The sequence below is a fragment of the Hydrogenophaga sp. YM1 genome (genome assembly GCF_016903055.1).
Classification (GTDB): Bacteria; Pseudomonadota; Gammaproteobacteria; order Burkholderiales; family Burkholderiaceae_C; genus Hydrogenophaga; species Hydrogenophaga borbori.
Map to the genome: position 1 here is coordinate 1046448 of NZ_CP070223.1, position 56539 is coordinate 1102986.

Annotated in this window: 49 protein-coding genes (1 of these 49 running past the window's edge); 32 read left to right on the top strand and 17 right to left on the bottom strand. The window is 69.9% G+C overall.

The window, feature by feature from the left end; all coding sequences use genetic code 11:
* Window positions 1-31: 31 nt before the first annotated feature.
* Window positions 32-1351 (bottom strand): sn-glycerol-3-phosphate ABC transporter substrate-binding protein UgpB, encoded by a 1320-nt coding sequence (gene ugpB / locus JNX00_RS05165; protein ID WP_070399095.1) that lies wholly within the window; start codon window positions 1349-1351, stop codon window positions 32-34.
* A gap of 178 nt (window positions 1352-1529) precedes the next feature.
* On the opposite strand from ugpB, the gene JNX00_RS05170 reads away from it, so the two are divergent.
* The 19 genes from JNX00_RS05170 to JNX00_RS05260 all read left to right on the top strand — a co-directional run bounded on the left by JNX00_RS05170 (window position 1530) and on the right by JNX00_RS05260 (window position 25595).
* On the top strand, window positions 1530-5399 hold the full coding sequence (locus tag JNX00_RS05170; protein WP_204744300.1) for an FAD/FMN-binding oxidoreductase: 3870 nt from the start codon (window positions 1530-1532) through the stop codon (window positions 5397-5399).
* A 17-nt stretch (window positions 5400-5416) separates the two neighbouring features.
* Complete coding sequence (locus JNX00_RS05175) at window positions 5417-5830, top strand: DUF971 domain-containing protein (RefSeq protein ID WP_070399094.1); 414 nt, start codon at window positions 5417-5419, stop codon at window positions 5828-5830.
* An 11-nt stretch (window positions 5831-5841) separates the two neighbouring features.
* Window positions 5842-6573 carry a bifunctional demethylmenaquinone methyltransferase/2-methoxy-6-polyprenyl-1,4-benzoquinol methylase UbiE gene (gene ubiE, locus JNX00_RS05180; protein ID WP_070399093.1) on the top strand — a complete coding sequence of 244 codons (732 nt, stop codon included), beginning with the start codon at window positions 5842-5844 and terminating at the stop codon, window positions 6571-6573.
* Between the two features lie 55 nt (window positions 6574-6628).
* Window positions 6629-7651 carry a Tim44-like domain-containing protein gene (locus JNX00_RS05185; RefSeq protein ID WP_204744301.1) on the top strand — a complete coding sequence of 341 codons (1023 nt, stop codon included), beginning with the start codon at window positions 6629-6631 and terminating at the stop codon, window positions 7649-7651.
* Between the two features lie 50 nt (window positions 7652-7701).
* Complete coding sequence (locus tag JNX00_RS05190) at window positions 7702-8298, top strand: hypothetical protein (protein WP_239478260.1); 597 nt, start codon at window positions 7702-7704, stop codon at window positions 8296-8298.
* Between the two features lie 58 nt (window positions 8299-8356).
* Window positions 8357-9922, top strand: coding sequence for a ubiquinone biosynthesis regulatory protein kinase UbiB (gene ubiB / locus JNX00_RS05195; RefSeq protein WP_070399091.1), 1566 nt, complete (start codon window positions 8357-8359; stop codon window positions 9920-9922).
* A gap of 229 nt (window positions 9923-10151) precedes the next feature.
* A complete protein-coding gene (locus tag JNX00_RS05200; RefSeq protein WP_204744302.1) occupies window positions 10152-10496 on the top strand; it encodes an FmdB family zinc ribbon protein in 345 nt (114 codons plus the stop codon).
* 10 nt (window positions 10497-10506) lie between these two features.
* Window positions 10507-11181, top strand: a complete 675-nt coding sequence (locus JNX00_RS05205) for a DUF502 domain-containing protein (protein ID WP_204744303.1) — start codon at window positions 10507-10509, stop codon at window positions 11179-11181.
* Window positions 11182-11194: 13 nt separating this feature from the next.
* A complete protein-coding gene (gene aspS / locus JNX00_RS05210; protein WP_070399088.1) occupies window positions 11195-12997 on the top strand; it encodes an aspartate--tRNA ligase in 1803 nt (600 codons plus the stop codon).
* Window positions 12998-13126: 129 nt separating this feature from the next.
* Window positions 13127-13441: a DUF883 family protein gene (locus JNX00_RS05215; protein ID WP_070399087.1), complete on the top strand. Its 315-nt coding sequence runs from the start codon at window positions 13127-13129 to the stop codon at window positions 13439-13441.
* Window positions 13442-13449: 8 nt separating this feature from the next.
* Entirely contained in the window at window positions 13450-13824 is a 375-nt protein-coding gene (locus tag JNX00_RS05220) for a phage holin family protein (RefSeq protein WP_070399086.1), read from the top strand.
* A gap of 58 nt (window positions 13825-13882) precedes the next feature.
* On the top strand, window positions 13883-14188 hold the full coding sequence (locus JNX00_RS05225; protein WP_070399085.1) for a hypothetical protein: 306 nt from the start codon (window positions 13883-13885) through the stop codon (window positions 14186-14188).
* Window positions 14178-14657: a dihydroneopterin triphosphate diphosphatase gene (gene nudB / locus JNX00_RS05230; protein WP_204744304.1), complete on the top strand. Its 480-nt coding sequence runs from the start codon at window positions 14178-14180 to the stop codon at window positions 14655-14657. Before JNX00_RS05225 ends, nudB begins: the two co-directional genes overlap by 11 nt.
* Before the next feature lie 66 nt (window positions 14658-14723).
* The gene (locus JNX00_RS05235; protein ID WP_070399083.1) at window positions 14724-15464 is read left to right on the top strand and encodes an endonuclease/exonuclease/phosphatase family protein; all 741 of its coding nucleotides are present in this window, start codon (window positions 14724-14726) and stop codon (window positions 15462-15464) included.
* Between the two features lie 17 nt (window positions 15465-15481).
* Window positions 15482-16735, top strand: coding sequence for a cardiolipin synthase ClsB (clsB, locus tag JNX00_RS05240; RefSeq protein WP_204745000.1), 1254 nt, complete (start codon window positions 15482-15484; stop codon window positions 16733-16735).
* Between the two features lie 30 nt (window positions 16736-16765).
* A complete protein-coding gene (locus tag JNX00_RS05245) occupies window positions 16766-17806 on the top strand; it encodes a ligase-associated DNA damage response exonuclease (RefSeq protein WP_204744305.1) in 1041 nt (346 codons plus the stop codon).
* Window positions 17803-19548: an ATP-dependent DNA ligase gene (locus JNX00_RS05250; protein ID WP_204744306.1), complete on the top strand. Its 1746-nt coding sequence runs from the start codon at window positions 17803-17805 to the stop codon at window positions 19546-19548. The genes JNX00_RS05245 and JNX00_RS05250 overlap by 4 nt, the downstream gene beginning before the upstream one ends.
* A gap of 147 nt (window positions 19549-19695) precedes the next feature.
* On the top strand, window positions 19696-25026 hold the full coding sequence (locus JNX00_RS05255) for an RHS repeat-associated core domain-containing protein (protein ID WP_204744307.1): 5331 nt from the start codon (window positions 19696-19698) through the stop codon (window positions 25024-25026).
* Window positions 25023-25595, top strand: a complete 573-nt coding sequence (locus JNX00_RS05260; RefSeq protein WP_204744308.1) for a hypothetical protein — start codon at window positions 25023-25025, stop codon at window positions 25593-25595. The genes JNX00_RS05255 and JNX00_RS05260 overlap by 4 nt, the downstream gene beginning before the upstream one ends.
* Window positions 25596-25626: 31 nt before the next feature.
* On the opposite strand, the gene ruvC is transcribed toward JNX00_RS05260, so the two are convergent.
* Genes ruvC through JNX00_RS05295 form a run of 7 tightly spaced genes read right to left on the bottom strand, consistent with a single transcriptional unit; the run spans window position 25627 to window position 32144 of the window.
* Window positions 25627-26175 (bottom strand): crossover junction endodeoxyribonuclease RuvC, encoded by a 549-nt coding sequence (gene ruvC, locus JNX00_RS05265; protein ID WP_070399077.1) that lies wholly within the window; start codon window positions 26173-26175, stop codon window positions 25627-25629.
* Window positions 26176-26194: 19 nt separating this feature from the next.
* Window positions 26195-27181 (bottom strand): phosphatidate cytidylyltransferase, encoded by a 987-nt coding sequence (locus JNX00_RS05270; protein ID WP_070399076.1) that lies wholly within the window; start codon window positions 27179-27181, stop codon window positions 26195-26197.
* Window positions 27181-27798, bottom strand: coding sequence for a lysophospholipid acyltransferase family protein (locus tag JNX00_RS05275; protein WP_204744309.1), 618 nt, complete (start codon window positions 27796-27798; stop codon window positions 27181-27183). Before JNX00_RS05275 ends, JNX00_RS05270 begins: the two co-directional genes overlap by 1 nt.
* Window position 27799: 1 nt before the next feature.
* On the bottom strand, window positions 27800-28549 hold the full coding sequence (gene mtgA, locus JNX00_RS05280) for a monofunctional biosynthetic peptidoglycan transglycosylase (protein WP_204744310.1): 750 nt from the start codon (window positions 28547-28549) through the stop codon (window positions 27800-27802).
* A complete protein-coding gene (locus JNX00_RS05285; protein ID WP_239478261.1) occupies window positions 28549-29430 on the bottom strand; it encodes a TonB family protein in 882 nt (293 codons plus the stop codon). Before JNX00_RS05285 ends, mtgA begins: the two co-directional genes overlap by 1 nt.
* 8 nt (window positions 29431-29438) lie before the next feature.
* Complete coding sequence (locus JNX00_RS05290) at window positions 29439-31502, bottom strand: RNB domain-containing ribonuclease (protein ID WP_204744311.1); 2064 nt, start codon at window positions 31500-31502, stop codon at window positions 29439-29441.
* Between the two features lie 27 nt (window positions 31503-31529).
* Complete coding sequence (locus tag JNX00_RS05295) at window positions 31530-32144, bottom strand: YqiA/YcfP family alpha/beta fold hydrolase (RefSeq protein WP_070399228.1); 615 nt, start codon at window positions 32142-32144, stop codon at window positions 31530-31532.
* A 22-nt stretch (window positions 32145-32166) separates the two neighbouring features.
* Here JNX00_RS05295 and rodA point away from each other — a divergent pair, with 22 nt between their 5' ends.
* From rodA to JNX00_RS05325, 6 genes are all read left to right on the top strand, one after another.
* A complete protein-coding gene (rodA, locus tag JNX00_RS05300; RefSeq protein WP_070399072.1) occupies window positions 32167-33324 on the top strand; it encodes a rod shape-determining protein RodA in 1158 nt (385 codons plus the stop codon).
* Window positions 33321-34259 (top strand): NAD(P)-dependent oxidoreductase, encoded by a 939-nt coding sequence (locus JNX00_RS05305; RefSeq protein WP_204744312.1) that lies wholly within the window; start codon window positions 33321-33323, stop codon window positions 34257-34259. Before rodA ends, JNX00_RS05305 begins: the two co-directional genes overlap by 4 nt.
* A gap of 37 nt (window positions 34260-34296) precedes the next feature.
* Window positions 34297-35757, top strand: coding sequence for a metalloprotease TldD (gene tldD, locus JNX00_RS05310; RefSeq protein WP_070399070.1), 1461 nt, complete (start codon window positions 34297-34299; stop codon window positions 35755-35757).
* A complete protein-coding gene (gene chrA / locus JNX00_RS05315) occupies window positions 35754-37115 on the top strand; it encodes a chromate efflux transporter (protein ID WP_204744313.1) in 1362 nt (453 codons plus the stop codon). Before tldD ends, chrA begins: the two co-directional genes overlap by 4 nt.
* Before the next feature lie 210 nt (window positions 37116-37325).
* A complete protein-coding gene (locus JNX00_RS05320) occupies window positions 37326-38459 on the top strand; it encodes a 3-deoxy-7-phosphoheptulonate synthase (protein WP_070399068.1) in 1134 nt (377 codons plus the stop codon).
* 77 nt (window positions 38460-38536) lie between these two features.
* Window positions 38537-38857: a hypothetical protein gene (locus JNX00_RS05325; protein ID WP_070399067.1), complete on the top strand. Its 321-nt coding sequence runs from the start codon at window positions 38537-38539 to the stop codon at window positions 38855-38857.
* A 16-nt stretch (window positions 38858-38873) separates the two neighbouring features.
* On the opposite strand, the gene mpl is transcribed toward JNX00_RS05325, so the two are convergent.
* The gene (mpl, locus tag JNX00_RS05330; RefSeq protein WP_204744314.1) at window positions 38874-40331 is read right to left on the bottom strand and encodes a UDP-N-acetylmuramate:L-alanyl-gamma-D-glutamyl-meso-diaminopimelate ligase; all 1458 of its coding nucleotides are present in this window, start codon (window positions 40329-40331) and stop codon (window positions 38874-38876) included.
* A gap of 40 nt (window positions 40332-40371) precedes the next feature.
* Between mpl and JNX00_RS05335 the strand changes: the two genes are divergently transcribed.
* The 7 genes from JNX00_RS05335 to JNX00_RS05365 all read left to right on the top strand — a co-directional run bounded on the left by JNX00_RS05335 (window position 40372) and on the right by JNX00_RS05365 (window position 46638).
* Window positions 40372-40983, top strand: a complete 612-nt coding sequence (locus JNX00_RS05335) for a hypothetical protein (protein ID WP_204744315.1) — start codon at window positions 40372-40374, stop codon at window positions 40981-40983.
* Complete coding sequence (locus JNX00_RS05340; protein ID WP_345774097.1) at window positions 40983-41516, top strand: TlpA disulfide reductase family protein; 534 nt, start codon at window positions 40983-40985, stop codon at window positions 41514-41516. The genes JNX00_RS05335 and JNX00_RS05340 overlap by 1 nt, the downstream gene beginning before the upstream one ends.
* 174 nt (window positions 41517-41690) lie before the next feature.
* Complete coding sequence (accB, locus tag JNX00_RS05345; protein WP_070399064.1) at window positions 41691-42155, top strand: acetyl-CoA carboxylase biotin carboxyl carrier protein; 465 nt, start codon at window positions 41691-41693, stop codon at window positions 42153-42155.
* A gap of 13 nt (window positions 42156-42168) precedes the next feature.
* Window positions 42169-43518: an acetyl-CoA carboxylase biotin carboxylase subunit gene (gene accC / locus JNX00_RS05350; protein ID WP_070399063.1), complete on the top strand. Its 1350-nt coding sequence runs from the start codon at window positions 42169-42171 to the stop codon at window positions 43516-43518.
* Entirely contained in the window at window positions 43508-44422 is a 915-nt protein-coding gene (gene prmA / locus JNX00_RS05355; RefSeq protein WP_204744316.1) for a 50S ribosomal protein L11 methyltransferase, read from the top strand. Before accC ends, prmA begins: the two co-directional genes overlap by 11 nt.
* A gap of 35 nt (window positions 44423-44457) precedes the next feature.
* A complete protein-coding gene (locus JNX00_RS05360) occupies window positions 44458-45720 on the top strand; it encodes a zinc-ribbon and DUF3426 domain-containing protein (protein WP_204744317.1) in 1263 nt (420 codons plus the stop codon).
* Between the two features lie 18 nt (window positions 45721-45738).
* Window positions 45739-46638, top strand: coding sequence for a carbohydrate kinase family protein (locus tag JNX00_RS05365; RefSeq protein ID WP_204744318.1), 900 nt, complete (start codon window positions 45739-45741; stop codon window positions 46636-46638).
* 67 nt (window positions 46639-46705) lie between these two features.
* On the opposite strand, the gene JNX00_RS05370 is transcribed toward JNX00_RS05365, so the two are convergent.
* The 8 genes from JNX00_RS05370 to ccsA all read right to left on the bottom strand — a co-directional run.
* The gene (locus JNX00_RS05370) at window positions 46706-47224 is read right to left on the bottom strand and encodes a histone H1-like DNA-binding protein (RefSeq protein WP_083293152.1); all 519 of its coding nucleotides are present in this window, start codon (window positions 47222-47224) and stop codon (window positions 46706-46708) included.
* 220 nt (window positions 47225-47444) lie between these two features.
* Window positions 47445-48656 carry a ribonucleotide-diphosphate reductase subunit beta gene (locus JNX00_RS05375; RefSeq protein WP_070399058.1) on the bottom strand — a complete coding sequence of 404 codons (1212 nt, stop codon included), beginning with the start codon at window positions 48654-48656 and terminating at the stop codon, window positions 47445-47447.
* A 147-nt stretch (window positions 48657-48803) separates the two neighbouring features.
* Window positions 48804-51695 (bottom strand): ribonucleoside-diphosphate reductase subunit alpha, encoded by a 2892-nt coding sequence (locus JNX00_RS05380; protein WP_204744319.1) that lies wholly within the window; start codon window positions 51693-51695, stop codon window positions 48804-48806.
* A gap of 365 nt (window positions 51696-52060) precedes the next feature.
* Window positions 52061-52654, bottom strand: coding sequence for a 1,6-anhydro-N-acetylmuramyl-L-alanine amidase AmpD (ampD, locus tag JNX00_RS05385; RefSeq protein WP_204744320.1), 594 nt, complete (start codon window positions 52652-52654; stop codon window positions 52061-52063).
* Window positions 52629-54152, bottom strand: coding sequence for a sigma-54 dependent transcriptional regulator (locus JNX00_RS05390; protein ID WP_204744321.1), 1524 nt, complete (start codon window positions 54150-54152; stop codon window positions 52629-52631). The genes ampD and JNX00_RS05390 overlap by 26 nt, the downstream gene beginning before the upstream one ends.
* Before the next feature lie 14 nt (window positions 54153-54166).
* A complete protein-coding gene (locus tag JNX00_RS05395; RefSeq protein WP_070399054.1) occupies window positions 54167-55981 on the bottom strand; it encodes an ATP-binding protein in 1815 nt (604 codons plus the stop codon).
* A 9-nt stretch (window positions 55982-55990) separates the two neighbouring features.
* Window positions 55991-56242: a PP0621 family protein gene (locus tag JNX00_RS05400; protein ID WP_070399053.1), complete on the bottom strand. Its 252-nt coding sequence runs from the start codon at window positions 56240-56242 to the stop codon at window positions 55991-55993.
* Window positions 56243-56252: 10 nt separating this feature from the next.
* Window positions 56253-56539, bottom strand: partial view of a cytochrome c biogenesis protein CcsA gene (ccsA, locus tag JNX00_RS05405; protein ID WP_070399052.1) — the end only. 514 nt of this gene lie beyond the right edge of the window; 287 of the gene's 801 nt are visible here — the last part of the coding sequence; its start codon lies beyond the right edge, outside the window; its stop codon occupies window positions 56253-56255.

A 56539-nucleotide genomic window follows, 5' to 3' on the forward strand; every position in this document is an offset into this window, starting at 1 on the left:
GGGCAGGGCGCCTGGGGCGCCCGGCGGGCCATCACTTGCCCTTGTTGGCGGCTTCGAAGCGGATCAGCAGCTCATTGCCGCGCTTGACGGCGTCGTCCAGGGCCTGCTTGGGCGCCTTGCGGCCGGCCCAGACCTGTTCGAGTTCCTCGTCGTTGATGGTGCGGATTTGCACGAAGTTGCCCAGGCGGATGCCGCGCGACTTGTCGGTGGTCTTGCGGATCATCTGCTCCACCGACACGTCGGTGCCCGGGTTCTGCTTGTAGAAGCCCGACTTCTCGGTGAGCTCGTAGGCCGCCTTGGTCACCGGCAGGTAGCCGGTGCGCTGGTGGCTCTTGGCGGCTTCCTCGGGCTTGGACAGGAAGGCGAAGAACTGGGCCACGCCCTTGTACTCGGCCTCCTTCTTGCCCGACATCACCCACAGGCTGGCGCCGCCGATGACGGTGTTCTGGGGCGCGCCGGCCACGTCGGGGTAGTAGGGCAGGGTGCTGATGCCGCCGGTGAACTTGGCGTTGCGCTTGACGTTGCCGTACAGCGCCGAGGAGCCGGTCACCATGGCGCACTCGCCCGAGACGAAGGTGGCGTCGGCGGCGTTGCCGCGGCCCTTGTAGACGAACAGGCCGGTCTTGGCCATGTTGGCCAGGTTTTCGATGTGGCGCACGTGCAGCGGGCTGTTGAAGCTTAGGCGGGTGTTGAGGCCGCGCATGCCGTTGCCCAGGGTGGCGAACTCGGTGTTGTGCCAGGCCGAGAAGCTCTCCAGCTGGGTCCAGCTCACCCAGCTGGTGGTGAAGGGGCATTTGTGGCCCGAGGCCTTGAGCTTGCCGGCCGCCAGGGCCACCTCGGGCCAGGTCTTGGGCGGCTTGTCCGGGTCCAGGCCGGCGGCCTTGAAGGCGTCCTTGTTGTAGTGGAAGACGGTGGTCGAGCTGTTGAAAGGGAAGCTCAGCATCTGGCCGTTGGGCGCGGTGTAGTAGCCGGCCACGGCGGGCACGTAGGCGTCCGGGTTGAAGGTCACGCCGGCCTTCTTCATCACCTCGCCCACGGGCACGATGGCCTGGCGGCTGGCCATCATGGTGGCGGTGCCGACCTCGAAGACCTGCAGGATGTGCGGGGCGTTGCCGGCCCGGAAGGCCGCGATGGCGGCGGTCATGGACTCGTCGTAGCTGCCCTTGAAGGTGGGCACGATCTTGTACTGGGTCTGGCTGGCATTGAAGTCCTTGGCCAGGTCGTTGACCCATTCGCCCAGGGCGCCACCCATGGAATGCCACCACTGGATCTCGGTCTGGGCGTGGGCGGGGCCGGCAAGGGTGGCGGCCAGGGCGACGGCACCGGCCAGGGGCAGGAATCGGTTTTTCATGAAAGGCTCCTCGGGTAGGGGATGCTGCGGAAGCCGCAGGCTATCGGTCTGGTGTGACGGATCGATTGCACAGGTGTTGCCCGGGTATGACAACGGGGGGTTTCCATAAGGAAGGGATGGGATGTTGCGCTGCGATACCATCCCCGCCTCGGTGCCCTATGACGGTGCCGGGTGCCCCATGAACGCTCCCACCCCGCTCACGTTGCTTGCCACCGCCACGGACGATACCCCCCGCTTGCGGGAGATTCCTTACAACTACACCTCCTTCTCGGATCGCGAGATCGTGATCCGGCTGCTGGGCGAGCGCTCCTGGTCGCTGCTGGACCAGCTGCGCGGCGAGCGCCACACTGGCCGTTCGGCCCGCATGCTGTACGAGGTGCTGGGCGACATCTGGGTCGTGCAGCGCAACCCCTACCTGCAGGACGACCTGCTGTCCAGCGCCAAGCGCCGCGGGCAGCTGGTCGACGCCCTGAACCACCGCCTGGCCGAGGTGCAGAAGCGCCGCACGCCCCAGGACGACCCGGCCCGCGACGCCCTGGTGGGCGAGCTGCTGGTGGCCGCCCGCGCCGCCGTCGAGGCCTTCGCCCGCTCTTTTGACGAGGTCGCGGCCCTGCGCCAGCGCGCCCAGAAGGCCCTGGGCCGGCTCACGGCCCGGGACAACATCAAGTTCGACGGCCTGTCGCGCGTCTCGCACGTCACCGACGCCACCGACTGGCGGGTGGAATACCCCTTCGTGGTGCTCACGCCCGACACCGAGGCCGAAATGGCCGGCCTGGTGCAGGGCTGCATCGAACTGGGCCTGACCATCATTCCGCGCGGGGGCGGCACCGGCTACACCGGCGGCGCCATCCCGCTGACCTGGAAGAGCGCGGTCATCAACACCGAGAAGCTCGAGGCCATGACCGAGGTGGAATGGGTCAAGGTGCCCGGGCACGACGAGCCGCTGCCCACCATCTGGACCGAGGCCGGCGTGGTCACGCAGCGCGTGGCCGACGCGGCCGAGCGCGCCGGCCACGTGTTCGCGGTCGACCCCACCAGCGCCGAGGCCTCGTGCATCGGCGGCAACGTGGCCATGAACGCGGGCGGCAAGAAGGCCGTGCTGTGGGGCACGGCGCTGGACAACCTGGTCAGCTGGCGCATGGTCACGCCCCAGGCCGAGTGGCTGGAGGTGACCCGCCTGGACCACAACCGCGGCAAGATCCACGACGCCGAGGTCGCCACTTTCGAGTTGCGCTACTTCGCGCCCGACGGCAAGACCCCGCGCCGCACCGAAACCCTGGCCATCCCGGGCAAGACTTTCCGCAAGGAAGGCCTGGGCAAGGACGTCACCGACAAGTTCCTCTCGGGCCTGCCGGGCATCCAGAAAGAGGGCTGCGACGGCCTGATCACCAGCGCGCGCTGGATCGTGCACCGCATGCCCGAGCACACCCGCACCGTGTGCCTGGAGTTCTTCGGCAACCCCAAGGACGCCGTGCCCAGCATCGTCGAGATCAAGGACTTCATGTTCGCCGAGCAGAAGCGCTCGGGCGTGGTCCTGGCCGGCCTGGAGCACCTGGACGACCGCTACCTGAAGGCGGTCGGCTACGCCACCAAGAGCAAGAAGGGCAACGGCGGCCTGCCCAAGATGGTGCTGATCGGCGACATCGTGGGCGACGACCCGGACGCGGTGGCGCGCGCCACCAGCGAGGTCATCCGCATCGCCAATACGCGCCACGGCGAGGGTTTCACCGCCATCAGCCCCGAGGCGCGCAAGAAGTTCTGGCTCGACCGCAAGCGCACGGCCGCCATCAGCAAACACACCAACGCCTTCAAGATCAACGAAGACGTGGTGATCCCGCTGCCGCGCATGGGCGAGTACACCGAGGGCATCGAGCGCATCAACATCGAGCTCTCGCTGCGCAACAAGATCCGGCTGGCCGACGAGCTGGAGGCCTTCTTCCAGCGCGGCAACCTGCCCCTAGGCAAGGGCGACGACGCCAGCGAGATCCCCTCCGCCGAACTGATGGAAGACCGCGTGCAGCAGGCACTGGCCCTGGTGCGCGAGGTGCGCGCCCTCTGGGGCGGCTGGCTGCAGGACGTGGACCGCCTGTTCCCGCAGCTGCAGGACCACAGCCTGCGCGCGAGCTGGAAAACCCAGATCCGCGCGCCGCTGCAGCAGCTGTTTGCCGGCGCCGCCTTCGGCCCGCTGCTGGCCGAGTGCAACGCCATTCACAAGCGCGTGCTCAAGGGCCGCGTGTGGGTGGCCCTGCACATGCACGCGGGCGACGGCAACGTGCACACCAACATCCCGGTGAACAGCGACGACTACGAGATGCTGCAGACCGCGCACGAGGCGGTGGACCGCATCATGGTGCTCGCGCGCGGCCTGGACGGCGTGATCTCGGGTGAGCACGGCATCGGTATCACCAAGCTGGAGTACCTCACCGACGAGGAGCTCCAGCCGTTCGCCGACTACAAGGCCAAGGTGGACCCCGAGGGCCGCTTCAACAAGGGCAAGCTGCTGCGCGGCGCCATGGACGGCGCCCACACCGCCGACCTCTCGCGCGCCTATACGCCCAGCTTCGGCCTCATGGGACACGAGTCGCTCATCATGCAGCAGAGCGACATCGGCGCCATCGCCGATTCGGTGAAGGACTGCCTGCGCTGCGGCAAGTGCAAGCCGGTCTGCGCCACCCACGTGCCTCGCGCCAACCTGCTCTACAGCCCGCGCAACAAGATCCTGGCCACCTCGTTGCTGATCGAGGCGTTCCTCTACGAAGAGCAGACGCGCCGCGGCGTGAGCATCCAGCACTGGCAGGAGTTCGAGGACGTGGCCGACCACTGCACGGTCTGCCACAAGTGCCTCACGCCCTGCCCGGTGAAGATCGACTTCGGCGACGTCACCATGAACATGCGCAACCTCTTGCGCAAGATGGGCCAGAAGAGCTTCCGTCCCGGCAACGCGGCGGCCATGTTCTTCCTCAATGCCACCCAGCCCGAGACCATCAAGCTCATGCGCACGGCCATGGTCGGCGTGGGCTTCAAGGCGCAGCGCCTGGCCAACCAGTTGCTCAAGCGCGTGGCGCGCAAGCAGACCAGCGCGCCGCCGGCTACCCTGGGCCCGGCGCCCATCAAAGAGCAGGTCATCCACTTCATCAACAAGAAGATGCCGGGCGGCCTGCCCAAGAAGACCGCGCGCGCGCTGCTGGACATCGAAGACAAGGACTACGTTCCCATCATCCGCAACCCGCAGGGCACCACGGCCGAGACCGAAGCGGTCTTCTACTTCCCCGGCTGTGGCTCGGAGCGCCTGTTCAGCCAGGTCGGCCTGGCCACCCAGGCCATGCTCTGGCACGCCGGCGTGCAGACCGTGCTGCCGCCCGGCTACCTGTGCTGCGGCTACCCGCAGCGCGGCTCGGGCCAGTTCGACAAGGCCGAGAAGATCATCACCGACAACCGCGTGCTGTTCCATCGCGTGGCCAACACGCTCAACTACCTGGACATCAAGACCGTGGTGGTGAGTTGCGGCACCTGCTACGACCAGCTGCAGGGCTACGAATTCGAGAAGATCTTCCCGGGCTGCCGCATCGTCGACATCCACGAGTACCTGCTGGAGAAGGGCATTCGCCTCGAATCCAAGGGTGCCTACCTGTACCACGACCCCTGCCACAGCCCCATGAAGCTGCAGGAGCCCATGAAGACCGTGAAGGCGCTGGTGGGCGAGCAGGTGCTCAAGAGCGAACGCTGCTGCGGCGAATCGGGCACGCTGGGCGTCACGCGCCCCGACGTGTCCACCCAGGTGCGGTTCCGCAAGGAAGAAGAGATCCGCAAGGGCGAGGCGGCGCTGCGCGCCAGCGGCGCCGTCGGCGCCGAGGACAACGTCAAGATCCTCACCAGCTGCCCGAGCTGCCTGCAGGGCCTCACCCGCTACGGCGACGACCTGCAAAACGGCCTGCTGGAGGCCGACTACATCGTTGTCGAGATGGCGCGCCACATCCTGGGCGAGAACTGGCTGCCCGAGTACGTGGCCCGCGCCAACCAGGGCGGCATCGAGCGCGTGCTCGTCTGATTCAAGGGAGACCGACCATGGCCGGCCTGGACCGCAACACCCCCATCCCGCAGGACATCACCGTGCACGGCGCCTCGCGCGTGCTCGAGGTGGCCTTCTCGGATGGCCAGACCTTCCGCATCCCCTTCGAGCTGATGCGCGTCTATTCGCCCTCGGCCGAGGTGCAGGGCCACGGCCCCGGGCAGGAGGTGCTGCAGACCGGCAAGCGCGAGGTGCGCCTGGTCTCGCTGGCGCCGATCGGCAACTACGCCATCCAGCCGACCTTCGACGACGGCCACGAGTCGGGCATCTTCTCCTGGGACTACCTGTACTTCCTGGGCTCGCAGCAGGCGCAGCTCTGGGCCGACTACGAGGCCCGGCTGCAGGCGGCGGGCGTGGGCCGCGACGATCCCATGCCCGCCGCGGCCGGCCACGGCTGCGGCCACCACTGAGAGCCGGCGCCATGGCACAGACCCATTTCGGCTTCCAGTCCGTCGACGAGGGCGACAAGGCGCGGCGCGTGCGCGGCGTGTTCGACTCCGTCGCCTCGCGCTATGACGTGATGAACGACCTGATGTCGGGCGGGCTGCACCGGCTCTGGAAGCGCTACGCCGTCACCGTGGCCAACGCCCGGCCTGGCCAGCAGGTGCTCGACATCGCGGGCGGCACCGGCGACCTCTCCCTGGCCTTCGCGCGCCAGGTCGGCCCCACGGGCCGCGTGGTGCACACCGACATCAACGAGGCCATGCTGCGCGAGGGCCGCACCCGGCTGCTGGACGCCGGCGTGGTGTTGCCCACCATGGTCTGCGACGCCGAGAAGCTGCCCTTCGCCGACGCCAGCTTCGACATCGTCTCGGTGGCCTTCGGCCTGCGCAACATGACGCACAAGGAACTTGCGCTGGCCGAAATGCATCGGACGCTCAAACCCGGTGGCCGACTGCTCGTTCTGGAGTTTTCCCGGGTGGCCAAGCCGCTGGAGAAGGCGTACGACTGGTATTCGTTCAATGTGCTGCCGAAACTGGGCCAGCTGGTGGCGGGGGACGCCGAGAGCTACCGCTACCTGGCCGAGTCCATCCGCATGCACCCGGACCAGGAGAGCCTGCGGCAGATGATGAAGGGGGTCGGCTTCGGACACGTCGATGTGCACAACCTCACCGGGGGTGTCGTCGCCTTGCACCTGGGCATCAAGTGTTGATCGGGTGGCCCCTCGGCCCCCGGCGTCGGAATCGTTGCAATCGGAGACACATCGCATGAAGAAACACAAACTCTGGTCCTTTCTGCTGGCCTGCGCCCTGGCCGTCGGTTCCGCCGACGTGATGGCCAAGCGCCTGGGCGGCGGCGGGTCCTTCGGCAAGCAGTCCGGCAACGTGACGCAGCGCAGCACCGCGCCGACCGCACCCAACCAGGCGCCCGCCCAGCAGGCCGCGCCAGCGCCCACGCAGAACGCCGCTGCCCAGCGCCCGGCCAACGCCGCCCCGGCCGCCGCCGCGCCCAAGCGCCCCTGGGGCGCCATGCTGGGCGGCCTCGCGGCCGGTCTGGGCCTGGCCTGGCTGGCCTCGGCCCTGGGCTTCGGCGAGGCCTTCGCGCAGTTCCTGTTGTTCGCCCTGCTGGCCGTGGTGGTGCTGGCCGTCGTCGGCATGGTGATGCGCCGCAAGGCGCCGGTCCAGGCCGCCGGCCGCAGCGGTGGCCTGGCGTACCAGGGCGCGGCCGGTGCCACGGCGCGTGCGCCGCTCGACCTCGAGCCCGCCACGCCGGCCAGCTACAGCCCCAAGAACGTGGGCAACGACGCCTCGGCCCGCCCCTGGGAGCGCAGCGCGCCCGCCTCGCTCGACAGCGGCCACGGCTCCATGATCGGTTCGGCCCTGCAGGGCCGCCAGACCTGGGGCATCCCGACCGGGTTTGACACCGAAGGCTTCCTCAAGGCCTCCAAGGCCAACTTCGTGAACCTGCAGGCCGCCTGGGACAAGTCCGACATCCCCAGCCTGCGCGCCATGATGACCGACGAGATGCTCGAGCAGATCAAGGGCCAGCTGGCCGAGCGCGAGCGCAGCGGTCCCGGCGCGGCCCACCACACCGAGGTGGTGATGCTCGAGGCGCAGCTGCTGGGCATCGAGGAGCTCGACGGCGAGTACATGGCCAGCGTGGAGTTTTCCGGCCTGATCCGCGAGGAGCCCTCGGCCGGTCCCAACCCCTTCCGCGAGGTCTGGAACATCACCCGACCCAAGAGCGGTCCGGGCGGCTGGCTGGTGGCCGGCGTGCAGGCCCTGCAGTAAGCCGACGCGGCGCCGGCGCGGCGCCCGTTATCCGTCAGAATCGGGTGGTCATGGCCCATGTACCACCCGATTCCGTTTCTGGTGCCGGCCCGGCCGGCCCGCAAGGCCCGGCCGGCGCGCCGACCGATCCGCTGCGCTCCATCCTGCAGGCCCTGCGCCCACCCGGCTGGGTGATCGACGAGCTGCAGAACAAGCTGGTGCTCTTCCTCAACCACGTGCTGCAGCAGGAGCCGGCGGCCTCCGAGCGGCTGCGCCGCCAGGCCGGCAAGCCGCTGCGCGTGCAGTGGGGCGATTTCCATTTCTGCGTGGCGCCCACGCGCGCCGGCCTGCTGGAGCGTGTCGACCCCATGCTGCACCCGCCCGAACTCACCGTGAGCCTCACCCAGGCCTCGCCCGCCGAGCTGGCGCGGCGGGTGCTGGCCGGCGAGAAGCCGGCCGTGGACATCCAGGGCGACGTGCAGTTCGCCGCCGAAGTGGCCTGGCTGGTGGACAACGTGCGCTGGGACGTGGAGGAAGACCTCTCGCGCCTGATGGGCGACGCGGCGGCGCACACCCTGGTCGGCTTCGCGCGCCAGGCCGCGCAGGCGCTCAAGGGCTTCGTCGCCCGCATGCCCCGCCCGCCGGGCTCCGGCGGGGGCGCCGCATGATCGCGGCCCGGCTGGCCGAGGGCGACCGCACCGCAGCGCACCGCGCGGAGGCGTTCGAGTGACCCGGTTCCTGCGCGGTGGCTTCATCGTCTGGGTGGTGCTGCGATACGGGCTCGACGAGCTCGTGCTCTCCAGCTTCGATCACCCGTGGATCCGCCGGCTCACCCGCATCGTTTCCACTGGCCGCCGCCTGGACAGCCCGCGCGGTCAGCGCCTGCGCGAGGCGCTCGAGCGCCTGGGCCCGATCTTCGTGAAGTTCGGCCAGGTGCTGTCCACCCGACGCGACTTGCTGCCACCCGACATCGCCGACGAACTCGCCCGCCTGCAGGACCGCGTGCCGCCGTTCCCCAGCGAGATCGCCATCGCCACCATCGAACGCGCCTTCGGCCGCCCGCTCGACGAGGTGTTCAGCCATTTCGAGCGCGAGCCCGTGGCCAGTGCCTCCATCGCCCAGGTGCATTTCGCCACCTTGCGCGGCGGCCGCGAGGCCGGACGCGAGGTCGCCGTCAAGGTGCTGCGGCCCAACATGCTGCCGGTGATCGAGAAGGACCTGGCCCTCATGCGCCTGATGGCCGGCTGGCTGGAGCGCCTGTCGGCCGATGGCCGACGCCTCAAGCCGCGCGAGGTGGTCGCCGAGTTCGACAAATACCTGCACGACGAGCTGGACCTGCTGCGCGAGGCCTCCAACGCCGCCCAGCTGCGCCGCAACATGGCCGGACTGGACCTGGTGCTCATCCCCGAGATGGTCTGGGACTGGTGCCGCAACGACGTGATGGTGATGGAGCGCATGAGCGGTGTGCCCATCAACCGCGTCGACGAACTGCGCCGCCTGGGCGTGGACATTCCGCGCCTGGCGCGCGACGGCGTCACCATCTTCTTTACCCAGGTGTTCCGCGACGGCTTCTTCCACGCCGACATGCACCCGGGCAACATCCAGGTGAGCGTGGCGCCGGCCAGCTTCGGCCGCTACATCTCGCTCGATTTCGGCATCGTCGGCACCCTGACCGAGCACGACAAGGAGTACCTGGCGCAGAACTTCACGGCCTTCTTCCGGCGCGACTACCGGCGCGTGGCCGAGCTGCACATCGAATCGGGCTGGGTGCCGCCGGAGACCCGGGTCGACGAACTGGAGTCAGCGATCCGCGCGGTCTGCGAGCCCTATTTCGACCGCCCGCTGAAGGAAATCTCGCTGGGCATGGTGCTGATGCGCCTGTTCCAGACCTCGCGGCGCTTCCAGGTCGAAATCCAGCCCCAGCTCGTGCTGCTGCAGAAAACCCTGCTCAACATCGAAGGCCTGGGCCGCGAGCTCGACCCCGAGCTGGACCTGTGGGCCACCGCCAAGCCGTTCCTGGAAAAGTGGATGCTGGAGCAGCTCGGCCCGCAGAAGCTGCTGGCCCAGCTCAAGGCCGAGGCGCCCCAGTACGCCAAGCTGCTGCCCGCGCTGCCCCGGCTGATGCACGATTACCTCAAGCACCGGCCGAACGAGTTGCGCAAGGAGCTTGACGTGCTGCTGGCCGAGCAGCGGCGCACCAACCGGCTGCTGCAGGGCATCGTCTACGGCGGCATCGGTTTTGCGCTGGGGCTGGTGCTGACCCAGCTGCTGCTGCGCGTGCGCCTGTGGTGAGCTGGCCGGGCCGGGCCAGGGAATACCCCCGGAATTTATAATCGCCGGCTTTGTCCGCCGGCTCCGGGCGGGCGCGTCCTTTGTTTATCCATTCCCCGCCGCGCTCGGCGCGACCCGCGACGCATGAAGCGGTCGAACCGAGAAACACCGCGGAACTGGCTTTGCCAGGCCGCAGGTGTTGCCCCTTGAGGGGGTCGCGCGCAGCGCGGCGGGGGTGATTCGAGTACTTATGCCCATCTACGCCTACAAGTGCGAGTCCTGTGGCCACGCCAAGGACGTGCTCCAGAAGATCTCCGACGCTCCGCTGAGCGTCTGTCCGGCCTGCGGGGCCGATGCCTTCCGCAAGCAGCTCACCGCCGCCGGCTTCCAGCTCAAGGGCTCGGGCTGGTACGTGACCGATTTCCGCGGCGGCAACGGCAGCGGCGCCAATTCCGGCGTGGCGGCCGCCCCGAGCGACAGCAAGCCCGCCGATGGCGCGGCCAGCGCCGCGCCGGCCGCGGGCGCCAAGACCGAGTCGGCCGCCGCGCCGGCCCCGGCCCCCGCCCCGGCCACGCCGTCCACCCCCAGCACCTGATCGGGCCCGCATGACCGCCCTGCGCAAGTGGCTGTTCTCGGGCCTGCTGGTCCTGGTGCCGCTCATCGTCACCCTGTGGGTGCTCGATTGGGTGGTCGGCACCCTGGACCAGACCCTGAACATCCTGCCCACGTCCTGGCGCCCCGACGCCTGGCTGGGCGTGCACGTGCCCGGGCTGGGCGTGCTGTTCGCGCTGGTGATCGTGCTGTCCATCGGCGCGCTGGCCTCCAACATCATCGGCAACAAGCTGGTGCATTGGTGGCACGCGCTGCTGCACCGCATTCCGGTGGTGCGCTCCATCTATTCGGGTGTGAAGCAGGTGTCGGACACGCTGTTCTCCGAGAAGGGCAACGCCTTTCGCAAGGCGCTGCTGGTGCAGTGGCCCCACGAGGGCATGTGGACCATCGCCTTCCTCACCGGCTCGCCCCAGGGCGACCTGCTGGAGCAGCTGCAGGCCCGACCCGGCAGCGACCCGCCGCAAGACGAGTTCCTCAGCGTCTACGTGCCCACCACGCCCAACCCCACGGGCGGCTACTTCGTGCTGCTGCGCGCGCGCGACTGCGTCGAGCTCGCCATGAGCGTGGACGAGGCCCTCACCTACATCGTGTCCATGGGCGTCATCGTGCCCGGCGGCCCCCGCAACCCCAAGATCCCGCTCGCGGCCGAGGCCGAGACGCAACCCTGAGAAAGAAGACCCCATGTCCATGCGAAGCCACTACTGCGGTCTGGTGACCGAAGCCCTGATGGGCCAAACCGTCACGCTGTCGGGCTGGGTGAACCGCCGGCGCGACCACGGTGGCGTCATCTTCATCGACCTGCGCGACCGCGAAGGCACGGTGCAGGTGGTCTGCGACCCGGACCGTCCCGAGATGTTCAAGACGGCCGAAGAGGTGCGCAACGAGTTCTGCGTGCAGGTGGTCGGCCTGGTGCGCGCGCGCCCCGAGGGCACCACCAACGACACCATCAAGAGCGGCAAGATCGAGGTGCTGTGCCACGAGCTGAAGGTGCTCAACCCCTCGGTCACGCCGCCGTTCCAACTAGACGACGACAACCTGTCCGAGACCACCCGCCTCACGCACCGCGTGCTCGACCTGCGCCGCCCCTACATGCAGCGCAACCTGATGCTGCGCTACCGCGTGGCCATGGAAGTGCGCAAGTTCCTCGACGCCAACGGCTTCATCGACATCGAGACGCCGATGCTCACCAAGAGCACGCCCGAGGGCGCGCGCGACTACCTGGTGCCCAGCCGCGTGCACGACGGCATGTTCTTCGCGCTGCCGCAGTCGCCCCAGCTGTTCAAGCAACTGCTGATGGTGGCCGGCTTCGACCGCTACTACCAGATCACCAAGTGCTTCCGCGACGAGGACCTGCGCGCCGACCGCCAGCCCGAGTTCACGCAGATCGATATCGAGACCTCCTTCCTGACCGAGCAGGACATCCGCGACATGTTCCAGGGCATGATCAAAACGGTGTTCCAGAACGTGCTCGGCATCGACCTCGGCGAGTTCCCGGTCATGCCCTACGCCGAAGCCATGCACCGCTACGGCTCGGACAAGCCCGACCTGCGCGTGACCATGGAGTTCACCGAACTCACCGACGTCATGGCCGACGTGGACTTCAAGGTCTTCAGCGCGCCCGCGCAGATGAAGACCGGCCGCGTGGTGGCCCTGCGCGTGCCCGGCGGCGGCGAGATGAGCCGCAGCGAGATCGATGCGTACACCGAGTTCGTCAAGATCTACGGCGCCAAAGGCCTGGCCTGGATCAAGGTCAACGACGTGGCGAAGGGCCGCGACGGCCTGCAGAGCCCGATCGTGAAGAACCTGCACGACGCGGCGCTCGAGGCCATCCTGCAGCGCAGCGGCGCGCAGAACGGCGACATCCTGTTCTTCGGCGCCGACAAGGCCAAGGTGGTCAACGACGCCATCGGCAACCTGCGCATCAAGATCGGTCACAGCGAGCTGGGCAAGAAGAACGGCCTGTTCGAGGACCGCTGGGCGCCGATGTGGGTGGTGGACTTCCCCATGTTCGAGCACGACGACGAGGAAGACCGCTGGACCGCGGTGCACCACCCCTTCACCGCGCCCAAAGACGGCCACGAGGACTTCATGGTCAGCGACCCGGGCCGCTGCATCGCCAAGGGTTACGACATGGTGCTCAACGGCTGGGAAATCGGCGGCGGTTCGGTCCGTATCCACCGCGCCGACGTGCAGGCCAAGGTCTTTGACGCGCTCAAGATCGGCCCCGAAGAGCAGCGCCTGAAGTTCGGCTTCCTGCTCGACGCGCTGCAGTACGGCGCGCCGCCGCACGGTGGCCTGGCCTTCGGCCTGGACCGCATCGTCACCCTCATGACGGGCGCCGAGTCGATCCGCGACGTGATCGCCTTCCCCAAGACCCAGCGCGCCCAGTGCCTGCTCACGCAGGCGCCCAGCCCGGTGGACGAAAAGCAGCTGCGCGAGCTGCACATCCGCCTGCGAAACCCCGATTCGGTCAAGAACAGCTGAGATCCTTGTAGGACCAGACCGCAAAAGGCGCCTTCGGGCGCCTTTTTCGTGGGAACCTGCGTATCCTTGGGCGATCGCACTATCGGTTTTTCCGATCGATTGTCCCAACCGCCTGGAAAGGAGCCCGCCATGGCCGACGCCACCACCGAAACCAGCAAGAAAAAGCTCGTGCGCGATCTGCAGCGCGTCATCACCGACGCCGAAGAGCTGCTGCAAGCCACCGCCAACGAAACCGAGGGCAAGGTGATCGAGATGCGCGAGCGCATCCGCGAGAACCTGATCGCCGCCCGGCACAAGCTGGGCGACATCGAGGAAACCGTCGCTGCCCGCACCAAGGAAGCCGCCCGCGCCACCGACGAGTACGTGCACGAGCACCCCTGGCAGGCCATCGGCACCGCCGCTGGCGTGGGCCTGCTGATCGGCATGCTCATCGCCCGGCGCTGAGCGCCGCCATGGAGCCGTCCGCTCAACGCCTCTCGGCCTCCGTGCGCGGGCTGGCGGCCACGCTGGTCGAACTGGCCCAGGTCCGCCTGGAACTGTTCAGCGTCGAGGCCCAGGAGGAGGTGCTGCGCCTCGCCGGGCTGGTGGCCTACGGGGCCATCGCCCTGGTGTGCCTGGCGCTCGGCGTGGGCTTTCTGGCCATCCTGATCACCGTGGCCCTGTGGGATGAGCACCGGCTGGCGGCGCTGGCCACCTTCACCGGCCTGTTCCTGTTCGTCGGCTTGCTGGCCATCTGGCAGGCGCGCGCGCGCGTGCTGCGTGGCTCGCGGCTGTTCTCGGCCAGCATCGACGAGCTGCGCCAGGACCGCGAGGCATTGGACCCATGAGACCCGCCCGGCCGCCCGAAGGGGCTTGCACCGCAGCGCGTGGCGCGGAGGCGATCCGATGAGCCTTCCGCGCGCCGAACAGCTCAGGCAGCGCCACCTGTCGCTGCGCCGGCGCTCCCGCACGCTGCGCGTGCGCGCCGGGATGCAGGCCGAGTCCCTGCGCCCCGTGTTCGGCTGGGCCGACCGGGTGCAGGACGCCTGGCGGTGGCTGCGCGGCTGGCCGCCCCAGCTGACCCTGCCCCTGGCCGCCGTGGCCGGGCTGTGGGTGGCGCGCCGCCCCAGCCGGCTGGTCTCGCTGCCGCTGCGCGCGCTGTCCCTGTGGCGCCTGTGGCAGCGCTTCGGCGCGGCCCGCCGTGAGCGCTGAGCCGGCGCGGGCCTTCAAGGTCCCGCAGTCGGTGCTGGTGGTCATCCACACCCCGGCTTTCGAGGTGCTGCTGATCGAGCGCGCCGATGCGCCGGGGTTCTGGCAGTCCGTGACCGGCGCCAAGGACAGGCCCGAGGAACCCTTCGAGCTCACCGCCGCGCGCGAGGTGAGGGAAGAGACCGGTCTGAACGCCGCCGCGCCGGGGCACGCCCTGCGCGACTGGGGCCTGGAGAATGTCTACGAGATCTACCCGCAGTGGCGGCACCGCTACGCGCCGGGTGTCACGCACAACACGGAGCGCGTGTTCGGCCTGTGTGTGCCACGCGCCGCGCCGGTGCGGCTGAGCCCGCGCGAGCACCGCGACCAGGTCTGGCTGCCGTGGTGCGAGGCGGCGCAGCGCTGCTTCTCTCCTTCCAATGCCGAGGCCATCGGCTGGCTGCCGCGGCTGGGCGGGGCGCCGAGGCCGTAGGGCCATGCCGTCCGGCCGCGCACGCCCCGCGCGTGCGCCCGCGCGGGGCCCTTGGCCCGTGCGATCATGTGCGCCATGAGCATGGTGCGCGTAGCGACCTACAACATCCACAAGGGCGTTCAGGGCCTGGGCCCGGCGCGCCGGCTCGAAATCCACAACCTGGTGCACGCGGTCGAACAGTTCGACGCCGACATCGTCTGCCTGCAGGAGGTGCGCAGCCACCACCGCAAGCTGGAACGCTACTTCACCCGCTGGCCCGAAATGGACCAGGCCGGCTACCTCTCGCCCGAGGGCTACGAGGCCGTCTACCGCAGCAACGCCATCACGCGCCACGGCGAACACGGCAACGCCCTGCTGTCGCGCTGGCCGGTGGTGGGCGTGGGGCATTCCGACGTCTCCGACCACCGCTTCGAGCAGCGCGGCCTGCTGCACGTGCACCTGCTGGTCGATGGCCTGGAGCTGCACGTGGTGGTGGTGCACCTGGGCCTGGTGCACGCCAGCCGCGAACGGCAGGTGCAGCGCCTGGGCCAGTTCATCGCCCGCGAGGTTCCCGCCGGCGCGCCGCTGGTGGTGGCGGGCGACTTCAACGACTGGAGCGCGCAGCTGCTCAAACCCATGGCCGCGCTGGACCTGCACACCTTCGAGGGCATCCGCCTGCCCACCTTCCCGGCGCGGCTGCCGCTGCTGCACCTGGACCGCATCTTTTTTCGCGGCCTGCGCCCGGTCTCGGCCCACGTGCCGCATGGGCGCGCCTGGCGCCGCATGTCGGACCACTTGCCGATCATCGCCGACCTCGAATTCCCGTGAAACGCCTGCACGCGACGATGAAGGATGGGCACCAGCTCGTGCTGCTGGTGGGCGGCGACGAGCTCTTCCCCGCGCTGGCCGAGGCCATGGACGCGGCACGCCAGGTGGTGCACCTGGAGACCTACATCTTCGAGTTCGCGGGCTCGGCCTTGCAGGTGGCCGAGGCGCTGGAGCGCGCGGCGCGGCGCGGCGTGGCGGTGCGCCTGGTGGTCGACGGCGTGGGCACGCCGTCGATTCCCGAAGAATGGCGCCGGCGCTTCGGCGCCGCCGGCGTGCAATGGCGCATCTACTCGCCCCTGGGCCGGCTGGGCCTGCTGTTCCCCCGCCTGTGGCGCCGCCTGCACCGAAAGCTCTGCGTGGTGGACGGCACGGTGGGTTTTTGCGGCGGCGTCAACATCATCGACGACCGCGACGACGTGTCGCTGGGCCGGCTCGACGAACCCCGGCTGGACTATTCGCTGCGCGTGGCCGGGCCGCTGGTGCAGGACATGACGGAGACCATGGAGCAGCTCTGGTGGCGCCTGCAGGCCGTGCGGGCCGCGCGCCAGCGCGAGTTCTCGGCCGCCTGGCAGGCGCTGCGCGGCTCGAGCGCCTCGGGCGATTTCTCCAAGCTGCTGCGCAAGCTGGAAACGCGCGCGCGGGGCCTGGCGCCCGGCGGCGAGGAAGACACCGGCAGCGCGCTGATGGGCGTGGACGATGCGCGCGCCGCGCTGCTGCTGCGCGACAACGTGGCGCACCGCCACGACATCGAGCGCGCCTACCTCAAGGCCATCGGCGAGGCGCGCCAGGAGGTGCTCATCGTCAACGCCTACTTCATTCCCGGGCGCCGGCTGCGCAAGGCCCTGCTGATGGCCGTCGGGCGCGGCGTGCGGGTGCGCCTGCTGCTGCAGGGGCGCTACGAGCATTTCCTGCAGTACCGCGCCGCGCGGCCCGCGCTCAAGCGCCTGGTGAACGCGGGCCTGGAGGTCTGCGAGTACGCGCCCAGCGCGCTGCACGCCAAGGTGGCCGTGGTGGACGAGCGCTGGGCCACGGTGGGCTCCACCAACCTGGACCCGCTGTCGCTGCTGCTGGCGCGCGAGGCCAACGTCATGAGCACCGACCGGCGCTTCGCGGCGCTGCTGCGCGCGCACCTGGATCACATCGTCTGCCACCGCAGCACACCCATCCATGCGGAGGCGCTCAACAGCCGGCCCTGGGGCCAGCGCATCCTCGACCGCATCGCCTTCGGCATCATGCGCACGGTGCTGTTTCTCACCGGCCACCGCTATTGAGGAGGCGGTGGCCGCCCCCACGTCCCTGATATGCAGGACCTGATCGTCCAGCGCCCCGAGGGCCTGTACTGCCCGCCGGGCGATTTTTTCATCGACCCCTGGCGCCGCGTCGACCGCGCGGTGATCACGCACGCGCACGCCGACCACGCGCGCACCGGGCACCGCCACTACCTCGCGGCCGCGCCCGGCGCCGGGCTGCTGCGCGCGCGGCTGGGGGAGGGCATCCCCCTGCAGCCGATGGACTACGGCGAGGTGGTCACGCACCGGGGCGTGCGCATCAGCCTGCACCCGGCGGGCCACGTGCTGGGCTCGGCCCAGGTGCGCCTGGAACACCAGGGCCAGGTGTGGGTGGCCAGCGGGGACTACCGGCCCACGCCCGCCCACGGCGTGCCCGATCGCACCTGCGCGCCGTTCGAGCCGGTGCGCTGCGACACCTTCATCACCGAGTCCACCTTCGGCCTGCCCATCTACCGCTGGCGTCCCGACCACGAGCTGTTCGCCGAACTCAACCACTGGTGGGCCGACAACGCGGCCGTCGGGCGCGCCAGCGTGATCAGCTGCTACAGCCTGGGCAAGGCGCAGCGCCTGCTGGCGGGGGTGGACCCGTCCATCGGCCCCATCGTCTGCCACGGCTCGGTGGAGCCGCTCAACCGAGCCTACCGCGCGGCGGGCGTGGACCTGCCGGCCACGCTCGCGGCGGAGGGAACGCACGACCCGGCGGACCTGCGCCGCGCCCTGGTGCTGTGCCCGGGCAGCGCCCTGTCCTCGCCCTGGATACGCCGCTTCGGTGACACCAGCGACGCCTTCGCCAGCGGCTGGATGCAGATCCGCGGCTGGCGCCGCCGCCTGGGCCATGACCGCGGTTTCGTCATCAGCGACCACGCCGACTGGCCCGGCCTGCTCTCGGCCATCGGCGCGACCGGCGCCGGGCGCGTGATCGTCACCCACGGCAGCGTGCCCACCCTGGTGCGTTACCTACAGGAGCAGGGCCTGCGGGCCGAAGGCTTCAAGACCGAGTACGGCGACGGCGCCGACGATCCGCCCGCCGCCGGGGCGGAGTCCGCCGCATGAAGCGCTTCGGCGCGCTGTTCGCCGAACTCGACGCCAGCACCGCCACCCACGCCAAGGTGGCCGCCCTGGTGCGTTACCTGCGCGAAGCGCCCGACGAGGACGCGGCCTGGGCGGTGTACTTCCTCGCGGGCGGCAAGCCGCGCCAACTCATCCGCACCGCTCAGCTGCGCGCGCTGGCGCTGCGGGCCTCGGGCCTGCCCGAATGGCTGTTCGAGGAGAGCTACCAGTCCGTGGGCGACCTCGCCGAGACCATCGCCCTGGTGCTGCCCGCGCCGGCCGAGGGGGGCGCCGAGCTCGGCCTTCACGGCTGGATGACCCAGCGGCTGCTGCCGCTGCGCGGCGCCGACGAGGCCACGGTGGCGGCCGCGGTGCTGGGCTGGTGGGCCGAGCTCGACAGCCTGGGCCGCTTCCTCTTCGTCAAGCTGGTGGGGGGTGGTTTCCGCGTCGGCGTGAGCCAGCTGCTGGCGCAGCGCGCCGTGGCCGAGTTCGCGGGCCTGGACCCCAAGCTCGTGGCGGCGCGCATGATGGGCTACACCAGCGGCCAGCGCGCGCCCACGGCCGAGGCCTGGCGCGCCATCGTGGCGCCGGCCGAGGGCGAAGGGGCGGCCGCACGCGACCCGAGCCAGCCCTACCCCTTCTTCCTGGCGTCCGCGCTCGCGGGGGCGCCCGAGGCCACGCTGGGCGAGGTGGGCGACTGGTTCGCCGAGTGGAAGTTCGACGGCATCCGCGGCCAGATCGTCAAGCGCGCGGGCCGCGCCTGGGTCTGGTCGCGCGGCGAGGAGCTGATGACCGAGCGCTTTCCCGAGCTGGAGCGCCTGGCCGCGGCCTGGCCCGACGGCACGGTGGTCGACGGCGAGATCGTGGCCTGGGACGCGCTGGCCGCGCCCCTGCCGGGCTTCGAGACGCCGGGCCGGCCCGCGCCCTTCGCCACGCTGCAGCAGCGCATCGCGCGCAAGACGCTCACGGCCCGCGTGCTGGCCGATGCGCCCGTGGGCTTCATCGCCCACGACCTGCTGGAGCGCGGCGGACAGGACCTGCGCGGGCAACCCCAGCACGCGCGCCGCGCCGCCCTGCAGGCCCTGGCGCGGGCCTGCGCCCCGCCGCTGCCCTGCTCGCCGCTGCTCGGCGCGGCCGACTGGGCCACGCTGGCCGCCTGGCGCGCGCGTTCGCGTGAACTCGGCGTCGAGGGCCTGATGCTCAAGCACCGCGACGGCGCCTACGGCACCGGGCGCGTGAAGCGCTCGGGCGAGGGCGAGCGGCTGGCCTGGTGGAAATGGAAGATCGACCCGTTCACGGTGGACGGCGTGCTGATCTACGCCCAGGCCGGCCACGGGCGGCGCGCCTCGGTCTACACCGACTACAGCTTCGCCGTCTGGAACCGCACGCCGCGCGATCCGGCCGAGGCGCAGGCGGTGGTGGACGCGATCGCCGATCGCCGACCGGCCAACCCGCAAGGCCTGCAGCTGGTGTCCTTCACCAAGGCCTATTCGGGGCTGAGCGACGCCGAGTTCCAGGCCGTGGACGCCGTGATCCGCGAGACCACGCTGGAGCACTTCGGCCCCGTGCGCAGCGTGCGCCCGACGCTGGTGGTGGAGCTGGCCTTCGAAGGCATCGCGCGCAGCAAGCGCCACAAGAGCGGCGTGGCGCTGCGCTTCCCGCGCATGCTGCGCGTGCGCGAGGACAAACCCCTGCACGAGGCCGGCACGCTGGGTGAGGTCCAGGCCTTGCTGCCCGGCGCCTGATCCCCCCGGTGGGGGACGGAACCCGCGTCGGTTCTGAGCTTTGCTTCAAGCCCTGCCGGCAACGCCGACGCCCCGTGCCGCCGGCTGATGTGATCGCGCGCTCGTGCCGTGGCACGGGCGTTTCGGATCGCATCGGGGAGGCAGTGCATGAACTGGAATCACCACCGCGTGGTGCTGAAGGCCGCGCGTAGCGGTGCAAGGTGGCTGTCTGGCCTGCTGGGTCTGGCGCTGCTGCTCACGGGGCTTGGCGCATCGGCCGCCTGCGACCCCAGCGTGAGCTGCTGCGCCGGTGCCCCCAGCACCGGCAGCCCCTGCGGCGGGGCGGGCGCGGCCACCCTGGGCAACACCTCGGGCGTGGACAGCGGTGCGGGCAACCCCCTCAATGTGCTGGGCGGCAACAAGTTCCAGCGCGAGGTGGACATGCCCGCGCTGCCCGGCGTGCTCGGCCTGGAACTCATCCGCTACTACAACAGCGCCGACACCGAGCGCCACCTGCTCGGGCGCGGCTGGCGCCTGAGCTACGAGACCACGCTGCGCGTGGGCACCGGTGCGCTGGCGGGCACGCTGGAAGTCGTGCAGGCCGATGGCACGCGCATCGCCTTCGCCCTGCCTCCAGACGAACGCCAAGGCCCAGGCCAGGGCCAAGGCGATCTCTACCGTGGCCTGAACCCGCTGCAAGGCCTGGTGCACCGACTGCACACGCCGCGCGGCAGCGAGTACCTCTGGCGCTGGGCCGACGGGCGCCAGCTGCGCTTCAACACCCGGGGCCAGCTGGAGCAGATCCGCGCGCCCAGCGGCGAATTCCTCAGCCTGCGCTACGACGGGCGTGGCTGGCTCAGCGAAGTGATCGACCCCGCCGGGCGGCGCCTGCGCCTGCATGTGCTGGACAAGGCCAGCGCCCAGGACCCGCAGCGCTACCGCGGCGTGCAGGGCATCGACACGCCCGTGGGGCGGTTTGTTTATGAACACGGCGGGCAACTGCCCGAGGGCTCCAGCGCCAGGCCCAGCGAGCCCATCGCCAACCTCAGCCAGGTCATCTATCCGGCGCAGGCGCCGAGTGAAGGTGGCGCGGCCTCGGAGATGCGCAGCCGCCGCTACCACTACGAAGACCCGCGCTTTCCGACGCTGCTCACCGGCATCAGCGCACAGCGGCTGAGCCGCCATGGCCAAGCCCGCAACGAGCGCCTAAACACCTGGGCCTACGACGAAGAGCGCCGCGCCGTGCTCAGCTTCAAGGGCGAACGCCCTTCGAGCACGACTGGTACGACTGGCACGGCGGTCGCCACGGGCCAGGATCAGGTGAGCCTGCAACACGGGCCCACCGAGCACGGGCAGCGCACCACCGTGCTCGCCAACAGCCTGGGCCAGAGGACCGTCTACACCAGCACCACCATCGCCGGCGAGCCGCGCCTGCTGCAAGCCATCGGGCCCGGCTGCGCGAGTTGTACTCCGGGCAACCGGCGCTACGGCTACGACCGCGTGGGTCGGCTCATCGAAGAGACCACCCTCGACGAGAAGGGCCACCCCCTGCGCAGTACCCGCACCGAACGCGACGCCTACGGCCGTCCGGTCAAGGTCAGCACCATCACCTACCGCAACGGCAAGGCACAGGCGCCCCAACCGCGTGTGCGCTACGAATACGCGCCCGTCGATGTGAGCGATCCGCAGGCGCTGCCCAGCCCGAGGCCCGTGCTCATCGCCATTCCCAGCGTGGTCCCGGGCAAGGAGCACACCACCCGCATTGCCTACAACGCCGCGATGCAGCCTGTCGAGGTCACCGAAGAAGGCTTCAGTCCCGTGGACGAACAGGGCCTTGCCGCCGCGCAGGGTGTGCCCATCGCCCGCACCAGGGCCTACCGCTACGCAACGGTGAACGGCCGCAGCGTTCTGCAGAGCATCGACGGGCCGCTGCCCGACGGCGCGTCGAACAGTGCATCAAACAGCGCGTTGAACGGCACCGTCGATGCCGACATCACCCGCCTGGAGTGGGACGCGCGCGGTGACCACCTCACGGCCTTCATCTCCCCCGGTGGCTTGAGGACAAGCATCACCACCGACCCAGACAGCGGCCGCATCGCACAATTCACCGGTCCCGACGGTGTCACCGACATCCCCACCTACGCCCCGGGAGGCGATCTGATTTCGCTGACGCGGCGGCGCGGCGAAGTGGTGTTGTCGCAGCAGCGCTTGCGCTACGACGCCAACGGCCTGCCCATCGAGAGCTTTCGGCGCATCGGTGAGCGAGATGTCCCGCAGACACGACAGGCCTTCGACGCCGCCGGGCGGCTGCTGTGGCAAGCCGATGCGCTCGGCGTGCTGCGCCTGGCGAGCTACGACACCGAAGGCCATCTGCTCCGCTCGCGTGTCGTCGGTGCCGGCATCGACCAGCAAGAGCGTTACGGCCGCGATGCCCAGGGACGGTTGCTGCGCGTGGACGACCACACCGGTGGTCTCCGCGAACTGGTGCGTGACGAGGTCGGGCGTTTGATCGCCACCATCAATCCACTGGGCCGCTGGACCCGCTACGAGCGCGACACCGAGGGACTGCGCACCGTGCGGTCGGCCCACACCGGCAAGCCATTGGTTTTGCGCTATGCCAGCGATGGCCGAGGGCACTGGCGCCGCCTCGACGCCGAAGCCCACGATGGCCGGCGCGTGGTGCGCCGCGCGACCCACCGGCGCTTGCTCGACGATTTCGGCCGTGAGGTGCTCGTCGACAACCCCGACAGCGGCCGCGAGCTGCGCCGCTTCGATGCGGCGGACCGACTCGTGCGGGTGCTGCAGGCCGATGGCGGCGCTGTCGACTTCGCCTACGACGCGCTCGGGCGGCTGGTGCGCCGCAGCGCGACGGCGCCATCCGCGGCCCAGGCGGACAGTGGGCATGCGCCGCAGACGGTGCGCTACCTCTACGAAGGCACCCGCCTGGTCGAGATCCAGGGGCCGGAGCAGACGGAGTGCTACACCTACGACGACCAGGGCCGCCTCGGCACGGCCAGCATCGCGCTGCGCCTCAACGATGGCCGGCGGGTGCAGAACACCACGCGCTACCGCTACGACGCCTGGGGCCGGCTCGCCGCGCAAAGCCTGCCCGACGGCAGCGAGCTGCAGTTCGAGCGCAACGGCCAGGGGCAGGTCGTCGCGCTGCATCGGCAGACGGGCCCGTCCTGGGCGCCTTTCGGCTGGGGACGCATGACCTTGGCGCAGGGGCTGCAACGCGACCTTGTCGGCCTCACGCATCTGCGCTACGGCAACGGCATCGAGGGGCGCTGGCAGCGCAGCCGCGAGGGCGTGCTGGTGCGCGTGGTGTACGGGGCGGCACCGGACGAGGCGCCCGCGCTGTGGGACAGCCGCCTGCGGTACGACGCGGCGGGCAACGTCCTGATGCAAAGCCAGTTCGCCGACAGCGCCGCGGCTCAGCCCGCACAGACGGTGCTGGCCTACGACGCGCAGGACCAACTGGCGCAGGCCCTGCGCACGGGCATCGCCCGGAACAAGGGTGTGGGCGTGGACGCCGAGCAGTCCCTGGCCGTCTGGCGCTACCACCACGACAGCCTGGGCAACCGCCTGCTCGCGCAGTCGCAAGCGGCGCAGGGCCCAACGGCCACCTACCAACTCGCCTACGCGCCCGACAGCAACCGGCTTCGCGGCCCGGTGCTGGACGCGGCCGGCCGGGTGCTGCAAGACGGCGGTCGGCGCTACGCGTGGGACAGCCTGGGGCGGCTGGCGAGCGTCACGCAAGAGGGCATCACCACCCGCTACCGCTACAACCACCGGGGCCAGCGCATCGCCAAGCAAGGCCGTGCGCAACAGCACTACCTCTACGACGGGCAGCGCCACCGCACCGCCGAACTCGACGCCCAGGGGCGGCTCACGCGGCAGTACGTGTGGCTCGGTGACCAACTGCTGGCGGTGATCGACCCGCCGCAGCCCCTGGCGCTGCGCGCACCGGCCGAAGGCGTGTTCGGGTCGCTGTGGCGCACGGCGCAAACCGCCTGGGAACGCTTGAGCGGCGCCGCGCCGAGCGTCCACTACGTGCACGTGAACCACCTGGGCGCGCCCGTGGCGGCCACCGACGAGCGCGGCCACACCACCTGGGCGGCGGACTACGCGCCCTTCGGACAGCGCCTGGCGTCGCAGTCCGGCGGGTTCCTCAAGACGGCCACGGACCAGGAGCCGCCCGGCAACGCGCGCGGCCTGCGGCTGGACCTGCGCCTGCCCGGGCAATGGGAAGACGAAGAAACCGGCCTGTACTACAACGACCAGCGCTACTACGACCCCCAGGCCGGGCGCTACCTCAGCCCCGATCCGCTGGGGTTGGCGGGTGGTCTCAATGCCTATGCCTATGCGGACAACAACCCGCTGGGGTTTGCCGATCCGCTGGGGTTGGTGTTGTTTGCGTTTGATGGAACCGACAACACCAACGACGAGGCCTGGCTGCGGGCGCGGGGCAGTTCGTTGACCAACGTGTGGCAGTTTCGTCAGTTGTACCAGGACGGTGCGGCTCGCTATGTCAGTGGCGTGGGGACCTTGCATCGTGATCCACAGTACGGCGACATCATTGCCCCCGGGCTGGACGATGCCGTCAACACCACGGGGCCCGCTCGCATCGACCGCATGCTCCAGTACTTCAACGACGAAGCGGATCTCGCAACCAAGGACGACGAGGCCATGGAGATCGACATCGTCGGTTTCAGCCGCGGGGCCGCCCAGGCGCGCGACTTCGCCAACCAGATCGTGGGCGCCACCCACGACGGTTTCTACCGCTACACGGTGACCGGCAGCGACGGCGCGCAGGAAGCGCGCTGCCAGAAGGTCAATTTCCGATTCATGGGGTTGTTCGACACGGTGCTGAGCACGAACTGGAGTGGCCACGCCTATCAGCTGGGCATTCCAACCGAGTTCTCTTATGTGGCCCATGCGGTGGCATTGAATGAGTACCGAGGCGACATCTCTCATCCCTATGGGTCTGTGGGGGCTTTTCCGCTGGAGTCCATCTTGCCGGGCATGGCGAGTCCCGCGCCGTTAGAAGGCCAGACGCGCACCGAGCGCGGCTTTATTGGCGCGCAAGCCGACATTGGGGGTGGTTTCGGGGAGGACGAGAATCAATTGGCTCAGGTGGCCCTAGTCTGGATGCTGGATCAAGCCAAGGCGGCCGGTGTCAACATGGCCGACCCCGATGAACTTCATAGCATCGTGACCAACCCGGTTATCCACGACAAAAGCGACAGCATCCAGACCGGTACGCCGGCTCCAGGATCGGAAGACAGGCAGGTGCGCTACCGCAACGGAGCGCGCGCTGGTCAACGCGAGATGCCTTTCACCGAAGGGATGAGCTGGGCGGACACGCAGTCCTTCATCCATTACCTGCCGGTCGACGATCCGCGCAGGCAGCAGTTCGTCACGGGGACAGTGGACATGCAGGGCTATCTGGATTGGCTCAATGCCAATGGCTACGGCATCGACATGGAGGTGCAATGACGATGAATGACACGGCAAGGAGTCACCCCGCTAGGCGTCAGTTGCTCGCGCTGCTGGGCTGGTGCGCCTGTAGCGCGGGTTGCACGGTACCTGCGAGTGGGATCGGTGGCTCGGGTATCGATCAACAGCAGCGCCTGCGTGGCATTGCGCTCGTGCTGGTGGTTGACGCGGTGCCCGGCGCGCAGATGGAGGGCGTTGTTTTTTACGACGACAGGGAGCACGTGGTTTATGCCAAGTCGCTGGTGAGTCGACGCACTCGCGAAATCATGGCGCTTGGTGGTACTCGGGCACCGACAGCGGTCCGTGCGGTATGGCGAAAGGATGGGCGCTATGACTACAGCCACGCGACCTGGTATGGCGGCACCATCCTTGGTGACCACACCATCCCTGTCGCCGCCCGCATCCCCGATGAAGTCCTGCGCGACATCCGCGCCCAGGGCGGCGCGCTTCGTCTGAAGTTCCGCCTCAAGCCCGATGGGGTGTTGTTCGGCTGGGATATCGAGCGACCCGGTGGCGGCATCTCCCGGTTCGACATGCCGGGCGGCGATTTTCTGGAGACGCGGTACTGACCGATCGCCTTGATCGCCTCAAGGCCCGCGGCTAGTAGTTGCGCCCACCCTTGTACGCCGCGTGCGTGCGCGCGCGCAGCGGCGCCACGCGTTCGATGGCGGCCTGGGTGCGCGCCACCTGGGCGTGCGTGATCGCCAGGCCCAGGGCGTCCGCCGCGTCCTTGCCGGGCAGACCGGGCAGCTGCAGCAGGCGTTTCACCATTTCCTGCATCTGCTCCTTGGTGGCGCGGCCATGGCCGGCCACGGCCTTCTTGAGCTGCAGCGCGGTGTATTCGGCCACGCCCAGGCCATTGGCGACCAGGGCGGTGAGGCAGGCGCCGCGCGCCTGGCCCAGCAGCAGCGTGGCCTGCGGGTTCACGTTGACGAACACGATCTCGCACACCGCCACCTCGGGCTGGTAGCGGCGGGTCACCTCGGTGATGCCGTCGAACAGCACCTTCAGCCGCTCGGGCAGCAGGGCGCCATCCTTCGGGCTGGTCTGGATGGTGCCGCTGGCCACGTAGGCCAGGCGCGGGCCTTCGGTGTCGATGACGCCGAAACCGGTGCACTGCAGGCCGGGGTCGATGCCGAGGATTCTCATGGGCGGTCGTGGCGCGGGCTCACAGCCCGAAGGTCCAGCGGACCGAATGGAAGAACACCGGCGCCGCGAAGCACAGCGCGTCGACGCGGTCGAGCAGGCCGGCCGCGCCGGTGACCGAGCGGCGCTCGCCGCCCCAGTTCGTCACGCCACGGTCGCGCTTGATGGCCTTCATCACCAGGTGGCCCAGCGAGCCCGCGACGCAGGCCACCAGGGCCATGGCCAGGGCCGGCAGGGGCTTGAAGGGCGTGAAGCCCGCCAGCAGCGCGCCCAGCAGGCCGCCGGCCAGCAGGCCCCAGCCCCAGCTGGCCCAGTGGAAGCTGGCGCTGATGGCCGGCGCCACCGGGCGCTGGCGGCCGCGCGCGGCGAGGTGCTGCACCAGCATGCAGGTTTGCACCACCAGCACCAGGAAGAAGACCAGGAAGGCGTTGTTGCCCAGCCAGCGCGGGAACTGCAACAGCATCAGCGCGGGCACGTGGCTGAGGCCGTAGACGCAGACCATGATGCCCCACTGGAGTTTGGCGCTTCGCTCCAGGAAGCGCTGCGGGTCGCCGCGCAGCGCGCTCACCACCGGCAGGGCCAGGAATACGTACACAGGGATGAAGACCGTGAACAGGTTGAATTGCGCGTTCCACACCAGCGCGTACTGGGCCGGCAGCACCACGAAGAAGGCCAGCACCAGGCTGCGGTGGTCGCCGCGCCGCGTGGGCGACAGGCTGATGAACTCGCGCAGGGCGAAGAAGGAGAGCACGCCGAACAGGGCGATGGACGGACCGCGGCCCATCACCCAGCCGATCCAGAACACCACGGCCATCAGCCAGGAGATGCGCAGCAGGTCGGCGTTGTCGTGGCGGCGGCGGGCCAGCGCGGGGTCGTCGCCATGCGCGCGGCGCTCGCGCAGCGAGAGCAGCACCCCCGCGACGGTGGCCAGGGCCAGCAGGCCGAACACCACGAGGAACAGCAGACCGACCTGCTGGTCGGAGGTAAGGCCGCGCAGGAAGCCGGTCATCAGACGTCCCTCAGCGCCATGACGGCGAGGCGCGCGCGCGCCAGGAAGTCGGCGCGCGGCTCGTCGGCGCCGGGCTTCACGGGTTCGCCGAAGGTCACGGTGCACAGCACGGGCACGGGCACCACCTCGCCCTTGGGCATCACGCGCTGCACGTTGTGGATCCAGGTGGGCACGAGCACCACCTCGGGGAACTTCATGGCCAGGTTGTACAGGCCGCTTTTGAAGGGCTGCGGGTCTTCCTCGAAACCGCGCGTGCCCTCGGGGAAGAGGATGAGCGAGTCGCCGCTCTCCAGGGCGGCGATCAGCGGCGCCAGCGGGTCCTCGTCGCCCTTTCGTTCGCGTTCCACGTAGACGGCGTTGAACACTTCGGTGGTGATCCAGCGCTTGAGCGGCGAGGCGGTCCAGTAGTCCTTGGCGGCGATGGGCCGCGTGATGCCGCGCAGTTCCTTGGGCAGCGCGGCCCAGATCAGCACCAGGTCGGCGTGGCTTTGGTGGTTGGCGAAGTAGATGCGCTGCTCGGCCTTGGGCGGCGCGCCGTACCAGCGCGCTTGCGCGCCGGTGAGCAGGCGCACCAGGCCCAGCAGGAGGTAGCCGACGGCGGTGGCGGCGAGGCGCATGTCAGGGCAGTTTGACGTCGCCCATGCGGGCGACGATGGTGGCGGTGCGGCGCGCCAGGTAGGCCGAGCCCTGGCGCGTCTCGAAGAAGCGCGGCGAAGGCAGCATCACCGCCAGGCGCGCGGCCTCGTAGGCGCTGAGGCGCGCGGCCGGCTTGTTGAAGTAGCGCTGCGCGGCGGCCTCGGCGCCGAACACGCCTTCGCCCCATTCCACGCTGTTCAGGTAAATCTCGAGGATGCGGCGCTTGTCCAGCAGCAGTTCGAGCATCAGGGAGAGCACCAGCTCCTGGCCTTTGCGCAACAGCGTGCGCTCGCCCGACAGCAGCAGGTTCTTGGCGAGCTGCTGGGTGATGGTGGAGCCGCCCACCACCTTGGCCTCGCGCACGGGTCGGTTGGGGTTCTGCGCGGCGCGGCGCTCGGCCTGCTCCTGGCGGCGCTCGTTTTTCTGCCAGGCCTTTTCGATGGCGGTCCAGTCCACGCCGCCGTGGTCGAAGAAGCCGGCGTCCTCGGAGGCCACCACGGCGCGCCACAGGTTCGGGCTGATCTGCTCGCCGTCGACCCAGCGCTGGCGCCAGCGCCACTGGGTCTCGCCGCGCGCGCTGGCGGTGGCCACGCGCCAGGCCTCGGAGCGCTGGAAGGCGGTGCTCTGCGGGTCGAGCACGGTCATGAGGGCGATGCCGGCCAGGAAGTACAGCTGCAGGGCCAGCCCCGCGAGCACCAACCACAGCAGCCAGCGACCGAAGGCGCGTACCACTACTGTCCCGACAGTTGGGTCTGCAGGCCGTCCTCGCGCGTGAAGCGAAAGCGCGAGACGACCACGATCTGGTCGGCCTGGCGGCGCATGGCCTCGTTGAAGCGACCGAAGGCCAGGCCACGCACGATGGCCTGGGCGCGGCTGTCGAGCAGGCGGTTGCCGGAGCCCTGCACCACCTCGGTGTCGAGCACCTGGCCGGTGTGGTTCACGGTAATGACCATGGTGAGTTCGCCATAGAGCTTGCGCCCGGCGGCCTCGGGGAAGTTGGCCGTGCCGTGCTGCTCGATGCGCCGGCGCAGGCCGTCGTAATAGACGGCGTAGACGGCTTCGCGCGTGGCCGGGCTGATGTAGCGCTTGCGCGGCCGCGCGTTTTCCTCGTTGATGCGTTTCTCGATCTCGGCCAGCACGCGCACCAGGGCCTGGCGCCTCTGTTCCTGCTCGCGGGCCTCGGGCGTCTGGCGCTGGGCCGCGGGAGCGGGCGGCGGCATGGTGGCCAGCGCGCGGCGCACCTGCGCGAGCAGCTGCACCTGCTGCTCCATCAGGGCCTCCATGCGGCGCAGTTCTTCGTCGGGCGTGTCGCCCAGCCGGGCGATGGCAGCGGGGGGCAGCGGCGAGGTGGCGCGCCCGCGCTCGGCGTCGCCGCCGCCGGCCAGCGCGGCCTGGGCGATGGCCTGGGCCTTCTCGGGGCGCTGGTCGCTGCGCGCGTTGACCAGGATCACCTCCAGCGGCGTGTCCTTGAACACGCGGTCGAAGCGCTCCGGGTCGGCGAAGCGCACCGCCAGCAGGGCCGCGTGCACCCCGAGCGAGACCAGCAGCGCGAGCTGCAGCGTGCTCAGGTTCCTCAGGGTGCGGACGGCCTTGGCGCGGGCGGCGGATTTCACGCGGGGGATTATCCGTTCTGCGTTCCGTCGGGGGGCGTTTCGGCCGCCGCGGCCTCGTTCAGGTCGATGGCCAGCGCCACCGGGGCGCCCAGCGGCTCTTCCTCGTCCTCCTCGGCCTCGGACTCGAGCGCCGCGGGATCTTCCACCGGCTGGTCGAGCCGCTCGATGACCGTGCCGCTCAGCTCCAAGGTGATGTCGTCGATGGCCCCCAGCCGGATCCGCAGGTGGGCACCGCGCAGCAGGCCATCGGCGCCCAGCACCGGCAGCACCAGGGGCAGGGTGTCGGCGCGCACCAGGCCGTCCTTGATGAGCGTGGCGGTGAGTTCGGTGATGCCGTTCTGGCGCAGGTACTGCAGCGTCCAGTAGCGCTCCATGCCGCCCTGGAAGCCGTTGTAGGCGGTGTGGGCGGCGTCGAAGGCGCTGACCACGGCGAGCAGGTTGGCGTCCTTGGGCTTGAAGGGCGCGGCCAGCGCGGCGGTCTTGCCGTGGCGCGCGCAGGCCACGATCTGCCACTGGTTGACCAGGTCGACGTAGCGGCGCAGCGGCGAGGTGGCCCAGGTGTAGGCCTTCACGCCGATGCCCGCGTGCGGCAGGGCCTTGGTGCCCATGCGCACCTTGATGCCCGGCAGCAGGCTGGCCTGGCTGCGGTAGATGCCGGGCACGCCGCACTCGGCCAGCCACAGGCCCCAGGTCTTGTTGGCCAGGATCATGGCCTCGGCCACCATCAGGTCCAGCGGCGCGCCGCGCGAGCGCGTGCCGATGAGCACGCGTTCGTCGCCGGCGGGTTCGTCGCCCTGCACGCCTTCCAGCTTGAAGGTGTAGTCGGGGCGCGCGAAGGTCTCGGGCTTGCCGCGCGCGATTTCGCGCTGCGCCTTGTGTTCGCGCGCGAAGCGGTGCAGGAAGACCAGCGCGGGCTGTAGCCCGGCCAGCTCGGCCGGGGCCTGGGCGTTGGCCTCGCCGGCGAGCCACGCCTCGGTGACGATTGCGTCGAGCCGGTCGTGGCGCAGGTTGTGGGCGATCGGCACGCGCTCCAGCGCGGTGCGGCTGGGGCCCACGGCCAGCGTGGCCTCGTCGATCTCCACGTACAGCGAGACGGCCGGGCAGTCGCGTCCGGCCTGCAGCGTGTAGGCGTCGACCACCGCGTCGGGCAGCATGGTGATCTTGTGGCCGGGCATGTAGACGGTGGACAGGCGCGTGCGCGCGAGTTCGTCGAGCGGGTCGCCCGGCGCGATGGCCAGGCCCGGCGCCGCGATGTGGATGCCCAGCGTGACCGTGCCCGAGCCCAGGCCCTGCACGGAGAGCGCGTCGTCGATCTCGGTGGTGGCGGAGTCGTCGATGGAGAAGGCCGCCACGGCCGCCAGCGGCAGCGCCTCGGCCACCGGCGGGGCGTTCAGCGCAGGGAAGCCCGTGCCTTTGGGAAAGTGCTCGAACAGGAAGCGCTGCCAGTGGAACTGGTAGGCGCTGCGGATGGCCCCAGCCTGCTGCAGCAGCACCAGCGGCGCGGTGTGGCTCAGGCGCGCGGCCTCGACCACGGCCTTGTATTCGGGGCCGTTCTTGTCGGGCTTGAAGAGGATGCGGTAGAGCTGCTGGTGCACCGGCTCGGGGCAGCGGCCCGCCACCAGCTCGGCGGCCCAGGCCTCGATGCGGGCCTGCAGCTCTTTCTTCTTCTCGATGGCGGCCAGGGCCTGGGCCACGATCTCGGGCGGGGCCTTCTTGAAGCGGCCCTTGCCGGCGCGGCGGAAGTAGTGCGGCGCGTTCTGCAGCGTGAGCAGCGCGGCCACCTGCTGGGCGGTGCCGGCCTGGGCGCTGAAGTACTCGCGCGCCAGGTCGGCGAAGCCGAACTCGTCCTCGGGCGCGAATTCGTAGGCGAGTTCGAGCTCCATGCCCTCGGCCAGCGCGCCGGCCTCCTTCAGGAGCTCGGCGGGCGCGGGTTTCTCGAACCGCAGCAGCGCGTTGGCCGCTTTCACTTTCACCCGCTTGCCGGAGTCGAGTTCCACCTGGAGGGAACTGTCGGACTCGGACAGCAGGCGGCCGGTCAGGAACTTGCCGGCCTCGTCGAACAGGATGTGCATGGGCGCGATTGTCCCATCCCGCCCGGCTCAGGCCAGCCGCAGGAAGCCGAACACCGCGTCCATGTGGGCCTCGAAATCGCTGATCGCGTGGTCGCCGCCTTCCAGCAGGCGGATGCCGCCGCCCGCGCAAAAGGCCTGCATCTCGCGCCAGTCCAGCACCTCGTCGCCCTTGGCGATGAGCGCGAACAGGCGCTCGGGCGTGGCCGGCGAGGCCGGCGACAGGCGCGCGATGTCGCTCTCCAGCGCCCGCAGCTCGTCCACGAAGCCGGGCTCGAAGAAGAAGCGCTCCTCGGGGTTCTGCCAGGTGGTCTGTTCGCCGATGTGGGCGGCCAGGTCGCGCGCGGGGTGGGCCGCGGGGTTGAGCAGCACCGCCCGGCAGCCGGTCTGCAGGGCGAACCAGCGCGCGTAGAACCCGCCCAGCGAGGACCCCACCACCGCCGTGCGTTCGCGCGGCCAGTCGGCCGTGGCCTGGCGGATCCATTCGGTGGCGGCGCGCGGCGACGGCGGCAGCTGGGGGCACCACCAGGTCACGGCGGGGTGCGCGCGGCGCACGCGCTCGCCCACCAGGCGGGCCTTCATCGACAGGGGGGAGGACCGGAAGCCGTGCAGGTAGAGCAGGTGGGTGGTGGGGAGGGGGTGCATCGACTGAGGATAATCGCGGCCCATGGCCGTCGTCCTCGACAAACCCAGTCTGCTGCAGCGCGCGATCCCCTTCATGCGGGGCTTCGACTGGCCGCTCATCGCCATCATCTGTTTCATGGCCGCCCTGGGCCTGGTCACCATGTACTCGGTGGGCTTCGACCACGGCTCGCGCTTTTCCCAGCACGGCCGCAACATGCTGATCGGCGCCACCGTCATGCTGGTGTGCTCGCAAATCCCGCCGCAGCGCCTGATGAGCCTGGCGCTGCCGCTCTACCTGGTGGGCGTGGCCCTGCTGCTGGGGGTGGAGTTCGCCGGCATCATGCGCAAGGGTGCCCAGCGCTGGCTCGACATCGGCGTGACGGTGATCCAGCCCAGCGAGATCATGAAGATCGCCATGCCCATGATGCTGGCCTGGTGGTTCCACCGCCGCGAAGGCCAGCTCAAACCCATGGACTTCGTGGTCGCGGGCGGGCTGCTGGCCGTGCCCATCGGGCTGATCCTGCTCCAGCCCGACCTGGGCACCACGCTGCTGGTGCTGGCCTCCGGCCTGGCCGTCATCTTCTTCGCCGGCCTGAGCTGGAAACTGATCGTGCCGCCCGTGGTGCTGCTGGGCATCGGCGTGGTGGTGCTGATCTTCAATGAATCGTCCTGGTGCGCCCCCGGCGTGGATTGGCAGGTGCTGCACGAGTACCAGCGCCAGCGCGTGTGCACCCTGCTGGACCCGACCACCGACCCGCTGGGCAAGGGCTTTCACATCATCCAGGGCATGATCGCCATCGGTTCGGGCGGCGTCTGGGGCAAAGGCTTCATGCAGGGCACGCAGACCCACCTGGAGTTCATTCCCGAGCGCACCACCGACTTCATCTACGCCGCCTTCTCCGAGGAGTTCGGCCTGGTGGGCGTGCTGGTGCTGCTGGCCGGTTTCACCGCGCTCATCGGCCGCGGGCTGGTCATCGCGGCCGAGGCGCCCACGCTGTTCTCCCGCCTGCTGGCGGGTGCGCTCACGCTCAACATCTTCGTCTACGCCTTCGTGAACATGGGCATGGTCAGCGGCATCCTGCCCGTGGTGGGCGTGCCGCTGCCGTTCGTCAGCTACGGCGGCACCGCCATGGTGACCATGGGCGTGGGCCTGGGCATGCTGCTGGCCATTTCGCGCGCCAAGCGACTGGTGCCCTCATGACCGGCGCACCGGAGTGCAGCGGCGATCACCCCGTGGCCGTCATCGGCGCCGGCCTGATGGGCGGTGCCATGGTCGAGCGCCTGCGCGAGCGCGGCTGGGCCGTGGTGGTGCGCGACGTCGACCCCGCCTGCGCCGAACGCGCCCGCGCGGCCGGCGCCACGGTCTGCGCCAGCGCGCGCGCCGCCACCGAGCGCCTGGCCGACGGCGGCGTGCTGGCCCTGGTGGTGGTGGACGCCGCGCAGTGCCGCGAGGTGCTCTGGGGTGAGCAGGGTGCCGCCGCCGCGCTGCGGCCGGGCCAGACCCTGCTGCTGTGCCCCACCATCGCCCCCGAGGACACCGAAGCCATCGCGGCGCGGCTGGCGTCCCAGGGCGTGGACACCATCGACGCCCCCATGTCCGGCGGCCCGGCCCGGGCGCGCGCCGGCACCATGAGCCTGATGCTCGCCGGCCCCGAGGCCACCCTGCAGCGCCACGCGGGCCTGCTGGCCGACCTGTCCGACAGCCAGTTCCGCGTCGGCGCCCGCGTGGGCGACGGGGCGCGCACCAAGCTGGTGAACAACCTGCTGGCGGGCATCAACCTGGCGGGCGCGGCCGAGGCCCTGGCCCTGGCCCAGCGCCTGGGGCTGGACCTCTCGCGCACGCTGGACGTGATCGAGCGGTCCAGCGGCCAGAGCTGGATCGGCACCGACCGCCTGCGCCGCCGGCTGGCCGGCGACACGGCACCGCGCGCCCACATGAGCCTGCTGGCCAAGGACACCCGCCTGGCGGTGGCCGCCGGTCGGTCCACCGGCCACGAGGGCGTGCTGGGCCCGCAGGCCGCCGCGGTCTTCGCCGCCGCGCTGGCGCAGGGCATGGCCGGCCAGGACGACGGCGCGCTGCTCGACTGGATGCGCGAGCACCCGGCGGGACTGCCCCCGCCGGAACCAAAGCCCTGAGGCCCACAGGCGGTCGGGCGGTTCCTACAATGCCTGGATGATCGCCCGCGAACCCACCCTGGCCCGACTGGCCACCGCCGAGCAACTGCTGCTCGAACCCTTCGGCCTCACCACCGCCCACCTGCACCAGGCGCTGGCGGAGATCCGCTCGCACGGGGTGGACGACGCCGATCTCTATTTCCAGGCCACGCGCAACGAGGGCTGGAGCCTGGAGGAGGGCATCGTCAAGACCGGCAGCTTCCACATCGAGCAGGGCGTGGGCGTGCGCGCGGTCAGCGGCGAGAAGACCGCCTTCGCCTACTCCGACGACCTGTCCTGGGACTCGCTGCTCGACGCCGCGCGCACCGTGCGCAGCATCTCGGGCCAGGGCCAGACGAAGAAGGTCAAGGTGGCGGCGCCCAAGGTCGCCCCCTCGCGCTCGCTCTACGCCGGCGTGGACCCCATCGCTTCGCTGGACAGCACCGCCAAGGTGGCGCTGCTTGAAAAAGTGGAGCGCCTGGCGAAGGCCAAGGACCCCCGCGTGGCCCAGGTGATGGCCGGCCTGGCCGCCGAGCACGACGTGGTGCTGGTGGCGCGCGCCGACGGCACGCTGGCGGCCGACGTGCGCCCGCTGATCCGCCTGTCGGTCACCGTCATCGCCGAACAGAACGGCCGGCGCGAGATGGGCAATTCGGGCGGCGGTGGCCGCTTCGGCCTGGCCTACTTCGACGACGCCATGGTGCAGTCCTACGTGGACGAGGCGGTGGAGCAGGCGCTGACCAACCTCGAATCGCGCCCCGCGCCGGCGGGCGAGATGGTGGTGGTGCTGGGCAGCGGCTGGCCCGGCATCCTGCTGCACGAGGCTGTGGGCCACGGCCTGGAAGGCGACTTCAACCGCAAGGGCAGCAGCGCGTTTGCCGGCCGCATTGGCCAGCGCGTGGCGGCCAAGGGCGTCACCGTGCTCGACGACGGCACCATCGCCGATCGCCGCGGCTCGCTCAACGTCGACGACGAAGGCCATGTGTCGCAGCGCAACGTGCTCATCGAAGACGGCATCCTGCGCGGCTACATCCAGGACGCCATGAACGCACGCCTGATGGGCGTCAAGCCCACCGGCAACGGCCGGCGCGAGAGCTACGCCCACACGCCCATGCCGCGCATGACCAACACCTACATGCTCGGCGGCGACAAGCACCCCGACGAGATCGTCGCCAGCATCAAGAAGGGCCTGTACGCCACCAACTTCGGCGGCGGCCAGGTGGACATCACCAGCGGCAAGTTCGTGTTCTCGGCCAGCCAGGCCTTCTGGGTCGAAAACGGCAAGATCCAGTACCCCGTGAAGGGCGCCACCCTGGTGGGCAACGGCCCGGACGCGCTCACGCGCGTGAGCATGATCGGCAACGACATGAAGCTCGACAGCGGCGTGGGCACCTGCGGCAAGGAAGGCCAGAGCGTGCCCGTGGGCGTGGGCCAGCCCACGCTGCGCATCGAGGCCCTCACGGTCGGCGGCACGGCTTGAGCGCGGGAGCGCCAGGGCCGGTGCCGTTTGGCGAGGCCCTGCGCTTCTGGCTCAAGCTCGGCTTCATCAGCTTTGGTGGCCCGGCGGGGCAAATCGCGGTGATGCACCGCGAACTCGTGGAGCAGCGGCGCTGGATCAGCGAGCGGCGCTTCCTGCACGCGCTCAACTACTGCATGCTGCTGCCCGGCCCAGAGGCCCAGCAACTGGCCACCTACATCGGCTGGCTGCTGCACCGCACCTGGGGTGGCATCGCGGCGGGCGCGCTGTTCGTGCTGCCCTCTCTGCTGCTGCTCATCGGCCTGAGCTGGGCCTACCTGGTGTATGGCCAGGTGGGCTGGGTGGCGGGCCTGCTCTATGGCATCAAGCCCGCCGTGGCGGCCATCGTGGTGCAGGCGGTCTGGCGCATCGGCGGCAAGGTGCTGCGCTCGCCGCGCCGCGCGCCCTGGCTGTGGGCCATGGCGGTCGGCAGCTTCGCCGCCATCGCCGTCTTCCAGCTGCCGTTTCCGCTGGTGGTGCTGTCGGCGCTGGCGCTGGGCTGGCTGGGCGGGCGCTTCGCGCCCTCGCAGTTCCTGCCCGCCGGCGTCCAGGCCACGGCCTCGGCGGCACCGGCGCCCGCGCCGCCTGTGGCGCTCATCGACGACCACACCCCCCCGCCGGCGCACGCGCGCTTCTCGCGGGGCCGCTTGGCGCGCGTGCTGCTGGTGGGCGCGCTCCTGTGGGCGCTGCCCATGGCGGCGCTGCTCGCGTGGCAGGGTACGCAGGGCGTGCTGGGCGCCATGGGCCTGTTCTTCTCCAAGGCCGCGCTGCTCACCTTTGGCGGCGCCTACGCGGTGCTGCCCTACGTCTACCAGGGTGCCGTGGTGCAGCACGGCTGGCTCAGCGGGCCGCAGATGATCGATGGCCTGGCCCTGGGCGAAACCACGCCGGGGCCGCTGATCATGGTGGTGGCCTTCGTCGGTTTCCTGGGCGGCTGGCACACCGAGGTGCTGGGCCCCGATGCGCGCTTCTGGGGCGCGGCGCTGGCGGCGGCGGTGGTCACCTGGTTCACCTTCCTGCCCTCGTTCGTTTTCATTCTCGCGGGCGGCCCGCTGGTGGAAAGCACGCATGGGCAGGTGCATTTCACCGCGCCGCTCACCGGCATCACGGCGGCGGTGGTGGGCGTGATCGCCAGCCTCGGCGTGTTCTTCCTGGCCCATATCGCCCGGCCCTTGCCTGGCGGACCGGTCGATGCCGCCGCGCTGGCGATCGCCGCGCTCGCGGCCCTGGCGCTGGTGCGTTTCAAGCTCGGCGTCATCCCGGTGATCGCGGCCTGCGGCGCGTTGGGGGTGTTGCTCAAAACCAGCGGCTGGGCGGGCTGAGGGGCGAGCGCCTCAGGCCCTGTGCTACATTGCGTGCCATGCTTTCGCGCGCCGTTTACTTTGCTTTTTACTTTTGGTTCTCTGTCCCCGGCGGACGAGAGGCGAAGTCGTAAGCGCGCCAAGCATCTCGAACAACAACCGCCGGAGCCTCAAGCCCGGCGGTTTTTTTTCGCCCCATCCATTTTCTCTAGACCCACCCAGGAGCCCGTGATGAACGCCAAAGCCACTTCCGCCGCCAGCGACGCCTGGTATGCGCGTCCGCTCGACAAGACCAGCGAGACCGACGACCAACGCATCCAGAAGATCACCGTGCTTCCCCCGCCCGAACACCTCATCCGCTTCTTCCCCATCGCCGGCACGGCGACGGAAGACCTCATCAGCCAGACGCGCCAGCGCATCCACCGCATCCTGCACGGCAAGGACGACCGGCTGCTCGTGGTCATCGGCCCGTGCTCCATCCACGACCCCGGCGCCGCCCTGGACTACGCGCGGCGCCTGAAGAAGCTGCGCGAGCAGCACGCCGATACGCTGGAAGTCGTGATGCGCGTGTACTTCGAGAAGCCGCGCACCACGGTGGGGTGGAAGGGCCTGATCAACGACCCCTACCTGGACGAGAGCTACCGCATCGACGAGGGCCTGCGCATCGCGCGCCAGCTGCTGATCGAGATCAACCGCCAGGGCCTGCCGGCGGGCAGCGAGTTCCTTGACGTGATTTCGCCGCAGTACATCGGCGACCTCATCAGCTGGGGCGCCATCGGCGCGCGCACCACCGAGAGCCAGGTGCACCGCGAACTGGCCTCGGGCCTGTCGGCGCCCATCGGTTTCAAGAACGGCACCGACGGCAACATCAAGATCGCGACCGACGCCATCCAGGCGGCGGGCCGCGGCCACCATTTCCTGTCGGTGCACAAGAACGGCCAGGTCGCCGTCGTGCAGACCAAGGGCAACCGGGACTGCCACGTGATCCTGCGCGGCGGCAAGGCGCCCAACTACGACGCCGTCAGCGTGGCCGCCGCCGTGAAGGACCTGGAGGCGGCCAAGCAGGTGCCTCGCCTCATGATCGATTTCAGCCACGCCAACAGCAGCAAGCAGCACGAGAAGCAGCTCGACGTGGCGCGCGACGTGGGCGCGCAGATCGCGGGCGGCTCCCGGTCCATCTTCGGCGTGATGATCGAAAGCCACATCGAGGCCGGCGCGCAGAAGTTCACCCCCGGCAAGGACGACCCCGCGGCGCTGCAGTACGGCCAGAGCATCACCGACGCCTGCCTGGGCTGGGACGATTCGGTGCAGGCGCTGGAGATCCTGTCGCAGTCGGTGCAGGCCGCGCGGCGCCGCGCGGGCTGAGCCGCCCAGGGGTTTGCGCCGTGCCGCGCCCCGGCGCGCGGCACAATGGCCTGACAACACGCCTTGCGGAGACCCACATGCGCAGCCAAGTCATCATCACCTGGGGCGAGCCAGCCACCTACCGCATCGACCTGGAAGAGGTGCAGCCCATGCCGCACGACCAGGCGCGGCACTGGCTGGACGAGCAGTTCACGCGGATGGGCTGCGAGCCGATCCGCCCCACGGGCAAGGTGCTCACGGCCGACAAGATCCTGTGCATCGCGCAGGCCGCTGGCCAGCCGCGTTTCCAGGACGCGGCGCACCGCGACTGGGCCCTGGCCTTCGCGCGCGCGGCCAGCGCGGCGCTGGCCAAGCCGCTGGTCACGGTGGATGTGCCGGCGCAGTCGCTGAGCTACTGAGTCCGACGCGCGGGCATCAGCCGGCGAGCGCCTTGAGCAGGCGCTCGTGGATGCCGCCGAAGCCGCCGTTGCTCATGCACACGATGTGGTCGCCGGCCTGGGCGGCCCGCACCACCTGGTTCACGACCGTCTCGATGTTCGCGCCGACCTGGGCGCGCGCGCCCATGGGGGCCAGCGCTTCGGCAGCGTCCCAGTCGAGCCCGCCCGAATGGCAGAAGGCCAGGTCGGCGTTTTCCAGGCTCCAGGGCAGCTGCGATTTCATGGTGCCCAGCTTCATGGTGTTGCTGCGCGGCTCGAACACCGCCAGGATGCGCCCGCGCGGCTGGCCCAGTCGGCGCGCCAGGCCGTCGAGGGTGGTGCGGATGGCCGTGGGGTGGTGCGCGAAGTCGTCGTAGACCGTGATGTCCCCGCCCGCGCGCGCCACGGCGCCGCGCACCTCCATGCGGCGGCGCACGTTCTGAAAGTGGGCCAGCGCCTGCGCGGCCTCGGCCGGCGGCACGCCGAGGTGATCGGCCGCGGCGATGGCGGCGAGCGCGTTGAGCTGGTTGTGCACGCCACTGAGCGCCCAACGCACGTGGCCAACCGCCTGGCCGCGGTACAGCACGGCGAAATCGTGCGGCTCGCCCTGCGCGGTGAAGTCGCTCACGGCGGCGCCGAAGCTGCGCAGCTCGCTCCAGCATCCTTGGTGCAGCACGCGCTCCAGGCTGTCCTCCAGGCCGTTGACCACCACGCGGCCGCTGCCCGGCACGGTGCGCACCAGGTGGTGGAACTGCCGCTCGATGGCCTTGAGGTCGTCGAAGATGTCGGCGTGGTCGAATTCGAGGTTGTTGAGGATGGCCGTGCGCGGGCGGTAGTGCACGAACTTGCTGCGCTTGTCGAAGAAGGCGGTGTCGTACTCGTCGGCTTCGATGACGAACGGGGCCCTCACGCTGCGCCGCTGCGCCGCGGGAAGGCCGATCCCGCCCTGGGACGGCCCTGCGGCGGGATCGGCCTGGCCTTCGCCCAGCCGCGCTGACACGCCGAAGTTCATTGGCACGCCGCCCACCAGGAAGCCGGGCTTGTGCCCGCAGGCCTCCAGCACCCAGGCCAGCATCGACGTGGTGGTGGTCTTGCCGTGCGTGCCGGCCACGGCCAGCACGTGGCGGCCCTGCAGCACGTGCTCGGCCAGCCACTGCGGTCCGCTGGTGTAGGGCGCGCCGGCCTCCAGGATGGCCTCCATCAGCGGGAACTTGGGGGTGCCGTCCGGCAGGCGCCCGCGGCTCACCACGTTGCCCACCACCCAGATGTCGGGGTTCAGCGCCATCTGGTCGGCGCCGAAGCCTTCGATGAGGTCGATGCCCAGCGCGCGCAGCTGGTCGCTCATGGGGGGGTAGACGCCGGCGTCGCAGCCGGTCACGCGGTGGCCCGCCTCGCGGGCCAGGGCCGCGACACCGCCCATGAAGGTGCCGCAGATGCCCAGGATGTGAATATGCATCCGCGGATTCTAGGTTTTGCCCACGGGGCACAATCCCCGGATGCTCTCGCGAGACGACACCGCCGCCGAGATCGCCGCCGTGGCCGCGCGCCTGGTGGTCGACGAAGGCCAGGACTACGCCGCGGCCAAGCGCGCCGCCCTCCGCCAGCTGGGCCTGCCCGCCCGAACCCCGCTGCCCGACAACGACACGCTGGAAGCGGCCGTGCGCGAGCACATCGCCGTGTTCTGCGCCGACACCCAGCCGGCCGAGCTGCGCGCGCTGCGGGAACTGGCGCTGGTCTGGATGGATCGACTCCAGGCCTTCCGCCCCCACCTGGGCGGCGCCGCCTGGCACGGCACGGCCACGCGCCACAGCGACCTCCACATGCACCTTTTCTGCGACGACCCCAAGCAGGCCGAATGGGCCTTGATCGACCACAAGGTGGACTACCACCCCGGCACGGCCAGCGGCTGGCGCGGCGAAGCGGTCGACGCCCTGACCGTGCGCACCCGCAGCGAGGCGCTGGGCCAGTGGGTGCTCCTGCACCTGCTGGTGCACGACCTGGACGGCCTGCGCGGCGCGCTCAAGCCCGACAGCCAGGGCCGCAAACCGCGCGGCGACGCCACCGCGCTGCGCGAGCGCCTGATCGCCGAGGCGGGGGAGGGCGCCTGATGGCCATGAAGATGCAACGCCGCCACTGGCTGGCAGGGGGCGTGGCTCTGGCCGCCGCCGGCGCCGGCGCCTGGTGGGCCGAGCGCCGCCTGAGCCCGACCCCGGTGCTCGACGGAGCCGAGACCGCTTTCTGGCAGACCGCCTTTGAAACGCCCGAGGGCGGTTCACTGGCCGTGGCCAACTGGCGCGGCAGTCCGCTGCTGGTGAACTTCTGGGCCACCTGGTGCCCGCCCTGCGTGGAGGAGCTGCCGCTGCTCAACGCCTTCCACGAGAAGCAGGCACCCAAAGGCTGGCAGTTCCTGGCCCTGGCGGTGGACCGGGCAGAGCCGGTGCGCCAGTTCCTGCAGCGCCTGCCGCTGCGCTTTCCCGTGGGCATGACCGGCTTCGCCGGCACCGAGCTCAGCCGTTCGCTGGGCAACGCCACCGGCGCCTTGCCGTTCACGGTGGTGTTCGGGCCGGACGGCCGCGCCGTTCACCGCAAGATCGGCCAGGTCCACGAGGCCGACCTGAGGGCATGGGCCGGATCGGTCTGACGCGCTCAACGCGCATCAAGCGCGGCCATCTTCAGTGAATTCCGGCAGGATGGCCGAACGGGCGCGGTTCGGCCCTTCGTGTACACTGCCCCACCCTTTGGCGGCTTGGGCATCTCCATTCTGTGAAATAGAGAGCATTTAGTACCAATTTCGCCGAACTTCGTTGGAGAAATCATGGATTTGCGAAAACTCAAGACGCTGATCGATCTGGTGTCGGAATCGAACGTGTCGGAGCTCGAGATCACCGAAGCGGAAGGCAAAGTCCGCATCGTCAAGGCCACCCCGGCCGTGATGCCCGCCCCCATCACCTACAGCATGCCGCCCATGCAGGCCCCCGCCGCCCCGGCCCAGGTGGTGGAGGTGGCTTCGCCTGCCGCGGCGCCGGCCGCGCCCGCGCAGCCCGCCGGTCACACGGTCAAGTCCCCCATGGTCGGCACGTTCTACCGCGCCTCGGCCCCGGGCGCCAAGCCGTTCGTCGAGGTCGGCGACACGGTGAAGGAGGGCGACACCATCTGCATCGTCGAGGCGATGAAGATCCTCAACGAGATCGAGGCCGACAAGAGCGGCACCGTCACCCAGATCCTGGTCCAGAACGGCCAGGCCGTCGAATACGGCCAGCCGTTGTTCGCGATCGAGTGAGGGCCGCGCACCCATGTTCAAGAAGATCCTGATCGCCAACCGGGGCGAGATCGCGCTGCGCATCCAGCGCGCCTGCCGCGAGATGGGCATCAAGGCGGTGATGGTCTATTCCGAGGCCGACCGCGACGCCAAGTACGTCAAGCTGGCCGACGAGGCGGTGTGCATCGGCCCGGCGCAATCGGGGCAGAGCTACCTGAACATGCCCGCCATCATCTCGGCCGCCGAGGTGACAGACGCCGAAGCCATCCACCCGGGCTACGGTTTCCTGAGCGAGAACGCCGACTTCGCCGAGCGCGTGGAGCGCAGCGGCTTCACCTTCATCGGCCCCACGCCCGACTCCATCCGCCTCATGGGCGACAAGGTGTCGGCCAAGCAGGCCATGATCCGCGCCGGCGTGCCCTGCGTGCCCGGCTCCGACGGCGCGCTGCCCGACGACCCGGTGGTGATCAAACGCACCGCCAAGGCGGTGGGCTACCCGGTGATCATCAAGGCCGCGGGCGGCGGTGGTGGTCGTGGCATGCGCGTGGTGCACACCGAGGCCGCGCTGCTGCATGCGGTGCAGACCACCAAGGCCGAGGCCGGTGCCGCTTTCGGCAATGCCGAGGTCTACATGGAGAAATTCCTGCAGAACCCGCGGCACATCGAAATCCAGGTGCTGGCCGACCAGCACCGCAACGCCGTCTACCTGGGCGAGCGCGACTGCTCCATGCAGCGGCGCCACCAGAAGGTCATCGAGGAGGCGCCGGCGCCGGGCATCCCGCGCCGCCTGATCGAGAAGATCGGCGAGCGCTGCGCGGCGGCCTGCAAGAAGATCGGCTACCGCGGCGCGGGCACGTTCGAGTTCCTGTTCGAGAACGGTGAGTTCTATTTCATCGAGATGAACACGCGCGTGCAGGTGGAGCACCCGGTGACCGAATGGATCACCGGCATCGACATCGTGCGCACGCAGATCGCGGTGGCCGCGGGTGAAAAGCTGCCGTTCACGCAGCGCCAGGTGCAGCTCAAGGGCCACGCCATCGAGTGCCGCGTCAACGCCGAGGACCCGTACAAGTTCACGCCCTCGCCGGGCCGGATCACCATGTGGCACCCGCCGGGCGGCCCCGGGGTGCGCGTGGATTCGCACGTCTACGCCAACTACTTCGTGCCGCCCAACTACGACTCCATGATCGGCAAGATCATCGTGCACGGCGACACGCGCGAGCAGGCGCTGGCCCGCATGCGCACCGCGCTGGCCGAGACGGTGGTCGAGGGCATCAAGACCAACATCCCGCTGCACCGTGAGTTGATGGTGGACGCCAACTTCGTGGCTGGCGGCACCAACATCCATTACCTCGAAGAGTGGCTCTCGCAACGTGAGCGCTGAACGGCCCGGCGCGACCACGCCCTTCGAGCTGGTACTGGTGGTGCCCGAGGCGGCCATCGAAGCCGTGGGCGAGGCGCTGGACGCGCTCGACGCGCTCAGTGTGTCGGTGGAAGACGCCGATGCCATGACCGAGGCCGAGCAGGCCCTGTTCGGCGAGCCCGGCATGCCACCGCCCAAGGAGGGCTGGCAGCGTTCGCGCGTGGTGGCGCTGTTCCCCGATGCGGCCGGGGCGCGCGAAGCCGCCGTACTGCTGGCCGCGCAGGACTTCTTCGACGGCTGCCGCGTGCAGGGCGTGCGCGCCGTGCCCGAGCAGGACTGGGTGCGCCTGACGCAGTCGCAGTTCGAGCCGGTGGAGATCACGCCCACGTTCTGGATCGTGCCGTCGTGGCACGAGCCGCCGGCCCAGGCGCGCGAGGTGATCCGGCTCGATCCGGGCCTGGCCTTCGGCACCGGCACCCACCCCACCACGCGCATGTGCTTGCGCTGGATGGCCACGCACGCGCCCGTGGGGCCGCGCGTGCTCGACTACGGCTGCGGCTCCGGCATCCTGGCCATCGGTGCGGCCAAGCACGGCGCGCGCGAGATCCTGGCGGTGGACATCGACCCGGCCGCGGTGGAGTCCACGCGCCTGAACGCCGAGGCGAACCGTGTGGCGCTGCAGGCCGGCTTGCCCGACGCCGCGAAGGGCGAGCACGACCTGGTGCTCGCCAACATCCTGGCCACGCCGCTCAAGGTGCTGGCACCGCTGCTCTGCGCGCATGTGCGCACCGGCGGGCACCTGGTGCTCGCGGGCATCCTCGCGCGCCAAGCCGACGAGCTGCGCGAGGCCTACGCGCCCTGGCTCGCGCTGGAGGTCAGCGACGAAGAGGACGGCTGGATCCTCATGACCGCGCGCAAGCCTTGAGGTCCGCCCGGCGCGGCCCGCGATAATCGGGCCCCATGAGTTTCACCACCCGCTGTCCGGCTTGCGGCACCGTGTTCCGCGTGGTGGCCGATCAACTCAAAATTTCGGATGGCTGGGTGCGCTGCGGGCATTGCTCCGACGTGTTCGACGCCACCATCCACCTGGAGGCTTGGGCGCCCGCTGCGGGCGTGGCGCCGGTCGCTGTGCCGCCGCCCGCGCCGGGGCCTGCGAGCGCTGCGCCGCCGGCCACGGCTGAGCCAGCGCCCGTGCCGGCTGCACCCATGGCGGCGCCAGCGCCGGTCGACGCGCCTTCGGTGCCCGACGATGACGACCCGAAGGCCTGGTTCGGAGAGGGCCCGCTGGAGCCAGCCGCCGTGGCGCCGTCGGTCTCACCCGCCGAGCCGCCCGCCACCGAGTCCCCCGTGGTCGCCCCGCCGAGCGCCGCACCGGCGCCCCGCCCGCGGGATTCGCGCGAGGACGAAGACGGTGTCGAGCGGCGCACACCCGCCGATTGGCCCGACTCCATCCAGCCCCCCGATGCGCTGGCGGTGCCCAGCGTGCTGCAGACGCTCGCCGTCGAATCGCGCGAGGGGCCGGAGTCCGACTTCCACGCCGAGCTCGAGCGCTTCGCGCACTCGTCCCGGGCGCCCCTGGTGCCCGAAGCCCCACCGGCCGATGGCGACAGCGGTGCGTCGCCCGCCGCGCCAGCCCCTCCCGCGCCCGCCAGCGAGGCGCGGATGGACAGCCGCCCCCCAGCCGATGCCGACGCGCCCGACGCCGAGCCTGGCTTCGTGCGCCAGGCGCGCCGGCGCGCGTTCTGGTCGTCGCCCGGCGTGCGCGTGTCGCTGGTGCTGCTGGCGCTGCTGTTGACCGCGCTGCTCGGGGGCCAATGGGCCATCCAGCAGCGCCACCGCCTGGTGGCGGCCCAGCCCGCGCTCAAGCCCTTGATCGTGCAGGCCTGCGGCTGGCTGGGCTGCGACCTGGCGCCGGTGCGCCGCATCGACGCCATCGTGATCGACAGCGCCGAACTGGTGCGCCGCCTGGGCAACTTCCACTCGTTCGACCTCGTGCTGCACAACCAGTCGCCGTTGGAGGTGGCGCTGCCCGCGCTCGAACTGACCTTGACCGACCCCAACGGGCTCGTCATCTCGCGCCGGGTCTTCCTGCCGCAGGACTGGCCCGTCGAGACCGCCGCCCTGCCGCCCGGTGGGCGCCTGTCGGTCAGCTTCCGCCTCTCGATTTCGCTCGGCGAGGGCGTGCCCACCGCGGGTTACCGTGCCCTGGTCTTCTATCCCTGAAACCCACCCTCCGACACCATGCCCATCCTCGTTTGCGGCTCGCTGGCCTTCGACACCATCATGACCTTCGAGGGCCGGTTCGCCGATCAGATCCTGCCCGACCAGCTGCACATCCTGAACGTGTCTTTCCTGGTGCCCGGTCTGCGGCGCGACTTCGGCGGTTGCGCGGGCAACATCGCCTACGGGTTGCGGCAACTGGGCGCCGAGGTGGCCCCGCTCGCCGCGCTCGGCAGCGATGGCGCCGACTACCTCGCGCGCATGCGCGAACTCGGGGTGGACACCACCCACGTGAGCACCGTGGCTGACGCCTACACGGCGCAGGCCATGATCATGACCGACCGCGACAACAACCAGATCACCGCGTTCCACCCGGGCGCGATGTCCTTCGCGCACGACACGCCCGTGCCCGCTCGCCAGGACCTGGCGCTGGGCATCATCGCGCCCGACGGCCGCGAGGCCATGCTCTCCCACGCCGCGCAGCTCAAGGCCGCGGGCGTGCCCTTCGTGTTCGATCCGGGCCAGGGCCTGCCCATGTTCAATGGCGAAGAGCTGCTGCGCTTCATCGACCAGGCGAGCTGGGTGGCCGTGAACGACTACGAAGGCCGCATGCTCTGCGACCGCACCGGCCTGTCGCTGGCGGACATCTCCCAGCGCGTGCGTGGCCTGGTGGTCACGCTCGCCGACCAGGGCTGCGACGCGTGGGAAGGTGGCGTGGCCACGCGCGTGCCGGGTGTGAAGGCCGAGGCCGTGGTCGACCCCACGGGCTGCGGCGACGCCTTCCGCGCGGCCCTGCTGCACGGCCTTTCGCAGGGCTGGCCGCTGGCGCGCTGCGCCGAACTGGGCAACCGCCTGGGGGCGCTCAAGATCGCGGTGCGCGGTCCGCAAAACTACACGGTGGACGCCGCGCTCAAAGCCTGAGCGCGGGCCGGCAATAAAAAAAGCCCGGTGCTTTCGCACCGGGCCTTCAGATCAACTCAAGGCTGTCTCAGGGCTTGCTGGACGTCGGGAACGGCCAGGCGGCTTGAGGGTTGAGCTTGGTCTGAGCGGCGGGAGCGGCCGCGGGGGCAGGGGCAGCCGGCTTCTTGGCCGGCTCAGCTTTTTTTGCGGGGGCCGCCTTCTTCGCAGGGGCAGCCTTTTTCGCAGGGGCCTTCTTGGCTGCCGCTTTCTTCGCGGGCGCCTTCTTCGCAGCGGCTTTCTTCGCCGGCGCTTTCTTGGCAACGGCTTTCTTCGCCGGAGCCTTCTTCGCCGCGACTTTCTTCGCCGGGGCTTTCTTGGCGGCGACTTTCTTCTTCGCCGGAGCCTTCTTCGCCGCGACTTTCTTCGCCGGGGCTTTCTTGGCGGCGACTTTCTTCTTCGCCGGGGCTTTCTTCGCCGCGACTTTCTTCGCCGGAGCCTTCTTCGCCACGACTTTCTTCGCCGGGGCTTTCTTGGCGGCGACTTTCTTCTTCGCCGGCGCCTTCTTCGCCGCAGCCTTCTTGGCCGGGGCCTTCTTCGCAGTTGCCATTGCTTTCTCCTTGATCAAGTTGCAAAGAGCACTTCAGCCGGTCGGATGGCCGGTGAAGCGATTCAACGTACTGCGGTCAGGTGGATGCATCCACAACAGACCCCAGGTCGCTGAATCCGGGGGTCAGGCCAGTGCGGGCGTCTGCGCGCCCTGCGGCTGTCCTGATGATTCAATTCGTCTTCTTGTTTTCTGGCAATGCGCGAAGCGTCCGGCCGGGACATCAGTCCCAGGACAACGCTCCGCCCGATTGGTACTCGATCACCCGCGTTTCGAAGAAGTTGCGTTCCTTCTTGAGGTCGATCATCTCGCTCATCCAGGGGAACGGGTTCTCTTCGTTCGGGAACAGGGGCTCCAGGCCGATCTGCGTGGCGCGCCGGTTGGCGATGTAGCGCAGATAGCCCTTGAACATGGAGGCATTGAGGCCCAGCACGCCGCGCGGCATGGTGTCTTCGGCGTAGCGGTATTCGAGCTCGACGGCCTTGAGGAACAGCTCCTTGACCTCGGCCTTGAATTCGGCCGTCCAAAGCAGCGGGTTCTCCATCTTGATCGCGTTGATCAGGTCGATGCCGAAATTGCAGTGCATCGACTCGTCGCGCAGGATGTACTGGTACTGCTCGGCGGCGCCGGTCATCTTGTTTTGCCGGCCCAGCGCCAGGATCTGGGTGAAGCCAACGTAGAAGAACATGCCTTCCATGAGGCAGGCGAAAACGATGAGGCTCTTGAGCAGCGTCTGGTCGTTCTCGGGCGTGCCGGTGTGGAAGTTCGGGTCCATGATCGCCTCGATGAAGGGGATCAGGAACTCGTCCTTGTCGCGGATCGACTGCACCTCGTTGTAGGCGTTGAAGATCTCGGCCTCGTCCAGGCCCAGCGATTCCACGATGTACTGGTAGGCGTGCGTGTGGATCGCTTCCTCGAAAGCCTGGCGCAGCAGGAACTGGCGGCACTCGGGCGCCGTGATGTGGCGGTAGGTGCCCAGCACGATGTTGTTGGCGGCCAGCGAGTCGGCGGTGACGAAGAAGCCGAGGTTGCGCTTGACGATGCGGCGCTCGTCCTCGGTGAGGCCGTTCGGGTCTTTCCAGAGCGCGATGTCGCGGCTCATGTTCACTTCCTGCGGCATCCAGTGGTTGGCGCAGGTGGCCAGGTACTTTTCCCAGGCCCACTTGTACTTGAAGGGAACGAGCTGGTTGACGTCGGTCTGGCCGTTGATGATGCGCTTGTCGGCCACATTGATGCGGCGCTGCGGCGCGGCCTGCTTGGCGCGCTGGGCTTCCTGCGACGGGGACTGCGCGGCGGCCGCGGCAAAGGCGGTAGCGCTGGCGACGGAGGTAGGTGCCTCACCGAAGGATGAGACTTGCAAGCCCGGCTGGCCGGAAGGGCGGGGGCTGTGCGTCGACGTCGAAGATGGCGTTGCGGGTTCTTCCCAGGTCAACATAAGGATCGGTCCGATTCAGCGAATTATCAAAGTGTCTGTGCGAATTGCAAAGCAATCAGGCCACGCGCTCACGAATTCTGTTGCGGTGTTGCATCGAATGATTCGACGTTTCGCACCGCTTCAGGCTTCGATTGCGCGCAATCCGAATCACTGACAGGCCTCGCAACCCGGGTCGTCGATGGCGCAGAACTTCACATCGGTGGCGGGTTCGCTCGCGGCTTCGGCGGCGCTGGCGCTCGCGGCCATCGGCGCGCTCGGCGTCACCGACACGGCATTGAGCTGGCCCGTGCGACCGGTGGATTTCTCCACCTGCGTGGCCGAGGTGGTGCGCAGGTAATAGGTGGTCTTGAGGCCTCGCAGCCAGGCGAGCTTGTAGGTCTCGTCGAGCTTCTTGCCCGAGGCGCCGGCCATGTAGATGTTCAGGCTTTGCGCCTGGTCGATCCACTTCTGGCGGCGCGCAGCGGCTTCCACCAGCCACACCGGTTCGACCTCGAAGGCGGTGGCGTACAGGGCCTTGACCTCCTGCGGCACGCGGTCGATGGGACGCAGCGAGCCGTCGAAGTGCTTGAGGTCCATGACCATCACGTCGTCCCACAGGCCCAGGCGCTTGAGGTCCTTGACCAGGTAGCCGTTGATGACGGTGAACTCGCCGGACAGGTTGGACTTGACCGAGAGGTTGCCGAAGCAGGGCTCGATGGAGGCGTCCACGCCGATGATGTTGGAGATGGTGGCGGTGGGGGCGATGGCCACGCAGTTGGAGTTGCGCATGCCGTCGCGGGCGATCTTCTGGCGCAGCGCGTCCCAGTCGAGGCTGCTGGAGCGGTCGACGTCGACGTAGCCGCCGCGCTCGCGGGCCAGCAGGTCCAGGGTGTCGGGCGGCAGGATGCCCTTGTCCCACAGCGAGCCTTTGAAGCTGCTGTAGCGGCCGCGCTCGCGAGACAGTTCGGTGGAAGCCCAGTAGGCGTAGTAGCAGACGGCTTCCATGGAGCGGTCGGCGAATTCCACCGCCTCGTTCGAGGCGTAGGGGATGCGCAGCTCGTACAGCGCGTCCTGGAAGCCCATGACGCCCAGGCCCACCGGGCGGTGGCGCAGGTTGGAGTCGCGCGCCTTCTTGACCGCGTAGTAGTTGATGTCGATCACGTTGTCGAGCATGCGCATGGCCGTGGCGATGGTCTTGCGCAGCTTGTCGTGGTCGATCGCGCCGTCCTTCAGGTGGCGCAGCAGGTTGACCGAGCCGAGGTTGCAGACGGCGGTCTCGGTGTCGCTGGTGTTGAGCGTGATCTCGGTGCAGAGGTTGGAGCTGTGCACCACGCCGGCGTGCTGCTGCGGGCTGCGCACGTTGCAGGCGTCCTTGAAGGTGATCCAGGGGTGGCCGGTCTCGAACAGCATCGAGAGCATCTTGCGCCACAGGTCGGTGGCGGGCACCTTCTTGTAGGGCTTGATCTCGCCGCGCGCGGCCTTTTCCTCGTAGGCCACGTAGGCCTTCTCGAAGTCGGTGCCGAACTTGTCGTGCAGGTCGGGGGTGTTGGAGGGGGAGAACAGGCTCCACTCGCCCTTTTCCAGCACACGCTTCATGAACAGGTCCGGAATCCAGTTCGCGGTGTTCATGTCGTGGGTGCGGCGGCGGTCGTCGCCGGTGTTCTTGCGCAGCTCCAGGAATTCCTCGATGTCGAGGTGCCAGGTCTCCAGGTAGGTGCAGACCGCGCCCTTGCGCTTGCCGCCCTGGTTCACGGCCACGGCGGTGTCGTTGACGACCTTCAGGAAAGGCACGACGCCTTGCGATTCGCCGTTGGTGCCCTTGATGTGGCTGCCCAGGGCGCGCACGCGGGTCCAGTCGTTGCCCAGGCCGCCGGCGAACTTGGACAGCAGGGCGTTTTCCTTGATGGACTCGTAGATGCCGTCGAGGTCGTCGGGCACGGTGGTGAGGTAGCAGCTGGACAGCTGCGAGCGCAGCGTGCCGCTGTTGAACAGCGTGGGCGTGCTGCTCATGAAGTCGAAGGTCGAGAGGATCTCGTAGAACTCGATCGCGCGGGCTTCGCGGTCGATCTCGTTGAGCGACAGGCCCATGGCCACGCGCATGAAGAAGGCCTGCGGCAGCTCGATGCGCGTCTTGCGCACGTGCAGGAAGTAGCGGTCGTACAGGGTCTGCAGGCCGAGGTAGTCGAACTGCAGGTCGCGCTCGGGCTTGAGCGCGGCGCCCAGGCGGGCGAGGTCGAAGTTCAGCAGGTCCGGATTGAGCAGCTCGGCGTTGACACCGCGCTGGATGAACTCGGGGAAGTAGTCGGCGTAGCGCTGGGCCATCTGCGCCCGCGGCACTTCCTGGCCCAGGATCTCCTTGACGATGGTGTGCAGCAGCAGGCGCGCGGTGGCGTAGGTGTAGTCGGGGTCCTTTTCGATCAGCGTGCGCGCGGCCAGGATGGCGGCCTTGTAGACCTCGTCCATGGGCACGCCGTCGTACAGGTTGCGCTTGGTCTCGGCGACGATGGGGTCGGCCTTGACGTCGGCGCCCAGGCCGGCGCAGGCGTCGGTGATCAGGCGCGTGAGGGCGTCGATGTCCAGCGGCACGCGCTGGCCGCCATCGAGCACGTGCAGCTGGGGCTCGGCGGCGCGCGCGGTGGCGGCCTGGGTGGCGCGCTCGGCGGCGCGGCGCTCGCGGTAGAGCACGTAGGCGCGCGCGACTTCATGGTGGCCGCTGCGCATCAGGCCGAGTTCGGCCTGGTCCTGCACGTCCTCGATGTGGAAGGTGCCGCCGCCCGGACGCGAACGCATGAGGGCGCGCACCACGACCTGCGTCAGCTGGTCCACCGTTTCGCGCACGCTGGCCGAGGCCGCGCCCTGCGTGCCGTGCACCGCCAGGAAGGCCTTCATCATGGCCACGGCGATCTTGCTGGGCTCGAAGGGCACCACGGCGCCATTGCGCCGGATGATCTGGTACTGGGCGTAGGCGGACATGGGGGCCGTGGCGGTGGAGGGCGAGACGCCGGGCGCGGATGTCGGGACGTTGGCGGCGGGGGACTGGGGGGTGGCTGCGCTCAGCATGGTTCCTCTCGATTCAGGATTTGTTCTCGGTGATCGGGTCGGTCCGCCCCTGGTGCCTGGCGCCGGGTGGGCTCGCAGCGGCGCGGTTTTCAGGGGCGGGGGGTATCCGGGGGCACACTATATCTGGTGTGTAGGGGGGCAACAAGGCACTACCGATAGTGTTTGTGAATCCATCGCGGCCAATGGATGCCCTCAGGGAACCAGCTGCCGCGCGAGGGGGCGCGCGCAGCATTGGCCGCGCCTGCGTTTCGCGCGAAAAGCGCAGTGTTCATGCGGGGTGCAAGGCGATTCGGGGCCGCAGGCCGCGTGCCGTCTCTGGTGTCCGATGGCGCGCGCAAGGTGGCGCGCGAAATACCCCGATACCCTCAGCCTGTAGCCTCGGGAAAACACGAGGGGTTCCACCCGACGAGCTGTCGCAGCCGGGGCCAGTCAAAACCCGGCCCGGGGTCGCGCTTGCGGCCCGGTGCGACGTGCTCGTGCCCGGCCATTTGCTCGATGGGGTGGCGTGTGCGCAGCGCACGGCACAAGCGCGCCAGCGCCTCGTACTGCGCGGCCTCGAAGGCCTCGCCCTCCAGGCCTTCGAGCTCGACGCCGACGGAGAAGTCGTTGCAGTTGTCGCGGCCCCGCCAGTGCGAGGCGCCGGCGTGCCAGGCGCGGCGCACGGTGGAGACGAACTGGAGCACCCGCCCGTCGCGGCGCACGAAGAAATGCGATGAGACCTCGATGCCGCGGATGGACTGGAAATAAGGGTGCGCGTCCCAGTCGAGCCGGTTGGTGAACAGGCGCTCGACCTCGTCACCCCCGTACACGCCGGGCGGCAAGCTGATGGAGTGCAGCACGATCAGGTCGACGGCCGTGCCGCGCGGCCGCGCGCCATGGTTGGGCGAATCGATCCGCCGAGCGCCGCGCCACCAGCCGCCGTGCCAGCGGCGCTCAGTCGGTGGCGTCGGCGTCGCCATGACCGGTCGCGCCGGGGACCACGATGCCCAGGCGCTGGATGCGGTAGCGGATCTGCCGCAGGTTCAGGCCCAGCCGCGCCGCCGCCGCGGTGCGGTTGTAGCCGCATTCCTGCAGGGCTTTGAGCAGCACCTGGCGCTCTTGCTCGTCGAGGTAGCTCTGCAGGTCGCTGGGCAGGGCGGGCTCGTCGGCGGAAGCGGCCGGCGCCAGGGGCACGAAGCGGTAGGGCCCGCCGGCCGGCACTGGAGCGTCGGGCAGCGGGTCGGGCAGCGTGGCGGGTTCCGTGTCGCCGGTTTCACCGAAGTCGGCGGGTTGCAGCACGGGGCCGCTGGCCAGCGCGAGCGCGCGCTGTAGCAGGTTCTCGAGCTCGCGCACGTTGCCCGGCAACTCGCGCGCCTGCAGCCAGGCCAGTGCGGCTGGCGAGAGCTCGGGCACGGCCTGGCCGGCCTCGGCGCACAAGCGCTCCAGCAGGGCCTGCGCGAGCAGGGGTAGGTCCTCGGGCCGGTCGCGCAGGGCGGGCGTGCGCAGGCCAATCACATTGAGGCGGTAGTACAGGTCCTGGCGGAACTGGCCGGCCTGCACCAGCGCGGGCAGGTCGCGGTGGGTGGCGCTGACCAGGCGCACGTCGACCACGTCTTCCTGCACCGCGCCAAGCGATCGCACCCGGCGTTCCTGGATGGCGCGCAGCAGCTTGGCCTGCATGGACAGCGGCAGGTCGCCGATCTCGTCGAGGAACAGGGTGCCGCCGTGCGCGGCCTGGAAATAGCCTTCGCGATCGGCGCTGGCGCCGGTATAGGCACCCTTGCGGGCGCCGAAGAACTCGGCCTCGATGAGGTTCTCGGGGATGGCGCCGCAGTTCACCGCCACGAAGGGACCGCTGGCGCGGTGGCTGCATTCGTGCACGGCGCGCGCCACGAGCTCCTTGCCGGTGCCCGACTCGCCCAGGATGAGCACCGGCGCCATGCTGGTGGCGACCTTCTCGATGCGCGCCTTGGTCTGCACGATGCTGGGCGCCTGGCCCACCAGGCGCGCGAGCGCGCGCACCCCGCTGGGCGGCGGCGGCGCGCTGCGCGTGGGCTCGTTGCTGGTGGCCGGGCGCTCGCTGGCGGTCGCCAGAGGCGCGCGTTGGCTGCGCAGGGCCGAGCCGACGGCGCTGCGCAACTGCCGCAGATCGACCGGCTTGGTGAGGTAGTCGAAAGCGCCGGCCTTGAGCGACTCGACCGCGTTCTCGGCCGAGCCGAAGGCGGTGATGACGATGCACTTCTCGGTGCGCGGGCTGTCGGCGATGTCGCGCAGCAGCGTCAGGCCCAGGCCGTCGGGCAGCTGCATGTCGGTGATCAGCACGTCGTAGCGCTGCTGGGCCAGGCACTCGCGCGCCTGCGCCAGGTCGGCGGCGGTGGTGACGGCGTGGCCCTCGCGCAGCAGCGTCAGCTCATAGAGCGTGCGCAGGTCGGGCTCGTCATCGACGACCAGGATGGAGGCGCTCGCGGCGACGGACATGCGCGGCGGCGGGATCAGCTGGCGGCCAGGGGCGGGTGGCCCGAGCGCAGCGGATCGACGATGGTGTGCTCATGGTCCTGAGCGGCTTGCGAGGGATAGGACAGGCTCTGCTGTTGCCCGCCGTCGCGCGCGGGCGGCGCGGCCATGGCCGCGCCGCGCACCGCCGGCATGAGCACGTAGAACTCATTGCCCTCGCGCTGGTCCAGGCGGGCGCGCTGGTAGGCGATCTGGGCGCCGTAGCGTTCGCAGAGCTCGCGGCAGATGTACAGGCCCAGGCCGCTGGAGCGGCTCTCGGACGAAAAGAAGGGCTCGAACAGGTGCTTGAGCACCGTGGCCTCCAGCGGGCCGCTGTCGCTCCAGATGGACAGGCGCAGGTGCTCGCCCCCGCTGGGCTGGGTGATGATGCGGATGGAGGCCGGCTTGCCGCTGGCATGTCGCTGGGCGTTGTCGAGCAGGTTCACGAGCAGTCGGCGCAGGTGCTCGGGGTCGAAGGACACCAGGCCCTGCGAGGCGTGCAGGTGCACGCCCAGGGTCTGCGTCACGCTGTTCTGGCGCATCCACTCGGCGGTCACCTGGCGCACCATCGAATCGAGCGGCAGGGGCGGTACGTGGCCGTCGGCGCGGCTGGGCTGGGGTCGCGCGACGTTGAGGATGTCGTCGACGATGCGCGAGAGCCGCTGCGCGTTCTGCTCGATCATTGTGGTGAGGCGCTTGTGCGCGGGGTCGCGCACCTCTTCGTCGAGCAGGGCGTTGGCCTGGGTAATGGCCGACAGCGGGTTGCGGATCTCGTGCGCCACGGCGGCGGACATGCGGCCCATGGAGGCGAGCTTCTCGGTGCGCACGCGCGCCTCGACCTCGCGCAGGTCTTCCAGGAACAGCACGCACAACGAGCCGCGCTCGCCCACGGCGGGCGTGAGCTTGGTGCGCGCGTGCAGGCGCTGGCTGGGGCGCTCGCCGTGTTCGATGGTGGTCTCGGTCTCCAGCGCGGCGTCGACGGCGAAGCTCTCCTCCACCAGGGCCGCCAGGTGCGACCAGCTCGGCCGCGCCGACAGCAGCAAGCGCGCACCCTCGGGGTAGTTGTCGCCCATGAGCATGCCGCGCGCGGCGGGATTGGCGTTGCGCACCACGCCGTGTGCGTCCACCACCAGCACGCCCACGCCCAGGCTTTCGATGACCACCTCGTTGACGGCGGCCTGCGCACGCGCGGCGGCCTGGCTGCTGGCCGATACCGCTTCTTCACGCGCCAGGCGGCTGGCCAGCTGGTGGGCCAGCACGGCGACCAGGAAGAAGCCGGTGCCCGCCAGGCCGGCCTGCAGGAAGCGTGCGGTGTCGAGCTGGCCCGGGCCGGTCCCGTGCAGCCAGGCATCGGCCAGCAGCAGCAGGGTGGCGCCGGCCGCGGTGCCCAGTCCCAGCACCATGGGGCCCAGGATGGCCGCCGTGAGCACGGGCAGCGCGAACAGCGGGGTGAAGTTGATGCTGCTGCCGGACTGGAAGTACTGCAGCGCGGCCACCACCGCCACGTCCACCCCGACGGTGATGAGCCACTGCACCGTGGGCGCGCGGCCGTGCTCGGCCGGCGTCCACATCAGCATCACGGCCACGGTGGCCAGCAGGTAAGTGGAGGTCAGGGCCGTTGGCCAGACCGTGGCGCTGCCGTCGGCGGTCAGCAGCAGGAACAGCTGCAGCGCGAGCAGGACCAGCGCCACGAACACGCGCGCCCGCATGAAGGCGCGCCACAGGCGCTCGAAGGCCCGGGCGCGCTGCAGGGCCGGGCTTTCGTGGGCCGAGTACCAGGACGGGGCGAAACTGGAGCTGTCGTCGCGTGGCATGCGGGGTCCTCAGGCCGGCGGGCCCTCGATGCGCTGCCGGTGCTCGGCGCTGCAGTAGCTGCCTTGGCGGCCGGTGACGGCCTCGTTCTGCGGCAGGTGGGTGCCGCAGGCGCGGCAGGCCACCATGGCGATCGGCTGGCCCGTTGCGCGGGCGGGGCGCGGCGGCGCGGCGGCCTCGCGCTCCTGGCGCTCGACGCGGCGGTTGTTGCGCCAGACGTAGAACGCCACGACGACGACGGCGAGCACGAGCAGGTATTTCATCGGTGGGGCCTCATGGGCGAAGCAGCAGCACCTCGAGCACGAAGCGCGAGCCCACGTAGGCCAGCAGCAGGAAGCCCGCGCCCACATAGAGGGTGCGCACGGCGGTGCGTCCGCGCCAGCCCAGCCGCCAGCGGCCCCACAGCAGCACGCCCATGGTGGCCCAGGCGAGCAGGGAAAACACGGTCTTGTGGTTCCACACCATGCGCTGGTTGAGGAGTTCGGAGAAGTGCCAGCCGGCCAGCAGCGTGAGGCTGAGCAGCAGGAAGCCGGCGGCCACGAAGCGGAAGGTGAGGCGCT

What these genes read in the sequence shown, in the direction of transcription:
- JNX00_RS05190 (WP_239478260.1), top strand. Translation starts at nt 7,702, where the DNA reads ATGGCCCATGTACCACCCGATTCCGTTTCTGGTGCCGGCCCGGCCGGC.
- JNX00_RS05270 (WP_070399076.1), bottom strand. Translation starts at nt 27,181, where the DNA reads ATGACCGGCTTCCTGCGCGGCCTTACCTCCGACCAGCAGGTCGGTCTG.
- JNX00_RS05375 (WP_070399058.1), bottom strand. Translation starts at nt 48,656, where the DNA reads ATGTTGACCTGGGAAGAACCCGCAACGCCATCTTCGACGTCGACGCAC.
- JNX00_RS05290 (WP_204744311.1), bottom strand. Translation starts at nt 31,502, where the DNA reads ATGCACATCCTGTTCGACGAGGCCGGCAAGTTCCTGACCGGCCGCCTG.
- JNX00_RS05200 (WP_204744302.1), top strand. Translation starts at nt 10,152, where the DNA reads ATGCCCATCTACGCCTACAAGTGCGAGTCCTGTGGCCACGCCAAGGAC.
- JNX00_RS05360 (WP_204744317.1), top strand. Translation starts at nt 44,458, where the DNA reads ATGAGTTTCACCACCCGCTGTCCGGCTTGCGGCACCGTGTTCCGCGTG.
- JNX00_RS05170 (WP_204744300.1), top strand. Translation starts at nt 1,530, where the DNA reads ATGAACGCTCCCACCCCGCTCACGTTGCTTGCCACCGCCACGGACGAT.
- ugpB (WP_070399095.1), bottom strand. Translation starts at nt 1,351, where the DNA reads ATGAAAAACCGATTCCTGCCCCTGGCCGGTGCCGTCGCCCTGGCCGCC.
- tldD (WP_070399070.1), top strand. Translation starts at nt 34,297, where the DNA reads ATGATCGCCCGCGAACCCACCCTGGCCCGACTGGCCACCGCCGAGCAA.
- JNX00_RS05400 (WP_070399053.1), bottom strand. Translation starts at nt 56,242, where the DNA reads ATGAAATACCTGCTCGTGCTCGCCGTCGTCGTCGTGGCGTTCTACGTC.
- JNX00_RS05395 (WP_070399054.1), bottom strand. Translation starts at nt 55,981, where the DNA reads ATGCCACGCGACGACAGCTCCAGTTTCGCCCCGTCCTGGTACTCGGCC.
- JNX00_RS05325 (WP_070399067.1), top strand. Translation starts at nt 38,537, where the DNA reads ATGCGCAGCCAAGTCATCATCACCTGGGGCGAGCCAGCCACCTACCGC.
- rodA (WP_070399072.1), top strand. Translation starts at nt 32,167, where the DNA reads ATGGCCGTCGTCCTCGACAAACCCAGTCTGCTGCAGCGCGCGATCCCC.
- JNX00_RS05225 (WP_070399085.1), top strand. Translation starts at nt 13,883, where the DNA reads ATGAGCCTTCCGCGCGCCGAACAGCTCAGGCAGCGCCACCTGTCGCTG.
- JNX00_RS05365 (WP_204744318.1), top strand. Translation starts at nt 45,739, where the DNA reads ATGCCCATCCTCGTTTGCGGCTCGCTGGCCTTCGACACCATCATGACC.
- JNX00_RS05205 (WP_204744303.1), top strand. Translation starts at nt 10,507, where the DNA reads ATGACCGCCCTGCGCAAGTGGCTGTTCTCGGGCCTGCTGGTCCTGGTG.
- JNX00_RS05175 (WP_070399094.1), top strand. Translation starts at nt 5,417, where the DNA reads ATGGCCGGCCTGGACCGCAACACCCCCATCCCGCAGGACATCACCGTG.
- mpl (WP_204744314.1), bottom strand. Translation starts at nt 40,331, where the DNA reads ATGCATATTCACATCCTGGGCATCTGCGGCACCTTCATGGGCGGTGTC.
- JNX00_RS05275 (WP_204744309.1), bottom strand. Translation starts at nt 27,798, where the DNA reads ATGCGCCTCGCCGCCACCGCCGTCGGCTACCTCCTGCTGGGCCTGGTG.
- JNX00_RS05235 (WP_070399083.1), top strand. Translation starts at nt 14,724, where the DNA reads ATGTGCGCCATGAGCATGGTGCGCGTAGCGACCTACAACATCCACAAG.
- accB (WP_070399064.1), top strand. Translation starts at nt 41,691, where the DNA reads ATGGATTTGCGAAAACTCAAGACGCTGATCGATCTGGTGTCGGAATCG.
- accC (WP_070399063.1), top strand. Translation starts at nt 42,169, where the DNA reads ATGTTCAAGAAGATCCTGATCGCCAACCGGGGCGAGATCGCGCTGCGC.
- JNX00_RS05320 (WP_070399068.1), top strand. Translation starts at nt 37,326, where the DNA reads ATGAACGCCAAAGCCACTTCCGCCGCCAGCGACGCCTGGTATGCGCGT.
- JNX00_RS05185 (WP_204744301.1), top strand. Translation starts at nt 6,629, where the DNA reads ATGAAGAAACACAAACTCTGGTCCTTTCTGCTGGCCTGCGCCCTGGCC.
- clsB (WP_204745000.1), top strand. Translation starts at nt 15,482, where the DNA reads ATGAAGGATGGGCACCAGCTCGTGCTGCTGGTGGGCGGCGACGAGCTC.
- JNX00_RS05305 (WP_204744312.1), top strand. Translation starts at nt 33,321, where the DNA reads ATGACCGGCGCACCGGAGTGCAGCGGCGATCACCCCGTGGCCGTCATC.
- JNX00_RS05390 (WP_204744321.1), bottom strand. Translation starts at nt 54,152, where the DNA reads ATGTCCGTCGCCGCGAGCGCCTCCATCCTGGTCGTCGATGACGAGCCC.
- aspS (WP_070399088.1), top strand. Translation starts at nt 11,195, where the DNA reads ATGTCCATGCGAAGCCACTACTGCGGTCTGGTGACCGAAGCCCTGATG.
- JNX00_RS05250 (WP_204744306.1), top strand. Translation starts at nt 17,803, where the DNA reads ATGAAGCGCTTCGGCGCGCTGTTCGCCGAACTCGACGCCAGCACCGCC.
- ruvC (WP_070399077.1), bottom strand. Translation starts at nt 26,175, where the DNA reads ATGAGAATCCTCGGCATCGACCCCGGCCTGCAGTGCACCGGTTTCGGC.
- JNX00_RS05380 (WP_204744319.1), bottom strand. Translation starts at nt 51,695, where the DNA reads ATGCTGAGCGCAGCCACCCCCCAGTCCCCCGCCGCCAACGTCCCGACA.
- JNX00_RS05245 (WP_204744305.1), top strand. Translation starts at nt 16,766, where the DNA reads ATGCAGGACCTGATCGTCCAGCGCCCCGAGGGCCTGTACTGCCCGCCG.
- JNX00_RS05295 (WP_070399228.1), bottom strand. Translation starts at nt 32,144, where the DNA reads ATGCACCCCCTCCCCACCACCCACCTGCTCTACCTGCACGGCTTCCGG.
- JNX00_RS05215 (WP_070399087.1), top strand. Translation starts at nt 13,127, where the DNA reads ATGGCCGACGCCACCACCGAAACCAGCAAGAAAAAGCTCGTGCGCGAT.
- JNX00_RS05260 (WP_204744308.1), top strand. Translation starts at nt 25,023, where the DNA reads ATGACGATGAATGACACGGCAAGGAGTCACCCCGCTAGGCGTCAGTTG.
- JNX00_RS05370 (WP_083293152.1), bottom strand. Translation starts at nt 47,224, where the DNA reads ATGGCAACTGCGAAGAAGGCCCCGGCCAAGAAGGCTGCGGCGAAGAAG.
- JNX00_RS05255 (WP_204744307.1), top strand. Translation starts at nt 19,696, where the DNA reads ATGAACTGGAATCACCACCGCGTGGTGCTGAAGGCCGCGCGTAGCGGT.
- ampD (WP_204744320.1), bottom strand. Translation starts at nt 52,654, where the DNA reads ATGGCGACGCCGACGCCACCGACTGAGCGCCGCTGGCACGGCGGCTGG.
- JNX00_RS05335 (WP_204744315.1), top strand. Translation starts at nt 40,372, where the DNA reads ATGCTCTCGCGAGACGACACCGCCGCCGAGATCGCCGCCGTGGCCGCG.
- JNX00_RS05220 (WP_070399086.1), top strand. Translation starts at nt 13,450, where the DNA reads ATGGAGCCGTCCGCTCAACGCCTCTCGGCCTCCGTGCGCGGGCTGGCG.
- JNX00_RS05340 (WP_345774097.1), top strand. Translation starts at nt 40,983, where the DNA reads ATGGCCATGAAGATGCAACGCCGCCACTGGCTGGCAGGGGGCGTGGCT.
- ubiE (WP_070399093.1), top strand. Translation starts at nt 5,842, where the DNA reads ATGGCACAGACCCATTTCGGCTTCCAGTCCGTCGACGAGGGCGACAAG.